The following is a 57,671-nucleotide window of genomic DNA, read 5'->3' as shown; positions in this document are numbered from 1 at the left end:
CGAACAGGCCAATGGTGCCCAGTGCCACGCCGCGGTGCATGGCGCTGTAGCCCATGTCCACCAGGAAGGGCCGCAGCAACGAGCTGCCCAGGTTGTCCGCCAGCTTGTAGGCGAAGACGAACGCCAGGATTTCTATCGCCCGGTGCCGGGTGAGGAAGCCCACGAAGGGATACCAGACCGCATCCTTGAGCGACCGGGGCGGGGGAAGGCGCTCCTCCGGCTCCGGGGCGAAGCGGGTGATGACAATCATCGGCAGGTAGAGCGCCGCCAGCCCGATGACCACCCACTTCCACGAAATCCTGCCCGCCAGCGTGATGGCCGCCGAGCCGGCGATGAACATGGCGGCCCGGTAGAGCGCCACCTTCGCTCCCACCGCGATGCCCTGCTCCTCCTTTCGCAGCACCTCCACCGAATAGGCATCGATGGCGATGTCCTGCGTAGCCGCGGAGAACGCCACCGCCATGGCCAGCGCGCCCACCACCCAGGCCGCCTCCGGGTGGTCGCTCACTCCGGCCAGCGCCAGGGTGGTGGCGAAGAGGGCGACCTGCGCCACCGCCATCCAGCCCCGCCGCCGTCCCCAGAAGGGCGGCACGTAGCGGTCCATCAGCGGGGACCAGAGGAACTTGAAGGACCAGGGCGCCTGCGCCAGCGTGACGAGGCCCACGATGCGGATGTCCACGCCGGCGGTGCGCAGCCAGTCGGGAATCGCAATCCACACCAGTCCCAGGGGCAGGCCCGAGGAGAACGAGAGCAGCGTCACCGCGGCCGTCCGCCAGGACGCCATGGCCAGCGCCAGGCTCTTCAGGGTACCCGGACGCTGGGTGCGCTCCTCGGTCTTCCGCCCATCACTCATGGCGCGGCACTATACCAGCCGCGTTTCAGTCACCAGGTTTCGCGTTCACCCTCGCCTGACAGGCTGCCAGCCCGTCGACATGTCCCGGCCGCCCGTCCGCTTCGAGACACCTGGAAGCGGGCGGCCGGGCGCGCTCGCTCCCGGCTACTCGTCCAGCGCGGAGAAGTCCGGGCACGACTTGCGGTCGCCCTCGGTCGGATTGAAGAAGTCCCAGCTCCGGGCAATGAAGGTGACGCGCCCCAGGGCATTCCAGCACTCGGTGTACTTCGCGCCGGTGATGTCCCCGTCCAGCACCTCCAGGACGCCCATCCCCCGGCCGTCCGGCGCCCAGCGGGTGGTCAGCTCCACGTCCTCCAGCCTGCCGCCGAGGACCAGGTCGATGTCCGGAATCAGGAACTTCATCTCCCCCAGCCCGCCCGCCGCCTCGCGGTAGGTGTAGCGGGTGGGCGCCGTCAGCCCGCCCCGAGGGGTGAACGCCAGCTCCACCCGCGTGGGCAGCGCCTTCGTCTGGTACTCGATGTCCAGCCGGTCCAGCAGGAACAGGCCACCCGTCGGGAAGCCCTCCTGCTCCGCGCGCTTCACGTCCAGGTACAGCGCTCCCACGCCCTTGCGGATGCCCGCGTCCGCCTCGAACGAGCCCACCAGGAAGGCCCACCAGTCCCCGTCGCCCTCGCCGGTGCGGCGGTACTCCAGCCGGTAGTCGAAGCGCAGCTCCTGGCGCTCCATCACGAAGCGCACGTCGAAGCCTGGATGCTCCTGGTCCTTGAACGGGCCCCACACCCGGCGGTCCGGCTCGCGCGACGTGGGCGGCGCGTTGCGGATGTGCTCCAGCAGCGACAGCAGTCCGTCCACGGCCGTGTTGAACTCGTGCCCCGACTCGTCCGTGTCCCCGGCGACCTGCGACAGCTCGCCCAGGTTCACCAGCAGCTTGTCCTTGCGCGTCGTCAGCCCACCACCCGAGCGCCCCTCGCTCGCGGCCGGAAGCTCCGCGGCCAGGTCCTCGCGGCGCGGCAGCGCGTTGAGGAACTCCAGGTCGTCGTTGGAGAAGTCGCCGCCGCACGCGGCCGCCGCCAGGCACAGACAGGCCAGAGCCAGGTATCGCATCGCGTGCTCCTTCATGGCTGGTAGGTGAGGAGCGCGCCCAGCTCCCAGTAGCCCAGCGAGCGCTGCTCATCGACGGTGTATTGGAGGTAGTGGGCCCGGGCGCGTCCGGTGACGTGCAGGCGGGGCAACGGCTTCCAGCGCACGCCGGCCACCAGGCCCGGGGAGAACATCGCGAACTTCTGGTCCGGGAACACCTCATCATCGAAGTCGCGCCGCATGACGAGGTACGCCATCCGCGCGCCCACGAAGGGGGCCACGCTGCCCCTGGGCCACTCGGAGGTGAGCGTCGTACCCAGGCTCGTCACCGAGTAGCGGTAGGCCGGCCCGGCCAGCGTGGGCAGCGCCAGCACCGCCTGCTTCCCGCCCGCCGCCACGTCCACGCCCCACACCCAGTCCCGGCGGAAGTAGTCGTGGAGCTGTGCCTCCAAGCCCAGCAGGCCCACGGAGAGGAACAGCGTGTCCCGCGTGGGCCCGTCGAAGAAGGACTGCACTCCACCGGAGAACCCCAGCGTCCACCACGCGCCGCCGTCCCGCGCCGCGCCCTTCACCGGGTCATCCGAGAAGGGCGCGTCTCGCAGCCGCGCCTCCTCCAGCACCACCTGCCGCCCGCGAGCCACCTGCACCTCGCCGATGCGCAGCCGGTCCGGCAGCCGGCGCTTCACCCGGTACGTGCCCGGCGCCAGCGCCACCCGGCGCTCCACGTCCTCCGTCTTGTCCAGCTCCGCCACCACCATGCCGCCCGGGTCCACGAAGTAGTACGTCCCCGGAGGTGCCGCGCCCGGCACCAGCAGGCCCTCGCCGCTGGCCCGCAGGTCCGTCAGCACCAGGTCCCCGTTGCCCGCCAGGTCGTAGCTGAAGGTGGGGTGCTGCGCGCCCGCGGTGCTGGCCGCCGTGTCCGCCACCGTGCGCGCGTACGCATGCGAGTACGCCTCGAACAGCGTCACCCGCCCGTCGCCGCTGCGGTCCGCGTCGCCCAAGAGGCCGCTCGCCAGGTGGTGCGAGAAGTAGCTGCCGCGCAGCGCGTCCGACTCCTGCGAGTCCTCGTCCGCCGCGCTGGAGGTGAGGATGACCAGGCCCCGCGCGTCGCGCGCCGCGCCGGATTCAATCTCGAACGCGGGCGCCTTCCGCGCGCCCTTCGTCCGCGTCAGCGCGCCGGAGCGGCACGAGTCCAGGATGGCGATGCGGATGTCCGCGGGCGCGCTCGCCAGCCGGCGCTTCAGGTCCTCGAAGGGCAGCCTCGAGTCGCCCAGCCGCAGCGAGCCGTCCTTCGCGTGGCCCGAGTAGTAGACCAGCAGCGCGGTGCGCTCGCCCCGGGCCTGGGCCGCGCGGGCGCGAGCCTCCAGGTCCGCCAGCGCCGCGAGGAAGTCCCTCGAGTCCTCGTCCAGCAGCAGCTTCGCGTCGCCGGGGGAAACGCCGCCCAGCCGCACCAGGAGCGAGTGCATCTTCCGCGCGTCGTCCCGCGCGAAGCGCAGGGGGCGCGTGTCGCTACCCCCCTCGTCGTTGCCGGCGACCAGCGCGAAGCGGCGCACCGCGTCCGCGTGCGCGGCCGTGGCCACCAGGGCGAGCGCCACGCTCAGGGCTCGGAAGGAGGCGAGGGGACTCATGGCTTCAGCAGCACCCAGTGCGTCTGTTCACCCGGCACGTCGAGCAGCGGCATGTGCTCCACGTCGCCGTCCGCCGCCTGGAAGGCCCGCCGTGCCGCGTCCATCACCGACTCCACGCTCAGGGGCTCGTCCGACAGCACCAGCACCACGCGCTCGGCGCCGGAGCCCGTCAGCTCCCAGCTCTGCGGCAGCCAGAGCATGTACGGGTCGGGCCGCACCGGCAGGCCCTGGCCTGACTCGGGGTGCAGCGGCGTCACCTCGCCAATGGCATCCACCGACACAGCCGCCACGTACCGGAGCTGCTCGACCCGGAATCCCAGCATCACCCGCTCGCCCCGCGCCAGCGCCTCGGGCGCGTCGATGCGGGCCTCGCGCTGCGGGTCCAGGCCACCGCCGATGCGCAGCTCCGCCACCGCGCCGCCCTTGAGGCGGTTGAGGCGGCCGTGCATCGAGGGGCTCAGCAGCGGCCGGGCCAGGAACACCACCAGCACCGAGGCGGCCATGGCCACCGTCGTCGCCACCCAGCGCCGCGGGGGCACGCGGAAGGACTCGCTCCGCCGCTGCCGCTGCACCGCGCGCTCCACGCCGGCCTCGAAGCGCTCGAAGGGCACCTCCGCCTCGAACAGGGCCTGGTCCTTCTCGATTCCGCGCAGGGTGGCGCCGCACGCCGCGCACGTGGCCGCATGGGCGCGGACACGGGCGGCCTCGGCGGCGGCCAGCTCCCCGGCGCTCAGGCGGCGCAATGTCCACTCCGACTCGTGCGCGCTCATCGGACCCTCAGCTCCTCTCCGCCCAGCTCGGCGAAGCGCTCCAGCCGCTTGCGGATGGTGGGCACCGAGCGTCCCAGCACCGCCGCCACCTCTTCCAGCGTCATCCCATCCACGTGGTAGTGGACCACCGCCGCCTGCGTCTCCAGGTCCACCTTCGACAGCAGCCGGCGCACCAGGTCCCGCGTCTCCATCTCGCCCTGGCCTCCGTGCCCTTCCGGCCGTGCCGCCGCGTCCCGCTCGAACCACTGCCGCCAGCCCGCCCTCTCCGACCGAAGCACGTTGAGGCAGTGGTTGGTGGCGATCTTCATCAACCATGTCAGCGGCGAGGACTCCGCGCGGAAGTCCTCGCCCTGGGTGAGGGCGCGGGCGAAGACGTCGTGCATCGCGTCCTCCGCCCGCGTCGCGTCCTTCAAGAGATAGCGGCAGCGCCCCAGCACGCTGCCGCCGTACTTCGCATACAGCTCGCGCAGCAACGCCCGCCGGTCCTGGTGGGCGCCACCTGGAATCACCCTGAGGACCGGCTGGCTCGTTCCCGTCACGCGGCGCAGACTACCGCGAGCGGCTCACAGCGTGGAGTAGACCGGCGTGCTGAAGTTGCCACACGCGCTCACCGCGCCGTACCCGAGGGCGGGGTTGAAGCTGACCGCGAAGTACGCGCTGAGGAAGTTGCCGTCCCAGCACTCGTTCACCGTGGCCTCTCCGAACAGGTCCCCGCCCGACAGCTTGATGTCAGCGCGGCCGGCGCCCGTGCCCTCCCAGCGGCTCTTGATGGCCAGGTTCTCCCTCGCGCCGCGCGCGGGGTCCAGGTCGATGTTCTTCTTGATGACGAAGTCCAGCTCACCGCCGGCGCCCGGGGCCTGCTTGTAGCGGTAGGTCGCGTCCAGGCGGCCTCCCAGCACTTCCGCATCGCGGATCTGGGTGAACTCCGCCTCCACCGAGGCCACCGCCGCCGCGCCCGTGCGCGAGTAGTGGATCTCCGCCGTGCCCATGTCGTTCTGGTTGGCGCCGGGCAGGGTGCGGCTCATCTCCCAGTCGATGAGGAACTCGCCGGAGCCGAAGCCCTTCATGCGCTCGCCGTCCTCGTCCACCGCCGCCGTGTGCGTACCGGACAGCACCGTCACGAAGGCCGAGTCCTCCGCCGTCTTCGCCTTGCCCTCCAGGTTCCAGGAGTAGCTGTTCTCGTCCGTGCGCGTGACGGTCAGCTTCCACGTGACGGCGCTGAGCGAGTCCGTGTGCGGCCCCCACACCGCCACGTCCCCCTCGATGGAGGAGGGCGGGTGCTTGACGATTTCCTCGATGAGGTTGAGCACCCAGAGCGTGCCGCCGTTGACCGTCACCGCGGCGCCCACGGTGAGCGCGTAGTACTCCGCCGTCTGCCCCTGGCCGTAGAACGCCGTCAGCCCCTGGCCGCCGCTCTTCGGCGTCTTCATCTCCACCATCTCCCGGGAGGGCAGACCCTCGCGGAACGACTCCTCATCGTTCTTCGCGTTGTCACAGCCAACGAACATCAGGGCGGCACACAGCAGGCTCTTGCGCAGCATGGTCCTTCTTCCTTTCCGGCGGCCCGGAGGGCCGTGCGGCAGCGTGTTCGCCCCAATGGACACAGCCCGGCCGGAAAACAGAAAAGGTGCCTGCCTGGAGGGGGAAATGTTCGGAAATTCAAGGGCTTGGAGGCTGCCCGTCCGCTCCCCAGGCATTTTCACCCGGCCTTCGGACGGCGGAAATCCGGCATCCCTACCTTTCGCGCATGGAAAAGCGACACCCCAATCATCCCGGGGAGATGGGCACGGATGCGGCGCTCGCCGAGCGCGACCGCGCTCAGGACGAAATCAACGCCCGCGCCCGGGCCATTGGCCTGCTGGCCGACGCGGGGGTGCCCTTCGTGGTGGGCGGTGCGTACGCGTACGCCACCTATACCGGCATCTACCGGGACACGAAGGACCTGGACCTCTTCCCCCGCAAGCGGGACGCGCTGCGAGCGCTCGAGGTGCTGGAGAAGGACGGCTGGAGGACCGAGCGCGCGGACGAGGTGTGGCTCTACAAGGCCTACAAGGGGGAGTACTTCGTCGACTTCATCTTCTCGTCCGGCAACGGCGTGGCGGTGGTGGACGACGAGTGGTTCCAGCACGCCCGCACGTCCACCATCTTCGGGCACGAGTGTCTCGTGGCGCCCGCCGAGGAGATGATCTGGTCCAAGGCGTTCGTCAACGAGCGCGAGCGGTATGACGGCTCGGACGTCAACCACCTGTTCCTGAAGGCGGGCCCCACCATGGACTGGGACCGGCTGATGCGCCGCTTCGACCGGTACTGGGAGGTGCTGCTCAGCCACGTGATGATGTTCCGCTTCGCCTACCCGTCCGAGCGGGACCTCGTCCCCGACTGGGTGATGGCGGAGCTGATGAGCCGCACGCTGCACTCCATCCGCGAGGGCTGCTGGGAGGACAAGCTGTGCCGCGGCAACCTCATCTCGCGGGTGAACTACCACGTGGACATCCACCACTGGGGCTTCGGCGACGGGCGGGCCTGGGACGAGAACGACAGAAAGCAGGGAGACGAGCGTGGCGCGCGATCCGAGCTCGAAAATTCGGCTGGCGGCAGTCGGTGACCTGCACTGCCGCGAGGACCACCACGGACGCTTCCGCCAGCTCGTCAAACAGGTGAACGCCACCGCGGACCTGCTCGTGCTGTGCGGTGACCTCACCGACCGCGGGATGCTCGACGAGGGCAAGGTGCTCGCGGAGGAGCTGTCCGCCCTGCGGGTGCCGTGCGCGGCGGTGCTGGGCAACCACGACTACGAGCACAACCAGGTCAGGGAGATCTGCGGCGAGCTGGCCAAGGTGGGCGTCCACATCCTCGACGGGGACCACTTCATCTTCGAGAAGGTGCTGGGCGTGGCGGGGGTGAAGGGCTTCGGCGGAGGCTTCGGCAACGCGACGCTCCAGGCGTTCGGCGAGGGACAGACGAAGTCCTTCGTGCAGGAGGCCGTCACCGAGTCGCTCAAGCTGGAGGCCGCGCTGAGCCACCTCGATACGGAGAAGAAGGTGGTCATCATGCACTACGCCCCGGTGCCGGAGACGCTGGACGGGGAGAACATCGAGATTCGCCCCTTCCTCGGGACGAGCCGGCTGTCGATGCCCATCGACCACTATGGCGCGGAGGCCGTGTTCCACGGGCACGCGCACCATGGCACTCGCAACGGGAAGACCAAGAGCGGCATCCCCGTCTACAACGTGGCCCTGCCGCTGCTGGCCCGGCACACCCCGGACCAGCGCTACGTCCTGCTGGAGGTGTGAGGGGGAATCGCGGGGGCGGATGCAATGGGGGGCCATGCCGGTGCGTACCGCCGGTGACAACCCCATTCCCGGCGTGTTCCCCCATGCTGCGCATCTCCGGCGTCACGAAGACCTACCCCAACGGGGTGAGGGCACTCCACTGCATCGACCTGACCATCGAGCGGGGCCTCTTCGGGCTGCTCGGGCCGAACGGAGCGGGCAAGTCCACGCTCATGCGCATCCTCGCCACGCTCCAGGAGCCTGACGCGGGGCAGCTCACCTTCGACGGCGCCGACGTGCTCGCGGACCCGCGCGCCCACCGCCAGCGCCTGGGGTACCTGCCACAGGATTTCGGCGTGTACCCCGGCGTCTCGGCGGTGGAGTTGCTGGACCACCTGGCCGTGCTCAAGGGCCTGACGAACCGGCGCCAGCGCGCGGAGCAGGTGGACGCGCTGCTGCACCAGACGAACCTCCACGCGCACCGCAAGAAGGCCGTGAGCGGCTTCTCGGGAGGAATGCGGCAGCGCTTCGGCATCGCCCAGGCCCTGCTGGGAGACCCACGGATGCTCATCGTCGACGAGCCCACGGCGGGGCTGGACCCGGAGGAGCGCAACCGGTTCCACAACCTCCTCGCGGAGGTGGGGGAGAACGTCGTCGTGCTGCTGTCGACGCACATCGTCGAGGACGTGCGCCACCTGTGCCCGAGGATGGCCATCCTGTCGGAGGGGCGGGTGCTGAGGGAGGGGGCCCCGGAGACGCTGGTCGCGGAGCTGGCCGGGCGAGTGTGGCGGAAGACGGTGGAGAAGCACGAGGTGGCCCGCCACCGCGAGTCCCTGGCCGTGCTCTCCACGCAGCTCTCCGGGAGGAGGACGGTGCTCCGCGTGCTGTCGGAGGGGCCGCCGGGGCCCGGGTTCGACGTCGTGGCGCCGGACCTTGAGGACGTCTACTTCGCAGCCCTCCTCCAGAGGTGACACCATGCTCGGCGAGTTCCTTCGCTTCGAGTGGCGCTACCAGACGCGCCAGGCTTCCTTCTACGTGGCCCTGGCCGTCTGCCTGCTGATGGGCTTCGTGTTCGTGAGCACCGGCTACGGCCCGGACAACATCCATGTCAACTCGCCGTACGTTGTCATGCAGTCGCTGGGGCTGCTGTCGCTGCTCGCCATCTTCATGCTCACCTCCTTCTGCGCCAACGCGGCGTTGCGGGACACCGAGCACCGGATGGAGGAGCTCGTCTTCGCGACGTCCATCCGCAAGCGGACGTACCTGTTCGGGAGGTTCGCGGGGGCGCTGCTCGCGGCGCTCACGGTGTTCTGCGCCGCGGCGGTGGGGTTGATGCTGGCGCCATTGGTGGTGGCGGTGGACCCGGAGCGGCTCGGGAGCGTGGACGTGCTCCGCTACCTCTGGGCGCTCGTGGCGCTGGTGCTTCCCAACCTGGTCTTCGCGGCGTCGTTGCTGTTCGCCATCTCGGTGCTGACGCGCAGCACGCTGGCCAGCTACGTGGGCGGTGTCTTCGTCTATGCGCTGTACTTCGTGGGCTCCCTGCTGGGGGACTCGCCGCTGATGGCGGGCGCCGCGGCACAGACACCCGAGACGATGATGCGCGCCGCGCTGCTGGACCCGTTCGGCCTGTCCGCGTTCTTCGAGCAGACGCGATACTGGACCGAGCAGGAGCGGAACACGCGCCTGCTCGCCCTGGAGGGCCACTTCCTCTGGAACCGCGTCCTGTGGCTGGGCGTCTCGGCCGGGGTGCTGGGGCTCGTCTACCGGCGCTTCTCCTTTCACGTGTCGCCCGGAACGAAGGCGGGCAGGGACGAGTCCGCGGAGCCGGCGCGCGTGGCGTCTTCGTATCGCCCCATGGCGGGACAGGACCACCCGGGTGCCGTGCCCTGGGCCGCGCTGGCGTCAGCGGTGCGGCTGGAGTCGCGCTACGTCTTGAGGAGCGGGGCCTTCCTGTCGTTGCTGGCGCTCTGGGTGTTCATGGTGGGCATGGACGTGGCCGCCGGCGCCACCCGCGTGGAGTACGGCACCCACCTCTGGCCCACGACGGGGCTGCTGCTCTCCGCCTTCCAGCAGTCGCTGTCCATCATCGGCACCATGACGCTCATCTACTTCGGTGCCGAGCTGGTCTGGCGCGAGCGGGCGGTCCGCATCGACTCGGTGCTCGACGCGACGCCGGCCTCCAGCGCCGTGTTCTACCTGTCCAAGCTGGTGGTGCTGTCCCTGGTGACGGTGTTGTTGTCAGCCGTGGCCATGGGCGTCGCGGTGCTGTACCAGCTCACGCGGGGCTACCACCACCTGGAGCCGGGGCTCTACCTGTCGCTCCTGTATTTCACCGGGCTGCCGCTGGTGCTGTTCGCCGTGGCCGTGCTGTTCGTCCAGACGCTGAGTCCGAACCGGTACGTCGGAATGCTCCTGAGCCTGCTCGTGGCCCTGGTCGTCCAGCAGGGCGCGCGGCTCGGGTTGGAGCACGGCCTGCTGCGGTATGCGGGTGGGCCCCCGGTGGTGCACTCGGACATGAATGGCTTCGGGGCCGCGCTCGGGTCCTTCTCCGCTTTCATGGCGTACTGGGGGGCGTTCGCCGCGTTCCTGGTGCTCGTCACCTGGGGACTGTGGCGGCGCGGCGTGAGCCCCTCGCCGAGGGCCCGGCTCGTGGCGTTGCCCCGGCAGTGGGGGAGGCGCGGGCAGGTGGGGGCGGCGGCCTGCCTGGGGGTGTTCTCGGTGACGGGTGGTTTCATCTTCCACGGCACGAACGTGCTGAACACCTACGAGACGCGCGAGCAGCTCGCGGACTGGAAGGCGGACTACGAGAAGACCTACAAGCGGTACGAGACGCTGGCGCAGCCGAGCGTCGTCGCGGTGAAGGCCGACGTCGCCCTCTTTCCCGAGGAGCGGCGCTACCAGGTGTCCGGCACCTACCGGATGGAGAACCGGACGGCGGAGCCCATTGAAACCGTCTGGGTCGCCGTGCGCCGTGACGTGACGCGGGTCGAGCTGAAGCTGCCGGGCGCGGCGCAGCGCTCGCACGATGCGCGCTTCGGGATGTACGAGTTCCGGTTGGAGCAGCCCCTGCCACCCGGAGCACGGGCCGAGCTGACCTTCGACCTCGCGGTGGCGCGGCGTGGCGTCGAGACGCAGGACATCGACTCCTCCATCGCAGGGAATGGCTCGTTCATCACCAACGTGGAGGTGTTCCCGAGCATCGGCTACCGGAAGACCTATGAGCTGCGCGACGCGCGTGAGCGGCGCAAGCGGGGCCTTCCCGAGGTGGAGGACGCGGAGCTGGCCTGGGAGGAGCCGGGCGTTTCCCCGGGGAACGGTCGCGCGCGGGAGTGGATCACCCTCGACACGACGCTCTCCACGTCGGACGACCAGCTCGCCGTGGCGCCGGGGGTCCTGCGGAGGGAGTGGCGGGAGGGCGGCCGGCGTTACTTCCGCTACGTCATGGACCGGCCGATGCTCAACTGGTTCGCCATCGTGTCGGCCCGGTATGCGGTGGAGAAGGTCCGGCACCAGGGCATCGACGTGGAGGTGTATTACCACCCCGGGCACGGGCAGAACGTTGGCCGGATGATGACCGCGGCGACGCGCTCGCTGGACGTCTTCGGCGAGGCGTTCGGTCCATACCCGCACGAGCAACTGCGCATCGTGGAGATTCCCTCCACCTGGGGCTTCGGCGCGCTGGCGCTGTCGAACACCATCTACTACCCGGAGCATCGCGGCTTCCTGGCGGACACGCGCAACCCGGAGGACGTGGACCTCGTCACCCGGCGTATCGCGCACGAGGTGGCGCACCAGTGGTGGGGCCACCAGGTGGACCCGGCGGACGGACCGGGTGCCACGACACTGAACGAGTCGCTGGCGAAGTACTCCGAGCAGCTCGTCCTGAAGTCCCTGCATGGGGAGGCGCACGTCCGGAAGGTGCTGTCCTACGACCTGGAGCGCTATCTGACGGGCAGGGCCTCGGAGTCCGAGGTGGAGCCGCCGCTCTCCGCGGCGAGGGACCAGTCGTACCTGTACTACGGGAAGGGCGCCTTGGTGATGAACGCCCTGCGAGACCTCCTGGGCGAGGCGGCGATGAGCCGGGCGCTGCGCCGGCTCGTGCGGGAGCGCGCATATCCCAGCGCGCCACCCACGACGCGCGACCTGCTGGCCGCGCTGCACGCCGAGGACTCCGAGGCGCACCGTGGGCTCATCGACCAGTGGCTGAAGGAGGTCGTGCTCTACGACTTGAAGGTGGAGTCGGCGTCGTATGAGCCGCTGCCCGATGGCCGCTACCGTGTGACGGCCCGGATTGCCGCCGCGAAGACGGCCCGGCGCGGTGGCGAGGACGTCGCGCTGGACCTCGACGAGGAGCTGGACGTCGCCGTGTTCACCGGGCGCACGGAGGGCGAACCCGCGCTGTACTCGGCGAAGCACCGCTTCACGGGCGCGCCGGCCGAGGTGTCCGTCATCGTGAACGCGCGGCCCGCCTACGTCGGCGTGGACCCGTACCTTCGCCGCATCGAGCTGGAGCGGACGGACAATCTCTGGAAGCTGGAGGCGAGGTGACAGGGGCTTGCTTCGGGGGCTGCCCTGGTGATTCATGATGCGCTGTGTCAGGGTCTGGCCACGAGGCCCCCTTGCCCCCACTTGAAGTGATGGATGTCCCGGCCTCCGTGCCGGAAAGCGCGGCGGTTCCTCTGGTGAGTTCCCCGGCCGACGCCGGCCCACCGCCGCGTGCGGGCGGCGGCCGGCTGGAGTTCGCCATCGGCGTCCTCAACGGCGTGGTGGGTGACTACCTCCACCGCCGGGACAACGGGCTGGCCACGCCCATGGAGCTCTTCCTCGACGGGCGCCCGCTCCGGCTCGACCGCGAGTCGCTCAAGCGGGCGTATCCCCACTCTCGGGGACGGCTGGCGCTCTGGGTCCACGGGCTGGCCGTCACCGAGGCCGTCTGGTCCTTCCCTGGCGAGCCGACGGTGACCTATGGCTCGCTGCTGGAGCGCGACCACGGCTTCACGCCGCTCTACCTCCGCTACAACACGGGGCTGCACATCTCCGGCAACGGTGAGTCCCTGGCGCGGCTGCTGGAGGAACTCGTCGCCGCGTTTCCGGTGCCCGTCGAGGAGCTCGTCCTGGTGGGCTACAGCATGGGCGGGCTCGTGGTGCGCAGCGCGTGCCATGTGGCCGCGGAGGCGGGCCACGCGTGGCTGTCCCGCGTACGCCGCGCCGTCTACATCGGCGTGCCGCACATGGGCAGCCCGCTGGAGCGGATGGGCCGTGCCGTCTCGAGGGTGCTGCGCGGCATTCCCAATGCGTACACGCAGCTCATCGCGGACGTGGCGGACCTGCGCAGCAGTGGCGTGAAGGACCTGGGCGTGCCCCTCCAGAGTCGCGGTCATCCCATCCCACTGCGCCCCGGCATCTCGCACCACCTGCTCGTGGGCACGCTGGCCGCCGAGGAGCGGCACCTGCTCTCCGTGCTGTTCGGGGACGGAGTGGTCCCCATGGCGAGCGCCGCGGGCAGGGCAGGGGGCGCGGGCCACGGCCTCCTCGTCCCGCCAGGGAATGTGCAGGTGGTCACCGGCACCCACCATGTCGCGCTGGCGCACGATGCCCAGGTCTACGCCCGGCTCCGGGCCTGGTTCGAGGAGGCGTCTCCATGAAGATGAAGCGCTGGCGCGGGCTGAAGGCCCTGGTGCAGGACGTGGTGGACCATGGCGCGACGGCCGTCGAGGGAGTCCACAGGCGCACCGCGGCGGTGCCCTTCCGGCTGCTGCGGAAGATACGGCCGCTGGACGCTCCCGTGCGCCGCATCCACGCGCTCCATGACCTGGCCCTGTCGAGCTCCTACGCGATGGTCCGGCTGGCGAACCGCGTGGTCGGCAAGACGGTGGACGTCGCGCTCGACGTGCTGGAGAAGCGGTCGGGCGACGCACGCATCCGCGACGTGCCACCTCCCGCCTCGTTACCGCCCTCCACGCACTGAGCGCCGCGCCGCCTCTCCCAGTCCAGCCCCACCTGAGGGCCTGGTGCTGGCGGGAGCCGGTCGCCGGTCCGGGCAAGGTGTCCCTGGCGCCGGCCCCTCGTCGAGTGTGCGGAAATGGCCTTCCGTCCCGGGCCCGGCGTAAATACCTCGTGCACGGAGCCCGTGGGTCGGAAGATGCCGGAGTCTCGGGACCCTACGGCCGAGGACACCTACTCCCTATGTTGCGTGTGAAGACGTACATCGCGCAGTCCGGCATCCATGGCATCGGCTTGTTCGCGGGTCAGCCCATTTCGAAGGGCACGGTGGTCTGGGGTTTCGACCCGCCAGTGGACCAGCGCTTCACCCCGGAAGAGGTGTCGCGGATGCCGGAGATGATGAAGACGTTCCTGTCCCGCTACGCCTACAGCGACCGGGGCACGCTGGTGCTGTGTGGGGACCACGCGCGCTTCATGAACCACTCGCCCAAGCCGAACTGTGGCAACGACCCGACGCGGCAGTACACGCTCGCGCTCCGGGACATCGCGGAGGGCGAGGAGCTCACCGACGACTACGTCACCATGGAAGACAGCTGGGAGCCGTTCGCGGGCATCATCGAGCCCGAGCGGATGTGAGCCCGGGCCCGCGGCGGGGAACACCCCCGTGGGCATCCGGAAGCTCAGGGCGTGGGCGCCGCGGTGGCCGGGCTTCCCGCGTCCGCCGCCGGAGCCGGCGGAAGCTCCAGCACGTCCTCGGGCTTCGTGGGCAGCTCCCCCCACGTGGCGGACACCTCCAGCACGTCCGGACTGGAGCCGCGCGCGTACACCGTGCCGGGTTTGTCCTTCACCTCGTCGCCCAGCCACAGCCGCGCCAGCTCCTTCCCGTCCGCGCCGTACAGCGCCGCGCCCCTCGACGCGTCGGAGAGGCCGTACTTCGTCCAGCTCTTCGGCGCCGCCGCGGCGAAGCCTGACGCCTTGAAGGCCTCCAGCGAGCCCAGCAGCGCCGCCACCTTGAAGTGCTGCGCCTTGCCTCGCTTCGGAGCCTCCACCTCCCACGTCACCGCGCCGCCGTCCGCTCCGGAGACACCCACCACGGTGATGGGCTCCGCGCCGCCGCCGGGGTGGAACACCATGCGCCGCACGTCCTCGCGGCGGAAGGCCAGCACCCGCTTGTCCTTCAGCTCCGGCACGCCCACGTCCAGCACGGCCAGCGCGTGCTCGGGCACCTCGCCCAGCAGCGCCTTCGCGCCCTGCTCGCGCAGCGCGTACGCCTTCGTGACACCGTCCTCCGTCACCTGGGACAGGCGCACGCGCACCGGCTCGCCCGTGGCCGGGATGAAGCGCGCGTCCACCACCGGCGCCTCCAGGCCCAGCTTCTTCCGCGACTCCGGCGAGTCCTCCGGGAAGGACATGGCCCGCTGCTCCTTCAGCGCCGACAGCAGGTCCGCCACCTTCACCGCGTCCGCGCGCTCCTTCACCGGCTTCTCCAGCCGCCAGCCGGTGCCGCCCGTGTCCCGCACCAGCAGGTACGCATTCGCCTTCGCCCGCACCTCGATGCTCGTCAGCGAGGGCTCCTCCAGCGGCCCGAGGAAGTCCTTGGAGCGCAGCGCGAAGGCGTCCTTGTCCAGAGACCAGCGCACCGAGCCCGGCGCGGCATACACCTTCGGGTCTCCCTCGCGGCGCACGTACACGGAGCCGTCGAAGGGGTTCTCGATGCCGCCGTACAGCGTCACCGTGCGCTGGCGCGCCGGGTCCTCCGCGCCGCCGCCATTCGCGTCCGGCACGTAGGCCTGGGCCACCACGGTGAAGGCCGGCGTCTTCAGGCCGTACTTCTCCAGGTCCGCGTCGGTGGGCGACTCCTCCACGGTGGCGGTGAACTTCGATGACGCCAGGGTGCTGGTGATGGACTCCACCGCGGACTGCTCCGCGCCGGTGGACACCGGGGCGGTGACCTTCCAGGTGCCGTCCTTCTCGCGCGTCAGCTCCGTGGTGCCGCCGTGGGCCTTCACCGTCAGCCGCGTGAAGACGGGGGCGGGTGGAGCCCCACCGTCCGTGCCCTGCTCGCCAGCCTCGTGCGCGGCGAACAGCTTCTCGGACACTTCCTTGCGCTCGGCCTCGCGCTCCTCGGGCTCCTTCACGCCGAACCACGCGTAGAGGCCCAGGCCCGCGGCGACGGCGGTGAGGGCGAGCAGCGTCACCAGGTTCTTCTGTGTCTGCTTCACTTGTTGCGCCTCGAGAGCCAGATGGCCAGCCCCATGCCCAGCAGGGACAGGGGCAGCAGGTCCGTGGAGACGAAGCGGATGCCGTCCATCGAGGCCTCGTCCAGCTCCAGCGTGGACACCTCGCGGTCCGGCGGGCGGATGGTGATTTTCCGCACCTGGTTGGACGCCCAGCCCAGCGAGTTCATCACCAGGTTCCGGTTGGGCTCGTGCCCCCAGTTCGGGTCCAGGAGGATTTCCGAGTCACCCACCACCACCAGCCGCGCCTGGTCGAAGCGCTTGTCCCGCGCGTCCGCCGTGTCGCGCGTGGCGGCCACCACCAGCGTGAGCTGGCCCGTCTTCTCGCCGTCCGAGGGCATGGCGTTCTCCTCGGGCTTCGTCTCCACCCAGCCGTACTGCGAGGTGAGCACCACCGGCTCCACCTTCACGCCCGGCGCCAGCCCGCCCCGCAGCGTGGTCAGGCTGCGCGGGGTGGGGAACTCGATGTTCAGCCCGCGCTGCCGCAGCGGCTTGCCAATCTCGTGCTCGCTGTAGAAGAGCGACAGGATGACGTAGGGGTTGCCGCTGTTGAACTGCGCGTCCGCCGCGATGCCGTCGTCCACCTGCACGCCGTACTCGGCCAGCAGCGCGTCCAGGCCGTCCTCCAGCCCCGCGTCCGCGAAGTAGAGCATCCGCCCACCCGCGGCCAGGTACTTCTGGAGCACCTCCACCTCCGGCTTCGTGAAGGGCGCGCGCGCTCCCGCGATGATGACCAGCGACGCGTCCTTCGGCACCTCCGTCTTCCCCACGAGGTTCAGCGTCTCCGGGCCGTAGCCCTCCTGCCGGAGCTGCTGCGTCAGCTCGGACAGGCTGGCCCCCGGGTCCGTGGGCGACGCCTGGGTCTTCTCCAGCGGCCACTCGCCATGGCCGGTGACGAAGTAGACCTTCTGCGTCCCCACCGCGCCGAGCTTGATGAGGGCGTTGGTCAGCTCCTGCTCGGACAGGGTGTTGAGCGTGGTGTGCGACTCGTTGGCGCCCTCGCCGCGCACCAGCACCACCGTCGTCTGGCCCTCCTTGAGCTGGTACTTCGCGGCCAGGTCCGGGCTGCGGCGCGGGTCCTTGAAGGAGTACTCGAACTTCTCCGGCGCCTCCGCGTGGTAGCGCTGGAACAGCTCCTCCAGGAGCCCGTAGTAGGGGTGCGTGGGCGGGATGAAGCCGATGGCGCGCACCTTGTCCGGCAGCATGGCCAGCGTGGACGTCGTCTGCGGCGCCAGCGTGTAGATCTTCTCCTTCGTCAGGTCCCAGCGCTTGTTCTTCTTGAAGGCGATGTAGTTCACCGCCACCAGGCCGCCCAGCACCACCAGCACGGTGAGCACCGTGGTGGCGAAGAAGAAGCTCGACTTGCGCGACGCGAACTGGCCGAACTGCTTGAAGTGGGTGGCGAAGTACGCGCCCAGCAGCAGCAGGCCGGCGCCCGCCTTCACGGCGCCGGCCATGAGGCTGCCCGAGGTGACGAACAGGGTGAAGGGGCTCGACAGCAGGAGCAGCAGCCCGAAGGCCCCCAGCACCTTACCGAGGTTGGTCGCTTTCATGGCGGTTCAGGCCCAGCGCTGCGCTTCCACCGTGCGGTGGGTGAGCAGCAGAGAGAAGACGATGACCGAGGCGAAGAACACCAACGACTGCACGTCCATCACGCCCTTGAGCATGTTCTGCAGCTGCGAGTCGAAGGACAGGTACGACAGCACCGAGCGCAGGGGCTCCTCCACCGACTGCGCCACGCCGGTCAGCAGCATCCACGGCAGCAGCACGGAGAAGGTGAGGAACGCCGCCAGCATCTGGCTCTCCGTCAGCGCGGAGATGAACAGGCCCACCGCCATGCAGGTGGCGCCCCACACCAGCAGCCCGCCGTAGCCCAGCAGCACCGTGGACCACTCCAGCGCGGTGCCGGACTCGGCGCGGCCGAACGCGGCCAGCAGCAGCGGGAAGACGATGGTGAGCCCCAGCGTGGCGGAGATGACGCCCAGGCCTCCCAGGTACTTGCCCAGCACGATTTCGATGGGCCGAACCGGCGCCGTCATCAGCAGTTCGAAGGTCTTGTTGCGCTTCTCCTCCGCGAACAGCCGCATGGAGAGGAAGGGCGCCACGAAGAGGGTGATGATGAGGATGGTGCCCCACAACTGCACCACCACCCCGTCCGTGAGGTTGCGGTACACGCCGAAGTCCGGCGGCATCTGCTCCCAGCCCATGAGGCGGGCCATGTCCTGCACCTGCTTGAACTTCTGCAGCAGGTCCACGAAGAAGAAGGACGACAGCGCCACCATCGCCGTGAAGACCGCGTAGGCCCACGGGGTGGTGAAGTAGATGGACAGCTCCTTGCGGGCAATCGCCAGGGCGGTGCGCATGGACGGTTCCTCGGGCCGCTCAGGCGGCGGTCAGCTTGATGAAGATCTCTTCCAGCGACACGGTCTCCGCCTGGCCGTGCAGGCTGGCCAGCTTGCGGATCTCGTCGTAGGCGACGATCTTCCCCTGGTTGATGATGAGCACCTTCTCGCACGTCATCGTCACCTCCGGGAGGATGTGCGTGGAGAGGATGACGGTGTGCTTGCCCGCCAGGCTCTTGATGAGGGCGCGGACCTCGGCGCGCTGCGTGGGGTCCAGTCCCTCCGTGGGCTCGTCGAGGATGAGCACCGGAGGCGAGCCGAGCAGCGCCTGGGCGATGCCGACGCGCTGCTTGTAGCCCTTGGAGAGGTTCTGGATGACGCGGTCCAACACGTGCGTCACGCCGGTGAGGCCGGCCACCCGCTCCACCTCGGCCTTGAGGCCGCGGCCCGGCAGCCCCTTCAGCGAGGCGACGAACTTGAGGTACCCCCGCACCGTCATCTCCGGGTAGAGCGGGGGTGTCTCCGGGAGGTAGCCGATGCGCCGCTTCACCTCCAGCGGCTGCTCGAAGACGTCGAAGCCCCCCACCCGGGCCGTGCCCGACGACGGCGGCAGGAACCCGGTGAGGATCTTCATGGTGGTGGACTTGCCCGCGCCGTTGGGCCCGAGGAAGCCGAGAATCTCACCCTCTTCGACACTGAAGGTGAGGTCCTCCACGGCCACCCGGTCCCGGTAGCGCTTGGTGAGGTGCTGCACCTCGATCATCGGCATGGGAAGGCTCCCGTGAAGAAGCGATCAACCAAGGGCCGCTGGCCGCTGAGCGTGATCGCCTGACGGCCTCGGAAAAGGCGAGCGAATATAGAAGCCGACTTCGGGCTGTCAAGGCGCCCCCCAGGTGGGCAAGCGGCTCTTTCCAGGTTGGCCGGAGTCCTGCATGAACGGCTCCCCGTGCGGCTTTTCGGACACGCCGAACAGGGGTAGTGGGGCGTTCATGCCAATCGTGGTCCAGAAGTACGGCGGCTCCTCGGTCGCCGACGTGGAGAAGATCCGCCGGGTGGCCGGGCGCGTGAAGGACAAGCGCGACGCGGGCTACCAGGTGGTGGTGGTGGTGAGCGCCATGGGCGACACCACGGACGAGCTGCTGTCGCTGGCCAAGAGCGTGTCGGCGGACCCGCCCCGGCGCGAGCTGGACATGCTGCTGACGTGTGGGGAGCGCATCTCCATGGCCCTGCTGTCCATGGCGCTCCAGGAGATGGGGGTGCCGGCCATCAGCTTCACCGGCAGTCAGAGCGGCATCATCACCAACGACGCCCACGCGCAGGCCCGCATCGTGGAGGTGCGGCCCTACCGCATCCACGACGAGCTGGCCCGGGGGAAGGTGGTCATCGTCGCGGGCTACCAGGGAGTCTCCTACAAGAAGGAGGTCACCACGCTGGGCCGCGGCGGCTCGGACACCACGGCGGTGGCGCTGGCGGCGGCGCTGGACGCGGAGGCCTGTGAAATCTACTCCGACGTGGACGGCGTCTTCAGCGCGGACCCGAGGGTGGTGCCGGACGCGCGCAAGCTGGAGTCGCTCAGCTACGACGAGATGCAGGAGCTGGCGAGCGCGGGCGCCAAGGTGCTCAACGCCCAGGCGGTGGAGTGGGCCAAGGCGCGGGGCATCGCCATCCTCGCCCGCACGGCGCACGGGCAGGGGAGCGGCACGGTGGTGCAGGAGCTGTCCGGCCCCGCGGACCACCGGGTGAAGGGCGTCACGGCCGAGCCGGAGATGGCGGTGCTGTCCGCCGGCGAGCAGGTGCGGTTGGCGGAGCTGCTGGAGTTCCTGGATGCGCGCGGGGTGCGAGGCCGGACGCTGGGCTTCGACGGGCCGGCGGGTGGCGCGAAGCACACCGCCATCGCCGTGCCGCTGGCGGACATCCACGGGCCGGAGGCGCTGCGCAGGGACCTGGCCACGCGCTTCGGCGACACGGTGACGTGGCGGGAGGACCTGGGCACCGTCACCTGCGTGGGCGTGGGGCTGAACGCGGACTGGGCGCCGCTGCGGCGCGCGCTGGCGGCGGCGGAGGAACTGGGGGCGCGGGTGCACGCCGTCCACACCTCGCCGCTGCAGCTCACGCTGCTGGTGGACAAGGCCCACCTCAAGCCGCTGACCGCGAGGGTGCACCGGGAGTTGCTCGGGGGGTAGGCGGCTTCCCACGCTGGAGACTCGCCGGGGTGGAGTGTTGAACCGCGCCCGCCCGGGTTGGCACGGCGCTTCCCTCACCGGGGTTCGTGCCTACCCTCCGCGCCTGAATACCGTGGCGTGGAGGGTGGGATGGCACGGGGAAGCCGGTGGGGGATGGTGGCGTGTGGGCTGGCCCTCCTGTTCGCATGGGGCGGCTGTGAGGAGTCGTCGCCCGAGCGCCCGGACATGGGGGACCGGCACGACACGCCGCCCCTGAACGACGGACATGACGGCGGGTTCCACCCCGGCATCGTGGACGGGGGAACGGATGGCGGAGAGGGTGGGCCGGGCACCGGCCCGGGGGAGCCGGACGCCGGGCCCGGGCAGCCGGCGCGGGACGCGGACGCGGTGCGCAGGGAGAACCAGCGCCCGGGGACGACGGCGTGGCGCATCAACCGGGACGTGGGCGACCGGGTCGCCAACAACCGTGAGGTGGAGGGCTACGCGCTCGAGGCCACGGTGAAGCAGGGCGGCACGCTGCGCCTGGCCGTGTCCGTCTCCGAGGCGAAGACCTTCCGCTGGTTCGTGTACCGGCTGGGGTACTACGGCGGCGCGGGAGGCCGCGAGGTGGCGCGCGGCGGCCCGGTGAAGGGCGTGAAGCAGGCGGCCTGCCCGGCGGATCCGGCCACCGGCGTGGTGGCCTGTGCCTGGGCGCCCGTCGTGGAGATTCCCGTCGAGGACGACTGGGTGCGCGGCGTGTACGTGGTGAAGCTGGTGCGCGAGGACCGCTACCAGCGCTACGTGCCCTTCTTCGTGCGCGACGCCAACCCGCGCGCGGAGGTGGCGGTGCTGATACCCACCGCGACGTGGGCCGCCTACAACACCTGGGGCGGCACCAGCCTCTACGACGACAAGGACGGGGTGATGAAGCCGCACGGCGTCGGCCGCGCCTTCCAGTCGTCGTACGACCGGCCGTACCACCGAGGGCAGGGCACCGGGCACCTGCTGGAGGATGACCTGAGCCTCGTGCAATGGGTGGAGGCGCAGGGCCTGGATGTGGGCTACTTCACCGACGAGGACTTCGACGCGAGCTACGACTTCGTGGCCGGGGCGAAGGCGCTCTTCGTCTCCGGGCACGACGAGTACTGGTCCACGCGCAACCGGGACCACGCGGACCGGGCGGTGGCGGAAGGGCGCTCGCTCCTCAACCTGGGCGCGAACAACGCCTACTGGCACGTGAGGATGGACCCGGCGGCGGACGGGCGGCCGCGCCGCATCGTCACCTGCTACAAGGGCCACGCGAATGATCCGCACAAGGACTCGCGGCGGACGGTGAAGTTCCGCGAGGGCCCGGTGGGCCGGCCGGAGAACGCGCTCTTCGGCGTTCAGTTCTCCAGCCGCTGGCATCAGTTCGGCTTCCCCATGGTCATCACCCACCCCGCTCACTGGGCGCTGGCGGGCACGGGGCTGAAGTCCGGTGACACGCTGTGGAGGGCCAACGGGTACGAGCTGGACCAGCTCGTCGACAACGGCCGCACGCCGCCGGGCGTGGACGTGCTGGCGGAGTCTCCGGGCCTGTCCCTGCAAGGGGCCTTCGGCTTCGGGCACATGGTGCTGCGCAAGCAGGGGAGCGCGTATGTCTTCTCCGCGGGCGGCGTCGACTTCGTGCGCACGCTGGCCTCCGAGGACATGGCGGACCCTCGCGCCGCGCGCATCGTGGCCAACATCCTCTACAAGGCGCTGGGCCGGCCGGTGCCGGAGGGGCTGGTGGAGTTCCAGCGCAAGGGCGTGGCGCACGCGCAGGGGCCGTTCTCTCCCGACGTCCGGACGGTGGCGGGGCGGCCCGGGCAGCGGCCTCGCGCGGGGGCCACGGTGGCGGCGGACGCGCTCGGCGCGCCGGTGGCGGTGGCGGTGCTGCCGGACGGCGGGTGGGCCGTGGCGGACGCGCAGGCCAACGCGGTGAAGAAGGTGTCGCCGGGCGGCGCCGTGCGGACGGTGCTAACGCGGCTCAATGGGCCCATGGGCATCGCCGCGGACGCCGCGGGCAACGTCTACGTGGCGGACACGGACGCGCACGTCATCCGCCGCATCTCCGGGGACGGGACGGCGGAGGTGTTCGCCGGCACGGCGCCGGGCATGCGGGACGGGCTGGCGAGGGACGCGGCCTTCAACCAGCCCGCGGGCCTGACGCTCACGCCGGACGGCACCGCGCTGCTGGTGGCGGACATGAACAACGGGGTGATTCGCCGCATCGACCTGGTGGCGCCGGGCAACCCGGTGACGACGCTTCAAGGGGACTGGATGTACCGGCCGTCCGCGGTGGCGGTGTCCGCGGACGGGGGCACCCTGTTCGTGGTGGAGACGGGCATGACGCGCGTGCTGCGCATCCGGGACGGCGTCACCTCCGTGGTGGCCGGCACCCACATTCCGGGCTTCCAGGACGGCAGGCCAGAAGCGGCGCTGTTCCTGCCGTACCTGGGCCTGGCGGTGCTGAAGGACGGCTCGCTGGCCGTGTCGGACCCGGGCAACTACCGCGTGCGGCGCATCCTCTTCGATGACAGCGGCCACCCGAAGTGGGTGACGACGATGGCCGGCAGTGGGCGCCACGGGCACCGGGATGGGCCGGGGGAGGACGCGGACCTCGTCCTCCCGGCCGGCCTGGCGGTGGGGCCGGATGGCCGCCTCTACGTGGCGGACTCCGGCAACGGGCTGGTGCGCGCCATCACTCCGTGCGGGCAGCGGTAGCGGACGGCGCGGGGCAGCCGGACTCCACCGCCACGTTGGTGGAGTCCCCCCGTGTCCGTGACGTCGTGGAGCAGGCGGCCGCGCCCGCCGGGGTGTAGGCTGGCGGGCCCTGGATGGGTGCCACGCGCCAGCCGGCCGATGGCGATAGCCGACGATGAAGATTCAAGCAAAGGTGCTGTTGTTCACCGCGGCCGCGGTGGGGCTCGTGCTGTTGATGGGATTGGTGCTCATCACCGGCGCCGTCATGGCCCGGCGGACGCGGGACCGCGCCATCGCCGCGGAGGAGCAGGAGCGCATCCTGAGCGACCTGCGCACCGACTCCGCGCTCTACATCCACGCGCTGCTCGATGCCGTCGAGACCCAGCGTGACGCGGTCCCGACTCGGGACGAGGCGCTGGCGCGGGCCGGGGCCCCCTTCCGGCGGCTGCACGAGCTGGCGGCGCGTGAGCAGGAGCGGGGAGGGGAGTCCTCGGTGCTCGAGGCGGGAACCCTGGAGCAACTGGAGACACGGTACCGCCGCTGGTTGGAGGACACGGCCGCTCTCGCGCGGGCCGTGGTTCCCAGCGAGGAGGCGCGGCTGCTCCGGGTCGCGCGACACACGTTCATCCAGGATGTCGAGCCGCTCATCGCGGCGGCCCTGCGAGGTGAGCAGGCCGAGAAGGAGGAGCTCCTGCGAAGCAGCACCCGGGGCTTCCGGGTGGCGCAGGTCATGGGCGTGGGCGTGCCCGTGGTGTCGGTGCTGCTGGTCGGCGGGCTGGCCCTGTCGATGCTCCTGCCCCTCCGGCGCTCGCTGAAGGACTTCCTGACGGGCGCGGAGCGCGTGGGGAAGGGGGACTTCGAGCACATTCTGCCGGAGGAGCGGAAGGACGAGACCGGCGCGATGGCGCGAGCCTTCAACCGCATGGCGCGAGAGCTGCGCGACACCGTGGCGGAGAAGCAGCGGCTGGCCCGCGCGGAGGCGGAGGCGTCCGAGCGCGAGACGCGCCGCTACAACGCGATGCTGGAGTCCACGGTGCGGGAGCGCACGGCGGAGCTGGAGCTGGCCAACACGCGGCTGTCGGAGAGCCTGCGTCAGCTCCAGGCCACGCAGGCGCAGTTCCTGTTCGCGGACCGGCTGGCCTCGGTGGGGCAGCTCGCGGCGGGCGTGGGGCATGAAATCAACAACCCGCTGGCCTTCATCATCAGCAACCTGGAGTTCGTGCGCGAGGAGCTGCTCCGGCAGGAGGGCGTGGAGTCCTCGCTGCGCTCGGAGATGGAGATGGCGCTGACGGAGGCGCGAGAGGGCGCCGAGCGGGTGCGCGTCATCGTCGGCGAGCTGGGCAACCTGGCGCGGCCGGACAGCATGGAGTCCGGGCCGGTGGACCTGGGCGCGGTGGCGCGCGGCGCGGAGAAGATGGCCATGCACCTCATCCGCCCGCGGGCCCGGCTCGTGATGGAGATGGACGAGGCGCCGCCCGTGTATGGCAACGGGGCGCGGCTGTGCCAGGTCCTGCTCAACCTGCTGCTCAACGCGGCGCATGCGATTGAGCCGGGGCAGGTGGAGCGCAACACCATCCGCGTGAGCGCGCGGGCGGAAGGTGTGGGGACGGTGCTGGTGGAGGTGAGTGATACCGGGTGCGGGATTCCGCCGGAGAACCTCGGCCGCATCTTCAACCCGTTCTTCACCACCCGGCCGGTGGGGAAGGGGACGGGGCTGGGGCTCGCGGTGTGCCAGGGCATCGTCGCGTCGCACGGAGGGGAGATATCCGTGGACAGCGTGTTGGGGCAGGGCTCCACGTTCCGCGTGCGCCTGCCGGTGTTCGCCGAGGGCGTGCAGGCGGCGCACTCCCGGGAGCACACCGAGGCGCCCGTGCCAATGGCCCCGGGAGAGCCGTCAGACGCGCCTCGGCGGGAGGCGTCGTAGGCGCGCCCGCGGGGCCTCGGCCGCCCGGCTCACGGAGCGCGGCTGTTCTCGCGGACCCACGCCAGGTACGGCGCGTGGCCGTCGGCGACGTCGACGCGGAGCACCTCGGGCACCTGGTAGGGGTGCAGCTCGACGACGCGGGCGCGCAGCGCCTCGAAGAGGACGTCCTTCGTCTTGAGGATGAGCAGCACCTCGGAGTCGTCGTGGACCTGCCCCTGCCACCGGTAGATGGAGCGCAGTCCGGGGACGATGTTGCCGCACGCGGCGAGCTGCTCCTCCACCAGCGTGCGCGCCAGCTCGGCGGCCTTGTCGGCGGAAGGGGCGGTGACGAGGACGAGGATGACGTCGGTCATGGCCGGAAGGCTCACCGTCCCGTGCCGCGCATCCCGCCCGGCGCGTGGTGCAGGGGCGAGTCCATCTCCTGCCGGGTGCGGCGCCGGTCCGGTGTGTCGCGGGGCAGCTCCACGAAGGTGCACATCTCGCACAGCCGGCTGTAGATGCGCTCACCCACGCGCTCGCGCAGCAACTCCGCCTCGCGGACCGCGTTGCGCGAGTCCTCCGTCGTCCGGTAGCCCGCCGGCGCCGCCGCCCGCATGGCCTTCTTCTCCGGCTCCAGGGAGTAGTTCGTCGCGAACAGCGTGGTGCGGCCCGCGTTGTAGCGGCGGGCAATCAGCTCATCGAGCGTCTCCATCTCGAACGGGCTGCCGCGTCCCTTGCCCAGCTCGTCGATGGCCAGCACCTCCACGTCCGACAGGGGGCCGATGATTTCCCCGCCGCTCTTGCCCTCCTGGAAGCCCCGCCGGATGGTGGCGTACAGCAGCGAAATCTCCACGTACCGGGCCCGCACGCCCACCTCCAGCACGAGGTGCGCCAGCGTGGCCGCCAGCAGGTGCGTCTTGCCCGTCCCCACCGGCCCGCTCAGCACGAAGCCCTTCGCCGGCCCGCCCTTCGCGTCCGTGCCGCCCTTCACGTACTGGTGGGCGAAGTGCATCGCCACGCCGCGGCCCCGGTCCTGCGCCTCGTTGAAGGCCCGGTAGTTGTCGAAGCCCGCGTGGGACACCACGCCGGGAAGCCCCACCTCGTTGAAGAGGGCCACCCGCCGCCGCCGCCGCGTGCACACGCACGGCTCCATGACCTCGTAGCGCCGGGGGCCCATCTTCTGGCTGAACACGCCCTCGCGCTCCACCAGCACATGGCCGCGCCCGCCGCACACGGAGCAGTTCTCCACGCAGACGCACACCCGCGCCTGGGCCTGGTCCCCGCGCCGCTCGAGCACGTAGGTCCGCCCGCCACACACCCCACACGCCTCGCCGTTCTTCGGAGCCATCTCGCGCATCGCCATACCAGAGCCTCCACGCGCTCGTCAGTCCACTGAACAGGCGAGCAGGCGAGCCGCCCTCTCAGACCTCCTTCACGCCCAGCCGACGCCGCACCGCCGCCAGCACCCGGAAGCGCCGCGAAACCCGCCGCGCGCGCGCCGACATCACCTGCTGCTCCGGCCCGGCCCCCCGCGCATCGCGCCACACCGAGCGCCGCTCCGGGAAGGGCAGGGCGCGCAAGAGCGCCAGCAGGGCCCGCGCCTCCTGTTCATCCAGCGCCGCCGGCTCCGAGGGCACCTGGGCCAGCACCGTGACGAAGAGCCGCTGGACTCGGGGCGCGAGCGCCGCGTCCCTCCCCGCCAGGTCCTCCAGCGCCGCGCACAGCCGCGCGTGCCGCGTCTCCTCCCAGGTGCGGGCCTTCTTCCGCTTCGGGTTCGGCTCGGGGGCGCCCGCGCCCGCCGCCAGCTCGCGGTACTTCTTGATTTCCGCCTCCACCTGCCGGCGGCACGCGCGCAGCGAGCGCAGCACCGGCTCCCCGGGCCGCGCGTCCCACAGCGCCTTCTCCGCCGAGCGGGAGATGCCCCGCGCCACCACCTCGAAGGGAACTCCCTCCCGGGCCCAGGTCGTCAAAAGCTCCGTGTCCAACGCGGACAGCATCAGCCCCGCGCCGCGCACCGCGAGGAAGTAGTCCTGCACCAGCTCCTCGAAGCTGGCGCTCTCCGGGAGGAGGCTCATGATCCGACACGCACTCCAGTGCAGGGCAGCCGGGCAGCCGACCGTCCGCTCCCACATACCCGCTGGGTCCGACAAGGCAACTCCGAAACCGCTTTTCTCACAGCACTTCTGGAAGATTTCCGGCGTGCTTTCCGCCCTCGGGGCAGGCGGCCAGTCAGGGTTGACCCGCTGCGCCGGATCCGCGCATAGTGGGCACCCCCGAATGGAAATTCCCGAAGATTCCCGGATACTTGCCGACCAGGCAACCGACCGGGGACGCCGGTCCCCCTCCCCTAGGAAGACCATGCGCCGTTCGCTTCTCGTCTGCCTCATGCTCCTGGCCACGGCCTCCGCCGCCCAGGAGAAGAAAGCCCCGCGCGATGCCGCCCTCGGTCGGAAGTCCGACACCGCGGTGGACAAGTCGCTGGCCGGTGACATCACCCGTGAAAAGAAGAAGGAGGAGGTCGCACCCGCCCTCCAGTACGACCAGTTCCGGCTGGGCGTGGAGCTGCAGGTGGCCTCCAAGCGGCGGGAGCAGATCCAGTCGCTGAAGAAGATCATCTCCCTGTCGCCCGACCCGAAGGAGGTCCCCAGCCTCCTGTTCCGCCTGGGCGAGTTCTACTGGGAGGAGTCGAAGTTCTACTTCTTCGAGGCCAACCGGAAGGACGACGAGCTCATCAAGGCGATGAACCGCAATGACGCCATGGGCCAGCAGCGCGCCAAGGCGGAGAAGGCGGAGCTCAGCGCGAAGCAGAAGGAGTACGGCAAGCTCGCGGTGGAGCAGTACACGAAGATCGTCCAGGAGCACCCGAAGTTCGAGCGCACCGACGAGGTGCTCTTCTTCCTCGGCCAGTACCTCATGGAGGAGGGCCAGGACCGCAAGGCGCTGGTCGCCTACAAGCGGCTGGTGGAGAAGTACCCCCAGTCCAAGTACATCCCCGACGCCTACCTGGCCTTCGGCGAGTACTACTTCAACAACTCCAAGGGCAAGCGCCCGGAGCTGGAGAAGGCGCTGGCCGCGTACAAGAAGGCCGCCGAGTTCCCCGAGAGTCAGGTGTACGCCTTCGCCCTCTACAAGCAGGGCTGGTGCCACTACAACATGGGGGACTACGAGGCCGCGAAGGACAAGTTCAAGACGGTGGTGCTCTACGGCGAGCTGGCCGGCGCCAACGCGGTGGAGAAGGACGGCGGCAAGAGCGGCAAGAGCTCGCTGGTGCGCGAGGCGCGCACCGACTACGTGCGCGCGTATGCCCACCAGGGTGACGTGGCGCAGGCCCGCGCGGACTTCGGCAAGGTGGCCACCAACCCCGACGACCGCTTCACGATGATGAAGCAGCTGGCCAACCTCTACTACGCGGACGGCAAGGACCGCGAGGCGGCCATTACGTACAACGCCCTCATCAAGGAGAAGCCGCTGTCGCCCGAGGCGCCCGGCTTCCAGGGGCGCATCGTCGACTGCATTCTCCGCATGGGCAACAAGGAGCGCACCGTGGCCCAGGTGCGCCGGCTCGTGAAGATCATGAAGGAGGTCGAGGGCTCCGGCGTCATCAAGGACGACAAGGACAAGAAGCTGCTGGCGGAGGCGAAGGAGCTGTCCGAGCGCACGCTGTCCAACCTCGCCGTCACCTGGCACAACGAGGGCAAGAAGACGCGCAACGAGGAGACCTTCAAGTACGCGGACGCCGTGTACAGCGACTACCTCACGCTCTTCCCGGAGAACCCCAAGGCGTATGACCTCCGCTTCTTCTGGGCGGAGCTGCTCAACGACAACCTGCAGAACTTCGAGAAGGCCGCCGCCAACTACACCCTGGTCGTCCTCCAGGACGCCAAGGTGCTGGAGGCCAAGGACGAGAAGGGCAAGCCGAAGCCGGGCAAGCCGGGCAAGTGGCTGCAGAACGCCGCCTACAACGCGGTGCTCGCCTATGACGAAGTGGTGAAGGCCGGCGAGGCCCGCGGTGAGGGCAAGAGCGAGGTGGGCTCGGACATCACCAAGAAGGCCGCGATTCCGGCGCTGAAGAAGTCGCTGCTGGACGCGTGCGAGCGCTACCTCAAGTACGTGCCCAAGGGTGACAAGCGGGTGGAGATCGCCTTCAAGGCGGCCAACATCTACTACCGCCACAACCACTTCGACGAGGCGGTGCTGCGCTTCAGCGAAATCGCGCTGGGCTACCCCGACTACAAGTTCGAGACGGGCGAGCGCGCGTCCGAGATCGCCGCCAACCTCATCCTCGACTCGTACAACCTGCTGCAGGACTACGCGAAGGTGAACGAGTGGGCGCGGCGCTTCTACGCCAACGACAAGCTGGCGGTGGGCAAGTTCCGCGACGACCTGGCCAAGCTCATCGAGCAGTCGTCCTTCAAGCTCGTCAGCCAGCTGGAGGAGAAGAAGGAGTTCCAGAAGGCCGCCGAGGCGTACCTCGCCTTCGTGAAGGACTTCCCGCAGACGGAGCTGGCGGACCTGGCGCTCTACAACGCGTCCGTCGACTACTACAAGGCGAAGCAGCTGGATAAGGCCATCGAGGTCCGCAAGAACCTGTTCGCGCAGTACCCGCGGTCCAAGTACGTGCCGGACTCCATCTACGCCAACGCCGAGGCGCTGGAGGCCATCGGCGACTTCGAGGACGCGGCCAGCACCTACGAGGCCTACGTGCGCGGCTACGAGCGCAGCGTGTCCGAGAAGGGCGCCGGCAAGGCGCGCGGCAAGAAGGGCGCGGACGAGAAGCCCGCGGTGCCGCAGAAGTGGGACGAGTCCAAGGCGCAGGTGGCGCTGTTCAACGCGGCCACCTACCGCGCGGGGCTGGGCCAGACGAAGGCGGCGCTGCGCAACCGCGAGCGCTACCTGGAGCTGTGGCCCCGGGCGAAGGACGCGGATGAGATCCGCATGTCCATCATCGACCTGACGGGCAAGAGCGGCGCCGCGATGCGCGCCATCAAGATGCTGGAGGAGTACGAGCGCGACAACATGCGCTCGGCCAGCAAGTTCCTCACGGCGGAAGGGCGCATCGTCGACCTGTACAAGAAGATGGGCAAGTCGCGCGACGTGTCGCGCATGTACAAGCGCATCTTCGAGCACTTCGACCAGCTCCCCCGCCGCGTGCAGACGACGCTGGAGAAGCCGGCGCTGGCCACCTCCGCGCAGGCGCAGTTCCTGGCGGTGGAGCTGGACTGGGCGGAGTACAAGCGCCTGAAGCTGTACTGGGGCGCGCCGCCGTCGCCGGACCGCTTCCGCGCCAGCATCCAGGACAAGAGCCGCGCGCTGCAGGTGGTGGAGAAGAAGTACGTGCAGACGGTGGCCCTGGGCGCGCCCGAGCCGGCCATCTGCGCGCTGCACCGCATCGGCCTGGCGTATGACCACTTCGCCGACCGCATCGTCAACGCGCCCATGCCGCGCGGCCTGGACGAGGAGTCGCAGCAGGCGCTGCGCGACGAGTTCGCCAACCAGGCCCAGCCGCTCAAGGACAAGGCGACCGAGGCGTTCACCGCCACGGTGGCCAAGAGCCGCGAGCTGGACGTGTACAACGACTGCGCCGCGGAGAGCCTGAAGCTGCTGCGCACCACGTACGCGCCGGACCGCTTCCCCGACATGCCCGAGGAGAAGGTGGCGCTGAAGGGCCGCGAGCAGATCATCGGCGGAGACGTGCTGGCCGCCATCCAGGACGTGCCCCCGCCGGCGCCCAAGGCCGTGGCCGAAGCCCAGCAGGCGAAGTCTGAGGCGTTGAAGGAGGACCTCGCGGACCTCACGCAGCAGCTCCGCTCGCAGACCGAGACCCAGGTGGATTCCAAGCCCGCCGCCTCCAAGGACGGCACCGCGCCCGCGACGAAGCAGGGCGGGGCTGACGAGGAGCCGGAGGACTTCCTCTAATGAACCGGACGACGACCCGTACCATGCGCCTGTTCCCCCTTCTGGCGGCTGTCTCCCTGGCCGCCGCCGGCTGCTCCGGCTCCAAGGCCACCGGCCCCACCGGCCCGAAGACGGGCACGACCCAGACGACCGGCAAGGAGCCGGCGCCGCCGCCCATCTCCAACACGGCCAAGGCCCGCTTCGAGGACGCCCTGAAGGCGTTCGACACGCAGAAGAAGGCCAAGGCCTTCGACTACCCGTCGCTCGAGCGCAAGTTCAAGCTGGCGCTGGAGTCGGACGCCAACCTGGCCGAGGCCGACTACAACCTCGGTGTCATCGCCGAGCGCCAGGGCAAGCTCGACGAGGCCCGCGCGCACTACAAGACGGCGCTGTCCAAGAAGCCCTCGCTGCGCCAGGCGTCGGAGAACCTGGCCGTCATGGAGCAGAACGCGGGCAACGTGGCCGGCGCGGTGGCCCTGTACCAGGACGTGCTGCAGCGCTACCCGGATGACGCCCAGTCCCGCGCGCGCCTGGCGGAGATCTACCGGCAGACCGGAGACCACGACAAGGCGATGGAGTTCGCCCGGGGCGCGCTGATGCGGGATCCGAACTCCACCACCGCGCTGAAGGTGATGATCCGCACCTACCTGGACCGCAAGCAGCTCGCCATGGCGAAGCTGGTGGCGCTGCGCGGCGTGAAGCTGGACGGGGCGGACCCGGAGCTGCACCACGCCGTGGGCCTCATCCTCATGAAGGAAGGGGACAAGGACGAGGCGCGGCTGTCCTTCAAGAAGGCGCTGGAGGTGCGTGACGACTACGTGCCCTCGCACGTGGAGCTGGCGCAGCTGGCGCTGGAGTCCGAGGACTTCCCCGAGGCCGAGGAGCACCTGCGCCGCATCCTCCAGGCGGACGGGAAGAACGCCGCCGCCCACCTCAACCTGGGCATCGCGTACAAGGGCCAGGGCCAGTTCGACAAGGCCATGCAGGAGTACGACGAGGCGGAGAAGCTCAACCCCGAGCTGGCCGCCGTGAATCTCAACCGCGCCGTCATCCTCCACAAGGTGAAGGACGCGCCCGAGCGCGCCGTGGAGCTGTACAAGAAGTACATCGCCCAGGCCGGCGGGGACGTGGCCCTGTCCGCCGAGTCTCCCGTCTTCAACCTGCTGCGCGAGGCCGAGGCCATCGTCAACGCCAAGCGCGAGGCGAAGGCCGCCGAGGAGCAGGCGAAGCAGATGGAGGAGCTGCAGAAGAAGCAGCAGTCGCAGATGCAGGCCGCGGAGAAGCAGCAGCCCTCGGCTCCGCAGCCCGCGGGCGCCGTGGCTCCGGCTTCCGCGTCCGGCGCGGCCCCGCAGGCCACTCCGGCGGCGGGCTCGGCGACTCCGGCTCCCGCCCCGGCGGCTCCGGCGGGTGGCGCTCCTGAAAAGAAGAATGCAGCTCCGGCGGATCCTACGGAACCGGAAGACGACCTGCTGTGAAACGTGCGACGTCCCCGGGTGCCTTCGCTGTAGCGGGGCCTCGGGGGATGATGCGAACCTGGAGCATCCCCTTTAATGGGGGATGCGGTGTGGCACGGGCCCGGCGGGGCCCTCGCGGGAGGCAGTGATGCGGAAGGCTCTGATGCTGTGTGCGGTGCTCGCGGTGGCCCCGGCCTTCGCCCAGGACGACGGCGACAAGCCCTCGTCGGGTGGGGGAGGGGAGGGCAATGTGCGCTACTCCAAGACCACCAACATCGACTTCGAGGATGACACCATCGAGGGTGACCTCACGAAGCCGGACGGCGAGTACATCGAAGCCCGCGACAAGGTGAAGCACTCGAACCTCATCCGCATCCGCGAGGACTTCGAGGACAAGGTGATGCAGTCCGTGGGGGAGCTGTAGCCGGCGCCTGTCGCAAAGGCGGGAACCCGCCGGCGCGAGCGTTGTCTGTAGCCACCACCCACCCTACGTAGGAGCCCTCATGGCCGTTCCTCTGACACTCAAGGTCTTCAAGGGCGACTCGCTGGTCGCCTCCAAGGACTACGAGCGCGACATCATCAAGATTGGCCGTCTGTCTTCCGCGCACCTGTGCCTGGAAGACGAGAAGGTCAGCCGAATCCACTCCGTCATCGAGGTGGCCAGCGATGGCTCCATGTCCATCATCGACATGGGCAGCGTCGAGGGCACGTACGTCAACGGCAAGCGGGTCAACAAGGGCCAGCTGAGCTTTGGCGACGAGATCCGCGTGGGTGGCACCACCATCCGCCTGGAGAACCCGGCCGCGGTGGCCGCCGCCAACCTGGCCGTCGCCGCGGCGAGCACCGACGAGACGACGGAGAAGAACCCCGTCCTGGCCACCCCGGCGCCCGCCGCGGGGCTGGCGCAGGCCGCGGGGGCCGTGGCGCCCCAGGCCGCCGTCTCGGGCGCGCTGGACGCGTCGTTCGCCGCCACGCAGCAGAACGTGGTGGTGCCCGCCGCGGAGCCGGCCCCGGCCGCCGAGGCCCCGGCCGCGCCGGTGGAGGCCGCTCCGCGCGTGCGCACCGTGCGCAGGACGAAGTCCAACGGCCCGCTGGGCGTGGGGCTGCGCTTCGCATGGGGAGACCAGCGCGTGGGCGAGTTCTTCCTGCCTCCGGGCGAGAAGCGCGCGTTCACCGTGGGCAGCGCCGCGGGCGTGGACTTCATCATGGGCGACTCCAAGCTGGGCGCCCCGAAGTTCGAGGTGCTGCGCTCGGACGGCCAGTCCTTCTCCGTGCGCTTCACGGGCAAGATGAAGGGCGAGCTCACCCGGAAGGGCGAGACGAAGGACCTCAAGGAGGTCATCGAGTCCGGCAAGGCCTCCCACGAGGGCGACGCGTACACGCTGACGCTGGACGCGGACGACTTCTTCTGGGTGGACCTGGGCGGCGTCACCCTGGAGGTGGCCTTCCAGTCCGTGCCCAAGCGCGTGGTGGTGCCGCTGGGCGAGTCGCTGGACTACACGGCGCTCAACATCTTCCTGGTGATGTTCTTCGTGGCCACCGCGTTCGTCATCACCGCGCTCAACCGCACCGGCGAGGGTGACGAGTACGCGGATGAGCTGTCCGCCGACAGCGCCCGCATCGCCAAGCTCATCATCAAGCCGCCCGAGGTGCAGAAGAACAAGTTCCTCGAGCGCCTCAACCAGCAGAAGGAAAAGAAGCAGAGCGGCGAGATGGCGGCGAAGAGCCGCGGCGACGAAGGGCAGATGGGCAAGAAGGACGCGCCCAAGACGAACAACCGCACCGCGCCCAAGGGCGACCCGAACAAGAAGGACGAGGCCCGCGCGCTGACGGCCAAGATTTTCGGCGGCGGCAAGGGCGGCATCTCCACCGTGTTCGGCAAGAGCGGCCTGGGCGGCGACCTGAAGAGCGCCATGGGCAACATGTTCGGCGCCAAGGCGGGTGACTCCGGCGGCTTCGGCGGCCTGGGCCTGCGCGGCTCCGGCGGCGGTGGCGGCGGCACGGGTGACACCATCGGCATCGGCGGCATCGGCACCAAGGGCCGCGGTGGCGGCACCGGCACCTACGGCAGCGGCGTGGGCGTGCTCGGCGGCAAGCAGAGCGTCGACGTCGGCATCACCTCGTCCGATCCGGAGGTCATGGGCTCGCTGGACAAGGAGCTCATCCGCAAGGTCATCCAGATGAACCGCGGGCAGATTCGCTACTGCTACGAGAGCCTGCTCAACCGCTACCCGAAGCTGGGCGGCAAGGTGGCGGTGAAATTCGTCATCACCGCCACGGGCTCGGTGGCGTCGTCCTCGGTGGCCCAGTCCACCGCGGGCAACGCGGAGCTGGAGACGTGCGTGGCGGGCCGCGTGCGTACCTGGAAGTTCCCCGAGCCCAAGGGTGGTGGCGTGGTCGTCGTCACCTACCCGTTCATCTTCAAGCAGGCCGGCGAGTAGCGCCGGGCTGTCTGATTGTTCAGCGGGCGGCCCCGCGAATGGGGCTGCCCGCGCCGTTTCCACCGGCTCCCGTCCCCCACGTGGGCCGCGCCAACCTCAGGACCGCATGAAAGCCCTCGCCCCCTTCGCCCTGTGCGCCGCGTTCGTCCTCCCCCTGGCCGCGAGCGCCCAGCAGCCCACCCCCGCCAACGGGGACCGCCCCGCCGTCACCTTCGACGAAATCGAGCGTGGCGTGTACTTCGCGGTGCTGGGTGGCCCGCTGTTCCTCACCAACCCGCCGGCCCCCGAGGGCACGCCGCGGCCCTTCTCCTCGGGGCCCATGGCTCAGGTCGAGGTGGGTGTCGACCTGGGGGAGAGCCTCTCGCTGGGCGTGTTCATCATGGGCTCCAGCATCCGGACGAGCGCCGAGTACGTGGGCAACTCGGGCGGCGCGGTGTCCGGCGACTTCTCGTCGATGGCCACCGGCGCGGTGCTGCGCGCGCGCCTGCTGGGCCTGGCGGACAGCCAGGAAGTGAAGCGCACGTGGTTCTACCTCCGCGGTGGCGCGGGTTATGCGATGTTCTCGCCGAAGCGTCTCCTCCCCGAGTCCGACATTCTTGTGTTTGCCGGGCCCGGAGTGGAGTACTACACAAGGCTGCGCCACTTTTCCGTGGGGCTCGAGGTGACGGGGAACTACCTCGTTTCCGGGGGCACCTTCGGGTTCGCCGTGGCGCCGAACATTCGCTACGCGTTCTAGCGGGAGAAAGACGTGCCTCAGGAGAATGGAAGCGGTGGGCCGCGCCCCGGTGGGCGTGGCCGTGACGGGGGTGCGCCGGGTCAGGGCCCTCGTCGTGAAGGTCCGGGAGGCGGTGGTTTCGGGGGTGGAGGCTTTGGCGGCCGGGGTGGCCCTGGTGGCCCGGGTGGAAGAGATGGCGGCCGTGGCCGCGGCGAGGGCCGTGGCCGGAGAGACCGTGACGAGGGGCCCGTCGGCCCCGGCCAGCGTGTCATCGCCGAGTTGAGCACGCTGGAGAAGGCCCTCTCCAAGACGGACTTCACGGCGGAGAAGGGGCCCCTGCAGGCCATCGTCCGCTCGCTGCGGCCCATGCGCCTCAAGTCCCTGGAGGACCTGGACCTCAACACGCGTGGCCGCCTCATCACCACGCTGCTGCGCGTACAGCGGCAGCCCAAGCCGCCCGCGCCGGAAGCTCCGGCCGCTCCGGCGGAGGCTGCTGCTCCGGCGGAGGCTCCCACGGAGGCCGCGGCCGAGGCCGCCGCTCCCGCCGAGGGTGCGGCTCCGGCGGAGGCTCCCGCCGAGGGTGCCGCTCCCGCGGAAGGCGCGGCTCCCGCGGCTCCGGCCGTGGACCCGGCGAAGGAGAAGTTCGACGCCTGGACGGACGTGATGTTCCTGGTGGGCCAGGCCTGGCGCGCGGCGGGAGACAGCGAGCGCGCCGAGGCGGCCTTCACCGCCAGCGGCCGCCAGCCGGGCGCGGAGCCCGAGGAGGCCGCGGCGCCTCCGGCCGAGGCGCGCCGTGAGCGCGGCGAGCGTCCCGAGCGGGGCGAGCGCCGTGAACGGGGAGAGCGTCGCGAGCGCGGCGAGCGTCCCGAGCGGGGGGAGCGCCGTGAGCGCGGCGAGCGTCCCGAGCGCGGTCCCCGTCCCGAGCGAGGCGAGCGCGGCCCCCGTCCCGAGCGGGGCGAGCGCCCGCTGCCCGAGCTGACCGGCACCTGGGAGGAGCAGGCGAAGCAGCTCGAGGGCATGGGCCGCACGCGTGACGCGGGCCGGCTGCACGAGCGCAACAACAGCTTCGCGGAGGCCGCGCGCCTGTTCGAGGCGGGCGGGGACCACAAGAGCGCCCTGCGCAACGCCCTGGCCGCTGGCGACAACGACGCGGCGCGCCGGCTGGTGGGCACGCTGCCCCCGGACCAGCTCGCTCCCACGCTGGAGAAGGCCGGCGCCTACGAGCTCCTCATGGAGCACTACGTGGGCAAGGGCGACTTCGAGAACGTGGCCCGGCTGTACGAGCGCGCGCGCCAGTTCGACCAGGCGGCGCTCGCCTACGAGCGGGCCGGCAAGCTCACCCTGGCACGCAAGTCGTACGAGCGCTCCCGGGACATGGCCAGCGCCAACCGCATCCGCGGGCTGGAGGTGAAGAGCCTGGTGGAGCGCGGTGACAGGCTCGGTGCCGCCACCCTGCTGGTGGCGGTGGGCCAGCGCCGCGAGGCGGTGGAGGTGCTCAGCCCCCTGCCGCCGCCCAAGGCCTTCCACTTCATGCAGCGGCTGAAGCTGGATGACGAGGCGAAGGAGCTGGCCCAGCGCGAGCTGGCCCGCGCCGAGGCGGAGCAGAAGCCGGCGGGCCGTGCCCGGTGGCTGGAGCTGCTCGGCGACATCGCCGCGGCCGCCGAGGCCTGGGAGGGCGCCGGCCGCAAGGACAAGGCGCTCCCGCTGCACGAGAAGCTCGGCAACACGGCGCGCGCCGCCCAGCTCGCGGAGGAGCTGCAGCAGCGTGAGAAGGCCATCGCCCTCTACACCCAGCTCGGCGACAACGCCGGCCTGGAGCGGGCGAAGGCCCTGCCCGAGGCTCCCGCCGTGGCCCCGGCCCCCGCCGAAGCGGAGGGGGGCGAGGGCGGTGAGGGAAGCGAAGGTGGCGAGGCGCCGCCGGCAGCTCCCTCGGCCGAGTAGCAAGAAAGCCAATAAATCCCGCCGCTTGGCGGGTTTTGCATGATTGCTCGGGGGCGCTTGCGACCGGTAGAGTTCCGGCCGCTGGCGCCCCCGCTGCATTCCATTCCCATTCCGAGGCCCGCCAACTCCATGCAACAGCCCACGCCCCCGCGTCCCACGCTGCGCGTGTCCGATGACCGGACCTTCGTCGAAGCCGAAGCCGCCCTCGAGAAGGCCGGCCGAGTAGAGGAGCTGATCCGCCTCTACGAGGGGCGCTCTCGTGACGTCCCCGCCGACGAGGCCGTGCGCGTGTTGTGCCGCGCGGCGGAGCTGGCCCACGAGCGCCAGCGCAACGCGCCTCGCGCCGAGGAGCTGCTCAAGCGTGCGCTGCTGATTGGCAAGGACCCGCTGCCGGCGCTGCGCGGCCTCAAGCGGCTGCACGAGTCGCGGCAGGACGCGGCCTCGCTGGCGGACGTGCTGGAGCGGCTGGGCGCCGCCACACAGGGCGAGGAGGGCGCGGGCCACTACCTCAAGGCGGCGGACCTCTACGAGCAGAAGCTCTTCCGCCGCGACAGGGCGGTGCTGTGCCTGCAGCGCGCGGCGCGGGCGAAGCCGGACCGGGCCCTCTTCCGGCGCGTGCGGCAGCTCCTGCTGTCCGAGCAGCTCTTCCAGCCGGCCTTCGAGGCGCTGGAGCGCGAGCGCGAGGCGCTGGGCGACGCGGGCATGGCCGAGGAGTACGCGGCCCTCTCCGAGCGGCTGGTGGACGACCCCACCGAGCACGCGCTCGCGAACAAGGTGCTGGAGGTGGCGCGCGCGCTGGAGCCGCAGAATGCGCGCGTGGAGAAGGCGACGCGGGCGCTGCAGCGCTTCGAGCAGACGTGGCGCGACCGCGTGCGGATGCTGCGCAGCATGTCGCTGGAGGAGCGCGACCGGAAGAGCGCGGCGCGGCTGTCGCTGCTCGTGGCGAAGCTGTTCGCCTGGTACGACCCGGGCGCGGCCGGCAAGGTGAAGGAGGCGCTGGACCGCTGCTTCCTGCTGTGGCCGGGCATGCCGGAGGGCCTCGCGCTCATCGAGAAGATGGCCGAGCGCGCCGGCGGCGACTTCGCCCCGGCGATTGCGCAGATTGAGGCGATGGCGGGCGAGGTGAAGGACCGCGCCGCGCAGGTGGACCTGTGGCTGCGCGTGGGCACGCTGCGGCTGGGCAGGCTCAACGACGGTGACGGCGCGCTGGCCGCCTTCGAGAAGGCGGTGGCGGCGGACGCGTCCCGCGCGGACGCGGCGAGCCTCACCGCGGAGCTGCTGCTGGAGAGGGGCCGCGCCGCGGACGCGGTGGCGGTGCTGGAGCGCTACCTGGGCACGCTGAAGGACAAGGCGGCGCAGGCGGCCATGCGGCTGCGTCTGGCGGAGCTGTGCCTGACGCAGCTCAAGGACTCGGAGGCGGCGCGCGCGCACCTGGAGGCGGCGCTGAAGCTGGACTCCACCCAGGCGCTCGCGGCCTTCCAGCTCGCGCGGCTGCTGGCGGAGGACGACGAGCTCGAGGCGGTGGTGCCGCTCCTGGACCTGGCGCTGCTGGCCCCGCGCCCGCGCGCGGAGCGGGTGGCCTTCTGCGAGGCGCTCGCGCTGATGTTCGAGGAGAAGGACGACGCGCGCGGTGCCTTCGAGGTGCTGGCGCGGGCGCTGGAGCTGGACCCGGGCCGGCCGCTGCTGCTCGGCACCGTGGTGGAGCACGCGGAGAAGGCCCAGGCACAGCCCGCCCTGGCCCTGGCGCTGCAGCGCGCGGCGCAGGCGGCCCCGGTGGCGGAGGTGGCGGCGACGCTGTGGCGGCAGCTCGCGCAGCTCCTCCAGGGCCCCCTGGCGGACCCCGTGCGCGCCGAGGCGGCGTGGCGCGAGGTGCTGGCGCGCGTGCCGGGAGACGCGGCGGCGACGGAGGCGGTGAAGTCGCTGCAGGTGGCCGCGGCGCTCGCGGATGACCCGAGGGCCAGGGTCGAGGCGGAGCTGGCCCGGCGCGAGGCGGCCGGCGCCTCGCCCGAGGAGCTGGAGTCGCTGATGCGCCAGTGGGTGCTGCTCGCGCCGGAGGACCCGGTGGCGGTGCAGCGGCTGCAGGCGCTGTGCGTGGCGCTGTCGAAGTTCGACGAGGCTGCGGCGCTGGCCGGCCGGCTGGCGGGGCTCGCGGAGACGCAGCTCGAGCGCAACGAGTGGACGGCGCGGCAGGCCAAGCTGTACGCGGAGCGCCTGGGCCGGCAGCAGGACGCGGCGGACCTGTTCCTGAGCCTGCTGTCGGAGGGTGTCTCCACCGGCGTGGTGGTGGGTGGCCTGGAGCGGCTGGCGTCGGCGGGCGTGCGCACGGTGGAGATTGCCGAGGCGCTGGCGGCCCACTATGGACGGACGGGCGACCATCAGCGGCAGGTGGCGGCGCTCCAGCAGCAGCTCGAGGCCACGACGGACGCGGCCGCGCGCAAGCGCCTCTTCGCGCTGCTGGCCAGCATCCACGAGAAGCAGCTCGCCGACAGCCGCGCCGCCTTCGACGTGCGGATGCGCGCGCTGCGCGAGGACCCGAAGGACGAGAGCGGCCGCGCGGAGGCCCTGCGCCTTGCGAGGGATTTGTCCGCCCACGCCGAGCTGGGCCGCGTGCTGCGCACGCTCGCCTCCGAGCTGGAGGACCCGGCACTGGCGGTGTCGCTGCTCACCGAGGCCGCGGGGCTGGCGGAGGAGGGCGGACTGGCGGCGGAGGCCATTGCCTCGCTGGAGGCGGCGGTGGGCCGCGCGCCGGAGTCGAACGCGGTGCTCCAGCGGCTGGTGAAGCTGTACGGGCGCGCGGGCCGCGCGGCGGATGCGGAGGGCCTCCTGCGCAAGCGCATCCAGGGCTCGCGCGGGCCGGAGCGGCTGGAGCTGCTGCTGCAGCTGGTGGACCTCAACACGGAGCTGGGACGCCCGGCGCAGGCCGCCGAGGCGCTGCAGTCCGCGCTGTCTCACGGCGCCGAGGAGGGCCGGCACCTGCCGCGCCTGGCGGAGCTGTACGAGAAGGCCGGCCGCACGCGCGAGCTGGGCGACACGCTGGCGCGGATGATTGAGCTGGCGGAGTCGGCCGGCGAGGCGGACAAGGTGGCGCGCCTGAAGCTGCGCCGCGCGCAGCTGTTGCAGGGCTCGCAGGACGGCAGCGTGGAGGCGGTGCGCAGCTACGCGGACATCCTCACCCAGCGCCCCACGGACCCGGACGCGCTGGCCGCGCTGGAGGCCATGCTCGCCTCCGGCCCGGCGCGCGAGGCGGCGGCGCGCGTGCTGGTGCCCGCCCTCGAGCGCACCAAGGACCACCGCAAGCTGGTGGCGACGCTGGACGTGCTGGCGGAGGTGGCGAAGGACGACGCGGCGCGGGTGCAGGCGCTGCGGCACGCGGCGCAGGTGCACCTGGCGCACCTTCGGCAGCCGGAGCTGGCCTTCGCGGCCCTGGCGCGCGCCCTGCGGCTGGCGCCCGGTGACGCGGGCCTGCGCTCCACGGCGCGGCAGGCGGCCGAGGACGCGGACGCGCTGGACAGCTACGCGGAAATCCTCGCCGAGCTGGCGGAGGAGGGCGACGTGGGCCCGGCGCGGCTGGCGCTGCTGCGCGAGCTGGCCGAGGTGCAGGAGAAGAAGCTGGACGACAAGGCCGGCGCGGTGAAGGCCCTGCGCTCGCTGCTGGCCCTGGAGCCGGGCAACCTGGACAGCCTGCGCGCCCTGCAGCGCCTGCACCGCGCGGGCGAGGAGTGGGCCGCGCTGGCCGAGGTGCTGGAGAAGCTGGCCGCCGCGACGCCGGAGCCGGCCGAGCAGCTCGTCTTCCTGCGCGAGGCCGCGCTGCTTCACGAGACGCGGCTCACCGACCGTGAGAGCGCCGCCGCCGCGTGGCGCGCCATCGCCGAGCGCGACCCGGCCAACCGGGAGGCCGCCGCCGCGCTGGACCGCCTCTACACGGAGCTGGAGCGGAACGACGACCTGGCCTGGGCGCTGGAGCTGCGCCGCAAGCAGGAGGGACAGAGCCCGCAGGGGCGCGAGGTGTCCTTCCGCCTGGCGGAGCTGAAGCGCACGGAGCTGGACGACCCGAACGCCGCGCTGGGCCTCTACAAGCGCATCCTGGCCGAGGACCCCGGCCACCCGGGTGCCCGCGCCGCGCTGGAGGAGTGGGTGAAGGCGGCCGTGCCCGCGAGCGGCGCCGCGCTGGAGGTGCTGGACCCGGTGCTGGCCCAGGTGGGAGATCACGCCCGCCGCGTGGCCCTGCGCGAGGCGCGCATGGAGTCCGCGCTCACCGTGGAGAAGATCCTCCTCGCGGGTGAGGTGCGCCGCATCTACGAGCGCGACATGAACCAGGCCTCGCTGGCCTTCATGTCGGCGGTGAAGTCCTTCGCCCAGGGGCTGGACCGGGAAGGCGTGCGGCCGGACCTGGAGCGCCTGGCGCGCGAGACGGGCTCACACGAGGTGCTGGCCGAAATCTACGAGACGGCGGCGCTGGAGCTGACGTCCGGGGACCCGGCGGCGCTGGAGCTGCTGCGGCGGTCCGCGGAGCTGCGCGAGTCGCTGGACCAGCCGGAGGAGGCCGCGAGGCTGTGGAAGAACCTGCTGGCGGACGCGCCGCAGGACCGGCAGGCGCTGGAGGCCCTCTCGCGCCTGTACGAGAAGGGGCAGAACGCCAAGAGCCTGTCCGAGGTGTACACGCGGCAGGCGCAGCTCTCCACGGACCCGGCCGAGCGCGTGGGCCTGTTGCTCAAGGCGGGCGAGGCGTATGCCAACGCGGGCGAGGACTCGAAGGCCATCGAGACCTACCGCTCCGCGCTGGCGCTGCGGAAGGTGCCCGAGGGGCTGCTCGCCCTGGAGAAGCTGTACGCGAAGTCTCGGCGCTTCGTGGAGCAGGCGGACGTGCTGGACCAGCTCGCGGACGGCGCGGCGGACGACAACGCGCGCCGGGGCTGGCTGCTCAAGCGCGCGCAGCTGCTCGAGAAGGAAGTGGGCCCCGCCGAGTCGCTGCCGGTGTACCGCCGGCTGCTGGAGCTGGCGCCCGGGGACGGCCAGGTGGTGGCCGGCCTGGAGCGGCTGATGGCGCACGACGGCCCGCGCGTGGAGGCGGCGCGCCTCCTGGAGCCCGTCTACCGCGGCCTCAACGACACGCGGAAGCTGGTGGAGGTGGCGGAGGTGCTGCTGCCCGGCGTGGCGCCGGAGCGGCGGCTGGAGCACCTCCAGGAAATCGCCATGCTGCGCGAGGCGCTGGGCCAGACGTCGCTCGCCTTCGTCGCGCGCCTGCGCGCCTTCAACGAGTTCCCGCAGGAGGCCGCCGTCCGGGACGAGCTGGAGCGGCTCGCGGCGGACTCCGGCTCCTTCGAGGAGGTGGCCGGTGCCTACGAGGACCAGCTCGAGCGCGACCCGCAGGAGCCGCTGGCCGGTGATTTGTGGCGTCGCCTGGCGGCCATCTACGACAACCGCCTCAAGCGCTACGACCTGGCGGTCCGCGCGCTGGAGGAGGTGAGCCGGCGCGACCCGAAGAACAAGACGGTGCTGGAGTCCATCGCCCGCGTCCACCGCCGCACCGGCGCGCACCGCGAGCTGGCGCTGGTCATGCGCCGGCAGGTGGCGGCGGAGGAGAATGCGTCCTCGCAGGTGAACCTGCTCTTCGAGCTGGCCCACCTCGCCGAGGAGACGCTGGCGGACAAGGCCCTGGCGGCGCAGGCGTACCGGGAAATCCTCACCCTGCGGCCGGAGAACGGCAACGCGCTGAAGCTGCTGGGCCGCGTGCTGGCGGAGACGGAGCGCTGGCCGGAGCTGGCGCAGCACATCGAACGCGAAATCCAGCTCGCGGACGCGCGCGGCGCGCTGGAGGAGGCGTCCGACCTGCGGGTGCGCCTGGGCCGGCTGAAGGTGACCCGCCTGGAGGACCCGCGCGGCGCGCTGGAGCTGTACCAGGCGGTGCTGGCGCACAGGGCCGGGCACGCGGGCGCGGTGGGCGCGCTGGAGGAGATGGCGCGCTCGGACAGCCCGCTGCGCGGCGCCGCGGCCAGCGCCCTGGAGCCCATCTTCGCCTCGGTGGGCAACCACCTGAAGCAGGTGGAGATGCTGGAGTCGCGCGCCTCGGCGGAGACGGTGCCACAGGAGCGCGCCGCGCTGCTGCGCCGCATCGCCGAAATCTACTCCGGCTCGCTGGAGAACCCGGAGATGGGCTTCGTGTCCGCCACCCGCGCGCTGCGCGAGCTGCCGGACGACCTGCGCTCGCTGGAGATGTGCGTGGCGCTGGTGGACAAGGCGGAGGCGCCCGAGGAGCTGTCCGCGGTGCTGGCCGAGGTGGCGCCGAAGGCGGGGGATGCGTCCCGCGCAGAGCTGTACCGCGCGCTGGCCCGCATCCAGACGGACCTGGGCGAGCCGGCAGAGGCGCTGGCGTCCTGGAAGCGCGTGCTGGAGCTGCGCCCCACGGACACCGAGGCCCTGGACGGCACGGTGCGGCTGGTGGCCTCGCAGGGCAAGCCCACGGAGCTGCTGGAGGTGCTGCGCCGGCAGCTCGCCGTGGCGGAGGAACCGGCGCGCCGCGCGGCGGTGCTCTTCCAGATGGGCACGCTGCAGGAGGAGCAGCTCAAGGACTCGCTGAGCGCGCTGGCCACCTTCCGCCGCCTGCTGGAGCTGAAGCCGGACGACGTGGCGGCGCTGGAGCGCATGGAGGCGCTCTGCCAGAAGCAGGAGCGCTGGCCCGAGCTGGCGGACGTGCTGGCGAAGCGCATCGCCCTCCTTCCGCCCGAGGAGGGCGTGGAGCTGAAGTTCCGCCTGGCCACCGTGCGCGAGTCCCGGCTGCTGGACCGGACGGGCGCGCTCGCGCTGTACGGCGAGGTGCTGGCGGTGCAGCCCAACCACGCGGGCGCGGTGGGCCGCCTGGAGGCGCTCGTCACCCGCGAGCCGCAGAACCTGCTGGCGGTGGAGACGCTGCTGCGCGCCCTGCGTGCCGCCGGTGACGTGCCGCGCCTGGCGCAGGTCATCGAGACGCGTGTGGGCGTGTCCACCGACGCCTTCGAGCGCAAGGCGCTGCTGGGCGAGCTGGCCACGCTGCGCGAGGCGCAGGGCGAGGCGGAGCTCGCCTTCCTGGCCCTCTTCCGCGCCTTCAAGGAGGACCCCAACGACGGCGAGGTGCGCCGCCGGCTGGAGAACGCCACGGACGCGGCCGACAGCTACGACGAGCTGGTGGCGGCGTACGAGGAGGCGCTGCCGCGCGTGGCCGAGGCCGCGGACGCCGCGCAGGTGTGCCTCAAGCTGGGGCAGCTGCTGGAGACGAAGCTGCGCGACTCCGACCGCGCCGTCTCCTACTACGAGCGCGCGCGCACGCTGCACCCCGCGGTGCAGGACAAGGCGCTGGTGGCGCTGGACCGGCTGTACATGCACCTGGAGGCGTGGCCGGAGCTGGCCGGCATCCTGGAGGCGCTCGTCACGGGGGCCACCGAGCCCGCGGACAAGGTGGGCTACCTCTTCCGCCTGGGGCAGCTCTACCAGGAGCGGCTGGACAGCCCGGACCGGGCGGCCGGGGCGTACGAGGCCATCCTCAAGCTGGAGCCGGCGCACCTCGCGTCCGCGCGGCTGCTGGAGGGCATCTACGAGAGCGCCAACGCGTCCGAGAAGCTCTACGCCATCCTGAAGCTCCAGGCCGACAAGGTCTCCGGCGCCGAGCGCGACCGCGTGCTGGCGAAGATGGCGCAGGTGTCCTCCGAGGGGCTTGCGGACCTGGACCGCTCCATCGAGCTGTACCGCGAGCTGCTGGCGAAGAACTCTCGCAACGAGCAGGCCTTCTCCGCGCTGGAGTCGCTGTACGAGCGCGCCGACCGCCCGAAGGACCTGCGCGAGCTGCTGGAGGGCCGGCTGGCGGCGACGCTGGACCCGCGCGAGGTGGTGCGCCTCAACGAGCGGCTGGGGCGCGTGGTGTACCGCCTGCTGAAGCAGCCGGACGACGCGGTGCCGTACTTCAAGGCCGCGCTGGACCGCGACCCGCGCCACCGGGGCGTGCTGGACAGCCTGCGCGACCTGTATGACGAGACGGGCCAGCGCGAGGAGCTGGTGGGCGTGCTGCGCCGGCTCATCCCGCTGCAGGAGAGCAGTGAGGGCGTGAAGGCGCTGCGCCTGCGGCTGGCCGAGGTGCTGGCCGGCATGGGCCGCCGCGAGGAGGCGCTGGACGCCGCCCGCCGCGCGCTGGAGGTGGAGCCGCACCAGGTGCCGGACCTGGAGCGTGTGTACGCGCTCTTCGAGTCGCTGCGCGCCTGGAACGACGCGGTGCGCGCCCTGGAGCTGAAGGTGCAGGTGCACCTGGCGGCCGAGGAGCGCGAGCAGGCGGTGGCCACGCACTTCGCGGTGGCGGACCTGTGGGTGGGGCAGGGCGGCAAGCCCGAGCTGGCCGCCGGCGCGCTGGAGAAGGTGCTGGAGCTGGACCCGGCCAACCGCACCGCCTACGAGCGCGCGTGCGCGCTGTACAAGACGCACAACGACTGGCGCGCGTACGCCACGGTGATGGACCGCTACATGCCCCACCTCGTGACGAACGAGGAGAAGCTGGCCGCGCTGCGCGAGCTGGCCCGGGTGCAGGAGGAGCGGCTGGGGCAGAAGGACGTGGCCTTCCTCGCGCTGTGCCGCGCGCTGCAGCTCGACGCGTCGGACGACACGCTGCGCGAGGAGGTGGAGCGGCTGGCGGACGAGACGGGCAGCCACGAGGAGCTGGCCGCCGTCTACGAGGAGGTGGCGGACGAGCTGCCTCGCGGCACGCTCGCCGAGCGCCTCTACGCCACGCTCGCGCGCGTGCACGACACGCGGCTGGATGACCCGCAGGCCGCGGAAGGGGCGTTCCGGAAGATTCTCGAGTTCGACCCGACCAACGCCACCGCGCTGGACGGGCTGGCCGCCGTGTTCCAGCGGCGCGGGCGCGACAAGGAGTACGTCGTCGCCCTCGAGCAGAAGCTGGAGGCCGCCGGCTCCATTGAGCAGCGCAAGGGCATCCTCCGCGAGATTGCCCGCGTCTGGGACGAGAAGCTGGAGGACCCGTCGGAGGCCGCCAGCGCGCTGCTGCGCGCGCTGGAGCTGGAGCCGGACGCGGAGACGCTGGGCGTGCTCACCGCGCTGTACCGGCGGCAGCGCTCCTGGCCGGACGTGGCGTCCACGCTGCTGCGCGCGCGTGATCTGGCGGACACCGTCGAGGAGCGCGCCCGCATCCAGGTGGAGGTGGCCGGCGTCTACGAGCGCGACATCGGCGACGACGAGGCCGCGGTGGCCGCCTACCGGCAGGCGCTGGAGTTGGACCCCGTCAACCGCACGGCGCTGGAGGCCCTGGAGCGGCTGCACACGCGGCTGGACCAGCCGGCGGACCTGCTCGCCATCTACGAGCGGATGCTGGAGCTGAGCGAGGACTGGCGCGAGAAGGTCCGCGTCCTCTTCCGCAGCGCCACCATCTGGGAGGACAAGTACCAGAACCCGGCCAACGCGGACGTGTGCGTGGAGGGCGTGCTCTCCATCGACCCGCAGAACGTCCAGGCCATCAAGGCGCTCATCCGCCTGCGCCGGATGCAGGGCCGCTGGGAGGACCTCATCTCCGCCTACGAGCGGCAGCTCTCGCTGGCCGTGAGCCCGCAGGAGCAGGCCGAGCTGTACGTGGACATCGGCAACGTCCAGTACCAGCAGCTCAAGGCGCTGGACAAGGCGGTGAACAGCTACCACGCGGCGCTCGCGGCGGACCCCGCGTGCCGGCCGGCGCTGCACGCGCTGGGCAACCTGTACGAGCGCAGCGGCAACTGGCCCTTCGCGCTGGAGATGCTGGCGAAGGAGGCGGAGCTCGCCGGCCAGACGCCGGACGCGGTGGAGCTGTACTACCGGCTGGGGAAGATCAACGAGGACATGCTGATGGACTCCGGCAGCGCCCGGAGCGCCTACCAGCAGGCCCTCGCCATCGACGCGGGCCACCTGCCCAGCATCCGCGCCCTCAAGGGCATCCAGGAGCAGGAGAAGGACTGGAGCGGCTACGAGCAGACGCTCCTCCAGGAGGCGGAGCAGACGGAGGACCCGGTCGCCAAGGGCCGCGCGCTGCTGGACGTGGCGCGCTACCACGCGGAGACGCGCGAGGACCGGGAGACGGCCACCGGCTACTGGGAGCAGGCCCTCAAGCACATCCCGGACAGCCTGGAGGCCGCGCGCCCCCTGGCGGACGTCTACATCGCACGCGAGGACTGGGCGTCCGGTGAGCGGATGCTGGACATCGTCACGCGGAAGATGGCGGAGAAGGCCATGGCGGAGAAGGACTCCGTCAGCGCCGCGGACCTCTGCCGCCAGCTCTACCGCCTGGGCTACGTGGCGGAGAAGCTGGGCAAGCGCGACAAGGCCCTGAGCTGCTACGAGAAGGCCTACGAGCTGGACGCCACCTACCTGCCCGCGCTGGAGGGCTACGGCAACCTCCTGGTGCAGACGCGCCGCTACGAGGGCGCGCTCAAGGTCTTCCAGACCATCCTCATCCACCACCGCGAGGAGCTGACGGACCTGGAGGTGGTGGAGGTCTACTGGCAGATTGGCGACATCCACGCCGCGCTCGGCCAGGCGGACCGCGCGCAGAACCACTTCGAGAAGGCGCTGGCCATCGACCCCGGCCACGAGCCCACGCTGCGCGCGCTGGTGGCGCTGATGGACAAGGCGGCCCAGTACGAGAAGTCCGCCGAGCTGCGCCAGCAGCTCGTGGGCGTGCTGGAGGGCGAGGCGAAGGCGAAGGTGGCCCTGGACCTGGGCCGCATCGCCCGCGACCACCTGCACGACCCGTACATGGCCATCGACGCCTTCACCACGGCGCTCAAGGCGCAGCCGGACGCGCCCGAGGTGATGGACCAGCTCTACGTGCTGCTGCGCGAGACGCGGCAGGGCCAGAAGGCCGCGGACGTGCTGGCGCGGATGCTGGCGCTGCCCGCGCTGGCCATGGAGCCGCACAAGGCCAAGCGCGTGTGGTTCGCCCTGGGCGAGCTGCGCCGCGATGACCTGAAGGACGTGGAGGGCGCCACCCAGGCCTTCAACGCGGCCCTGGACCTGGACCCCCGCTTCGTGGAGGCCTTCAGCGCGCTGGAGGCGATGCTCGGCGCGGCGCGCCAGTGGAAGTCGCTGGAGGAGAACTACACGAAGATGCTGGGCCGGCTGCCCAAGACGCCGGAGACGCACGTGGCGCGCATGGCGCTGTGGCGCGCGCTCGGCGACCTGTACCTCCAGGTGCTCAAGCACCCGGAGGGCGCGGTGGCCGCCTACGGCGTGGCCGCCAAGGGCCTGCCGGACGACGCGGCGGTGCAGGAGACCTTCGCGGAAGTCGCCGGGCAGATGCCGGGCAAGGAGGAGGAGGCCATCGCCGCGCTCCGCCGCGCGCTGCCCAACACGACGGACCCGCGCAAGGTGTGCGGGCAGCTCGTGCGCCTGGCCGCGCTGCGCAAGGACTACGACGGCGCATGGCTGGCGGCGCAGGCGTCGTCCGGCCTGCTGGGCGAGGCGGGTGAGGACGAGCAGGAAATCCTCACCAAGCTGGGGCCCTACGCGAAGAAGAAGGACGTCGCGCAGCGGCCGCTGAACGACCAGCTCTGGCACAACCACCTCTTCCACCCGAAGGCGCGCGGCCCGCTGGCCGAGCTGATGGGGCTGCTCTTCGAGAAGGTGGGCCACCTGTACGCGGTGCCCTTCCCGCAGTACCAGCTGGTGCCGAAGAAGCACCGCATCGACGTGGCCAGCGCGCAGGAGTACCACGTGCACCACTACCGGTACGTGGCGCGCCTGCTGGGCATGGAGGCGGTGGAGCTGTACTCGCCCTTCCTCGTGGCCACGCGCGAGCGCATGGCGAAGCGCTCCAACGAGCCGGCCCCCGAGCCGCTCATCAACGTGGAGCTCTTGCAGACGCACCCGGCCTGCGTGCGCGTGGGCGGCAAGTACTTCGCGGAGCAGGGCCAGAAGGAGGTGTACTACCTCCTGGGCCGCACCCTGGCGCTGGCGCGTCCGGAGCTGGCCTTCAGCCAGCGCGTGGCCGTGGAGCGCCTGGAGGCCATCCTCCAGGCGGCCCTGAGCCTCGTGGTGGGCAACGTGCGCATCGCGGAGGCGCAGCACCTGGTGGAGCCGGAGCGGAGGCTCTTGGAGAAGAGCCTCAGCGAGCCGGACCGCGCGGCGCTGGCCAAGGCCGCCCGGGCCTGGCTGCCCGGCGCCACGCCCCAGGCCGTGCGCCAGTACCTGGAGGGCGCGGAGCTGACCGCCGCCCGCGCCGGCCTCTTCGCCGCGGGCGAGATGGAGCCGGTGCGCCGCCTCGTCCAGGGCGAGACGGGCTCCGCCTTCCGCGTCCCCGTGCGCAACAAGCTCCGGGAACTGTTGGTGTTCGCCACCTCCGAGGACCTGCACGCGCTGCGTGTCGCCGTGGGCACCCACGTGGAGGTGCAGGTGCGCAAGTAGCGACAGAACCCTGGCGAGGGTTCACGCGTTGATGAGGAGCCGGGCGGGCGTGGTGCCCATTCTTGACCCCTCCGGGGGTCACTTCTACGATTCGGGCGGGATTTCTCCCGTCATTTCCGAGGCTTACGGAAAAGATGCGTTTCGTCTGCGACAGCTGCCGCGCGCAGTACATGATCAGCGACGACAAGGTTGGCCCCAAGGGGGTCAAGGTTCGTTGCAAGAAGTGCGGCCACACCATCACCGTGCGCCCCGCTGGCGCGCCGGCCGCGAAGGACTCGGCGCCGGAGGCCGCGACTTCGTCACCTTCCACCACGAATGGCGCGGGCAAGGAGGCGGAGTCGTCCGCCGCGTCCCTGCCCACGTCGCTCGGCACGCCCCCCGAGGGCGGCCTCTTCACGGACGTGGAAGAGGACGAGATTGGCGCGGTCTTCGACCAGGTCCTCAGCTCCGGGACGAACAAGATTCCGGCGGGCGAGGCGGCCGAGGCCGCGGCGCGTGAGGCCAGCGCGGAGAACGTGCGCAAGCTGGCCGAGGCCGAAGCCGAGCCCGCGAAGGAGGAGGCGAAGTCCAACGCCGCCGCGCACGAGTGGTACGTGGCCATCGACGAGAAGCAGGTCGGCCCGTTCACCGTGGAGAAGGTAAAGGACCTCTGGGACCGTGGCGAGGTGGGCCCGGACAGCCTCTGCTGGCGCTCGGGCTTCAGCGACTGGATTCCGCTGTCTGAGGCCACGGAGATGGCCTCGGTGCTGGCGCCGCGGCCGTCCAAGCCCGTCATCGTCGCGCCCGAGCCGGTGTCCGGCACGACGCCCACGGTGTCCGCCGGGCCGGTGCAGTCCGCCTTCAGCGCGGGCAAGGCGTCTCGCGGTGACAGCGCGCCGGCCTCCGAGGAGCCGGTGGTGGGCTGGAAGCCGTCCGCCGCCAGCGTGCTGGCCTCGCTGGTGAAGGAGGAGAACGACGCGTTCGCCAAGCCGCCGCCGACGCCCGCGCCCGCGCTGGGCAAGGAGCCCGTCTCCCAGTCGCGCCTGCTGGACGTGCCCATGCCTCCGCCGGAGCCGGTGTCCTCGCCGTCCCTGCGTGGCGCGGACGCGATGATGGGCGCGCCCATGGCGCCCGTGGCGCAGGTTCCCTATGGGACGCAGCCGGGCATGCCGTACCCGGCGCAGCCCGTGCAGCAGGCGCCGTACGTGCAACCCCCGCAGTACGCGCAGCCCATGGCGGCGCCGTACCCGCAGCAGCCGGCCTATCCGCCCGCGTACCCGCCTCCTGGAGGCGCGCAGGGTGGGGGCAAGAGCAAGACGGGCATGATGGTTGGCGCCGCCGCCGCGTTCCTCTTCGTCGCGGGTGGAGCGGTGGTGTTCTTCGTGAGCAACAACAACCGCGCCGACACGCCCACGCAGCCTCCGGTGGCGGTGGCGCAGCCTGCGAACACGGGCATGCCGCCCATGCCTCCGCCTCCTGCCGCCGTGGCGCAGAACACGCAGACGGCCCCGGCCAACCCGGCGGCGGCTCCCGCGGCTCCCGCGGCGGCGCCTGGTACGACTCCGGCGCCTGCGGCTCCGGGCACGGCGGTGGCCGCGGCTCCGGCGAACCCGGCGGCTGCTCCGGCTGCCGCTGGGGCCGCGCCCGCGGCGGCTCCGGCGGCCGCGACGCCCCCGGCCGCGGTGGCGGCTGCTCCGGCGGCGCCCGCGACGGCTCCGGCGGCGGAGACGGCGAAGCCCGCGGAGCCTCAGGCGGTGGCGAAGGTGGACCGTTCGGGAACGACGCGGCGTCCCACGTCTTCGTCGGGAACCGTGCGTCGCGAGGAGCCCGAGGTGCGGTCGCAGCCGGCGCGCGCGGAGCGCCCGTCCTCGAGCGAGGGGGACAGCGACGACTTCGACGAGTTGTTCGGCACGAAGAAGTCGAAGCCGGAGCCGAAGCAGCCGGAGGCGCGGCCCACCACGTACGTGCCGCCCGAGCCCGGCGGCGCCATGCCCGAGCGCCTGCAGCAGTCGGACATCATGGCGGTGGTGCTGGCCAACAAGCCCGCCATCGTCAAGTGCGTGAACGAGCAGAAGAAGAAGGACCCGGCGCTCAGCGGAAAGCTGGTGATGCGGTGGACCATCCAGACGAGTGGGAAGACCACTGCCATCTCGTGCCGCACGGATGAGTTCCGCTCCACCTACATGGCGAGCTGCATCACCGGGCTCATCAAGAGCTGGTCCTTCCCCCGCCACAAGAAGCAGGGCGAGCCCATCGACTTCCCGTTCACCTTCTGAGCAGCTGTGAGCGGTGGGCGGGTGTGGCAGGCGTGACGCATGAGTCATGCCTGCCCGCCTCCGCTCGAAGTGTCTGCTTTCGTGAGCGCTGAATTTCCTCTGACGCGGGACGTCTACAGCGGCGTCAACACTCGTTGACACTTCAGGACAAGCGGGACTAAAGCCGTGCCCGCTTCCAAGGACGTTGGGGTCTGGTGTCAGTGGCCGGAGACCCCGAGAGACGTTCCCACTCAGGAGGAAATCTCAAAATGCAGCTTCGCAAGATGATGCTGATGCTCACGGCGCTGGGCGCGATGAGCGGTTTCATGGCTGGTTGCGGTGATGATGGCAACGGTGGTCCCGCCAGCTGCACCAGCAACGACGAGTGCGATACGGAGACCGAGATCTGTCACCCCACCGCCAACGTGTGCGTGCAGACGTGTGACGCCGCTGCGGACTGCCCCGACACGGCGAAGGTCTGCGCCACCCTGGGTGGCACGGGCCCGGACGCCGCCACCAAGATCTGCCAGTGCTCCACGAACGAGCTCTGCAACGGCGACTCCGAGACCGCCGACCTGGTCTGCTCCGATCTGGACAACGTCTGCGTGACGAAGTGCACCGCCGATGCTGACTGCGGCGAGGGGCGCGCGTGCGACGAGGCGAGCGGCCAGTGTGAGGAGGAGGACACCACGGGCGACACCTGCACCGGTGAGGGCCTGTCCACGTGCAGCTATGGGCAGATCTGCACGAGCGGTGCTTGCGCGGCGCCCCCTGCGCCGACGTGCCAGAACTACACCCAGTTCCCCAACAAGTCTGACCTGGGCACGACGGGCCCCATCATCTACAAGACCGAGTTCGTGTCCGCCACGACCGACACCAACTTCTGTGGCACGTCCGCGCCCAAGCGCCTGCGCATCCGGGTCTCTGCGTACTCCAACACGCCGTTCCCGCAGACCTCTGCAGAGCTCAGCTCGTTCTTCTATGTCAGGACGAATGGCACCAGTCAGAATGCGAGCATCAGCAGCTCGTCGGGCAACTATAACGTGACGGGCACCAACCGTGACCAGGCGGAGATCATCGTCAACCTCTGTGTTGACGCCTCCAGCACCACCAACTCGGCCGGCTTCTTTTTCCGGAACGGCAACTTCGTCTGCCATCAGTCCAACTACCAGTAAGCGCCCGAGCAGTTGAGGACCCGAGCCCCGCCCTGCTTGCATGGGCGGGGCTCATCTGTTGTGGACGTACAGTGTGTGTGCCCACCCTCGGCGCGCAGTAGGAGTTCGCAGGGGTGATTGGGGCGTACGATGAATTTCGCCAACGCACGGACGTCTTGAGAGATGCGCGCGGGCATCCCGGCGTCTTGAGTAAGGAGAGTCCATGCTGTCTACCAAGCTGATTCGAACGCTGACCCTCGGCCTCGCTCTTGCTGCTCCAGCGGCGATGGCGAGCGACACCGCTGAGAAGCTGAACTGCCCCGCCGGTACGATCCAGACTGGCACCAAGGCTGAGGGGCTCGTGTGCGTCAAGTCGAAGAGCCAGGGGGAGGGCCAGGTCGCCCATGGCACGTACGTCGAGTACCACCCCAATGGGAAGAAGGCGACCCAGGGGCAGTTCGAGAACGGCTTCAAGGTCGGTGTCTGGACGTTCTACGACGAGGCAGGAAACAAGCGGAGCACGGCGGAGTTCAGCCGCGGTGACTGGCATGGCCAGCGGGTGATGTACTTCCCGAATGGCAAGCCTCGTCTCGTTGAGGAGTACCAGAAGGGCAGCAAGCACGGCCTGGTGAAGGAGTTCTCCGAGGACGGCAAGGTCGTCAGCCAGGTGCGGTACGAGAACAACCGCCCCGTGGCGAACCAGTAATCGCCCGTCAGGCAGCTTGATGGGACAGAAGGCCCTCTCCCTTACGTGGGGTGAGGGCCTTCGTACGTTCCGGGGACTTTTCCAAGCACCTCGGCTCGGCTAGGAAGTCCGTTGTGAAGGCACCTTCGCTCACTCCCGTTCTGCCCGACATCCCCATTCGCAAGGTGGAGGAGATGGGCCTGCGCGAGTTGGAGCGCATCCGGCTCATCCTCCGCGGCGGCTCGGTGATCGACTGGCGGCGGATGCACTTCCAGGCGCGGGACGAGGTGGACAACTTCCTGCGCCTCTATGGCCTCGACGTCTCCCGGCCCTATGACGAGGCGTGGGCCCGCGGGGTGCTGACGGAAGCTGTGGAGTACCTGCGCAAGACGTTCAACTACCGCGTCGCGGACACGGTGGCGCAGCCGGACGAGGTCCACGACCTGTTCCTCTTCGCCTCCGGTGCGAAGGGTGCTCCTCGCCACCGCCGCATCGCCTGCGTGGTGCTGAAGGTGATGCACGTCATCCAGCACATCGAGGGGAGGGACCTCCTCTTCCGCTTGGCGGTGTCGGAGGCGGAACTGGCGGAGTTGGTGACAGAGAAGGTGCTCAACGTCGCGCAGGAGATGCAGGCCAAGGGACTGCCCGTGGTGGAGTTCGCGCACTCCATCAAGACGCGGGACTCGCTCATCACCAAGCTGCTGGCCAAGAAGGAGACGGTAGCGGCGCAGGTGTACGACCGGACGCGCTTCCGCGTGGTGACGCGGAAGCGCGAGGACCTGCTGCCGGTGCTGTACTACCTCACGCAGCGGCTCTTTCCCTTCCACCTCGTGGTACCGGGCCAGACGGAGAACACCCTCATCCCCTTCAAGTCGGTGCTCGCGGAGAACCCCCACTTCGAGGCACATACCTCCCAGCTCCATCTGGACCGTGACTACGAGGACCGGGAGGACCGCGGCGGCAACGTCTTCTCCGGCAACACCTACCGGGCGCTCAACTTCGTGGTGGACATCCCAGTGCGCATGGACGCGTACCTGCCGCCTCCGGAACAGGACACGCGCCAGCGCAAGGGCCGCATCGTCATCTCCCTGGTGGAGTTCCAGATGGTCGACGAGGAGACCGCCCGCCTCAACGAACTGGGGGAGAACGCTCACGAGGCCTACAAGCGCCGCCAGAAGCAGCGCGTGCTCAAGCGGTTGAGTCAGGGCCTCGTGGTGCCCAAGCGTCAGCTCTGAACTGCTCTCTGTACCGATGAGTTCGTGTAGCTGGCAGAGATGCCCGACCTGAATCAGTCGGGCGCCTCTGTCGCTCAGTCGCAGCTACTGGTTGTACCTGCGGACGTAGATATTGGATGTCGAACCGTCTGTCTCGTGCCACGCCACGATGGGCAGGCTGCTTCGGTCGAGAACAAGTGAAGGCACAAAACCAGGAGTGCTGGCACCAGCGGCAGCACTCAATGGCGCGCCAACACGTTCCCACAAAGCTCCTGATTGACGAGACACATAGATTGACCGCTCGGGAGAAACAAAACCACTCCATGCGATGACAGCGCGACCATCATCGCCCACGGCAAGCGAAGGTCGCGAGTTGGCGGTCGAGAAGTTGCTCACCAAAACGGGCGTCTGCCATGAAGAACTGAGCCACTGAGCAAGGAAGACTTGGCCGTCTGATCCTCTATTTGTGCTCTCCTCCCACGCAACGAGAGGCTCTCCGGCCTCGTTGACGGCAATCGAGGCCCACTCGGCAGTGGTGGTTGTTGAACTTGATGCGATTTCGATTCCCAGGGACTGGGTATGATTCTTCAGTACGCCGATAACGCGCTTTTGTGCACTTTCGGAGAACGCATCGTAGGCTGCAAAGACCGAGGTTCCCTGGCTTGCCAGTGAGCCAATCCCAGGCATGGCGTGCGTTGCCGGGCGGTTGACCGCAAGTGAATCCCACGAGGTCGCGTTTGAGGCCAAGCTGAATCCCCTGACTTGCAGGACGCCGCCTTGATTGTACGTTGTGTACAGATAGAGGGTGCCTTGCTGAGTAACGGCAAGGGCGGGATTGGAAATGTAGTGGCCGCTTGCCCCCGAGATGGGAAGGGTGGGAAGGGATGTCCATGTGCCGTTGGTCCACGTTCGGGCATAGGCACTTTGGCCTGAATCTCCAGTACCGAGAAGTTCGTTCCAGGCAACAACGATGTTGCCGGATGGGGTGATGATAAGGGCTGGGTTGTCGGCGTCTGTTCCGGCGGAAGGTAGCGCGCTCAGCGAAGAGCCAAGCGTCACCCAGGTTTCGCCATTCCATTGGGCTACATGGACGTTCTTGGCCGTACCATCGAACTCGGACCAGGCAATGACAGGCTTCCCGGTCGAATCGAGTTTCATCACAACATTTTCCGCCGGCGTTGCTCCAGGATGTGCACTGATGGCCCCACCCAGGGACAACCAATCGGGAACCGTGAAGGTCCAGGGTTCACTGAGAACCAGGGGATTACCCGCAAGGTCCGTGACGGGCTGTCCGCTGGTGCCCAAGTGCACCGTCATGGTGCCCGGCGCAGGAAGGAGAGTTGCCGGAGTGAGCGTCAACCGCCGTCCATCCTCCGAGAGGGCAATGGCCTTTTCTACGTTCACACCGCCACTGGCCGTGAGCGCCACAGTAGCGGCCGTCACCGTCGCAGTCTTGAGCGGTTCGCTGAACGTCACCTCGATGATGGCTCGTGCGCTCACATTCACCTCGCGCTGAGCGGGAGTTCGGGTTTCAGTCCTGGGGGCCGTGCGGTCGACAACCACCGTGCGCTCAAACGACGGAAACAGTTGAGTGCCGCGAATCGCGTATGCGGTGATGTGATGCTCGCCTTCCTCGACCTGGTTCGTGTCCCACGTATAGGTGAACCGGGGCGCGGTCAGCCGGGCCAAGAGTTCCGAACCGTTTCTCAGTTCCACCGCATCGGCGGTGCCGCCCTCCACCGCGGCTTCGAGCGCCACGGTACCGTTGACGTAGCTTCTCGCCCCTGAGGGAGATACCCAGCGCACCAGGAGGTCACCCGCCCTGACGATATTGAGCGTGATGGAGACGTCCCGGCTCAGATTCCCGGAGGTAGCTCGCAAGACGAGCGTCGCGCTTCCTGGTTCGGCGCTGGTCGAGACGGAAACTCGGAGCGTCGCTGTCGTGGCGCCAGAGGAAATGGTCACTGGCTGAGCGACAACGCCAGCCGGTGAAGCCAGGAGACTGATGCTCACGCTCTCCACGAATCCACCCGTTCGCGCGATAGTCAGCTGGAGCTCCTTTGCTTCGCCTTGAAACACCGAGTCCTGGAGTGGCGAGGCAGTGAACGTGAAACTGGGCGTCTGGACTGGGCCCGCATCAGGAGGAGACCCCGCATCGGGTGGAGCCTGTGAGCCAGCATCGGCACCGGGGTCAGGAGGCTCAACCACTTCAGGAACATTGATACAGGCCGAAGCCAAGTACAGCAGGGACACTGCGATGATGAGGTGGAATCTGGACATACTGGCATGCGTCGCAAGAACCGTTCCGCGCCTCAAGCGACAAGATGTCGGGGCCTCCTCGGCCCCGTGGCCCTCGCGACCTGCCGGCCCTCTCTCATGCCCCGTGCCTCCAGGCCAGCCCCAGCCCCATCCAGCGCCTTGGACGGGCATCCAGCTCCCGAGACGGGTGCCCCCAAGGGGAACCCCCGCCCCCCGGAAACACGAACGCCCGCGGCCCCGGCTGTGACTCCGGGACAACGGGCGTGGAAGCTGCGGCGCGCGTGTGTTGACGAGCACCCTGGATGAGGGCTCGAGGCCCGAGTTCGAGCCGGCGGCGTGATGGGTTCGCGCCGCTCGCCC

36 protein-coding genes (1 of these 36 running past the window's edge) are annotated in these 57,671 nt (G+C 70.4%); 22 read left to right on the top strand and 14 right to left on the bottom strand.

What is annotated here, in order from left to right:
- The 6 genes from K8638_RS39725 to K8638_RS39700 form a co-directional block, all read right to left on the bottom strand.
- Window positions 1-853: the 5' portion of an MFS transporter gene (locus K8638_RS39725; RefSeq protein ID WP_223759963.1), read on the bottom strand. It extends 782 nt beyond the left edge of the window; only the first 853 of its 1,635 coding nucleotides appear in the window; the start codon lies at window positions 851-853; its stop codon lies off the left edge, out of view.
- A gap of 144 nt (window positions 854-997) precedes the next feature.
- Window positions 998-1,957 (bottom strand): hypothetical protein, encoded by a 960-nt coding sequence (locus K8638_RS39720; protein WP_223759962.1) that lies wholly within the window; start codon window positions 1,955-1,957, stop codon window positions 998-1,000.
- A gap of 11 nt (window positions 1,958-1,968) precedes the next feature.
- Window positions 1,969-3,561: a caspase family protein gene (locus K8638_RS39715; RefSeq protein ID WP_223759961.1), complete on the bottom strand. Its 1,593-nt coding sequence runs from the start codon at window positions 3,559-3,561 to the stop codon at window positions 1,969-1,971.
- Window positions 3,558-4,331, bottom strand: coding sequence for a zf-HC2 domain-containing protein (locus tag K8638_RS39710; protein WP_223759960.1), 774 nt, complete (start codon window positions 4,329-4,331; stop codon window positions 3,558-3,560). The genes K8638_RS39715 and K8638_RS39710 overlap by 4 nt, the downstream gene beginning before the upstream one ends.
- A complete protein-coding gene (locus K8638_RS39705; RefSeq protein ID WP_223759959.1) occupies window positions 4,328-4,870 on the bottom strand; it encodes a sigma-70 family RNA polymerase sigma factor in 543 nt (180 codons plus the stop codon). Before K8638_RS39705 ends, K8638_RS39710 begins: the two co-directional genes overlap by 4 nt.
- A gap of 24 nt (window positions 4,871-4,894) precedes the next feature.
- Window positions 4,895-5,872, bottom strand: coding sequence for a hypothetical protein (locus tag K8638_RS39700; protein WP_223759958.1), 978 nt, complete (start codon window positions 5,870-5,872; stop codon window positions 4,895-4,897).
- A gap of 206 nt (window positions 5,873-6,078) precedes the next feature.
- Here K8638_RS39700 and K8638_RS39695 point away from each other — a divergent pair, with 206 nt between their 5' ends.
- The 7 genes from K8638_RS39695 to K8638_RS39665 all read left to right on the top strand — a co-directional run bounded on the left by K8638_RS39695 (window position 6,079) and on the right by K8638_RS39665 (window position 14,182).
- Window positions 6,079-6,936, top strand: coding sequence for a nucleotidyltransferase (locus tag K8638_RS39695; RefSeq protein WP_370644231.1), 858 nt, complete (start codon window positions 6,079-6,081; stop codon window positions 6,934-6,936).
- The gene (locus K8638_RS39690) at window positions 6,920-7,624 is read left to right on the top strand and encodes a metallophosphoesterase (protein WP_223759991.1); all 705 of its coding nucleotides are present in this window, start codon (window positions 6,920-6,922) and stop codon (window positions 7,622-7,624) included. Before K8638_RS39695 ends, K8638_RS39690 begins: the two co-directional genes overlap by 17 nt.
- Before the next feature lie 83 nt (window positions 7,625-7,707).
- Window positions 7,708-8,574 carry an ABC transporter ATP-binding protein gene (locus K8638_RS39685; protein ID WP_223759957.1) on the top strand — a complete coding sequence of 289 codons (867 nt, stop codon included), beginning with the start codon at window positions 7,708-7,710 and terminating at the stop codon, window positions 8,572-8,574.
- Between the two features lie 4 nt (window positions 8,575-8,578).
- The gene (locus tag K8638_RS39680) at window positions 8,579-12,151 is read left to right on the top strand and encodes a M1 family aminopeptidase (RefSeq protein WP_223759956.1); all 3,573 of its coding nucleotides are present in this window, start codon (window positions 8,579-8,581) and stop codon (window positions 12,149-12,151) included.
- A 134-nt stretch (window positions 12,152-12,285) separates the two neighbouring features.
- Window positions 12,286-13,248: a GPI inositol-deacylase gene (locus K8638_RS39675; RefSeq protein ID WP_223759955.1), complete on the top strand. Its 963-nt coding sequence runs from the start codon at window positions 12,286-12,288 to the stop codon at window positions 13,246-13,248.
- Window positions 13,245-13,571: a hypothetical protein gene (locus K8638_RS39670; RefSeq protein WP_223759954.1), complete on the top strand. Its 327-nt coding sequence runs from the start codon at window positions 13,245-13,247 to the stop codon at window positions 13,569-13,571. Before K8638_RS39675 ends, K8638_RS39670 begins: the two co-directional genes overlap by 4 nt.
- Window positions 13,572-13,789: 218 nt before the next feature.
- Window positions 13,790-14,182 (top strand): SET domain-containing protein, encoded by a 393-nt coding sequence (locus K8638_RS39665; RefSeq protein ID WP_223759953.1) that lies wholly within the window; start codon window positions 13,790-13,792, stop codon window positions 14,180-14,182.
- Window positions 14,183-14,226: 44 nt separating this feature from the next.
- Here the strand turns inward: K8638_RS39665 and K8638_RS39660 are convergent, their stop codons facing one another.
- The 4 genes from K8638_RS39660 to K8638_RS39645 are packed head-to-tail and all read right to left on the bottom strand — an operon-like array spanning window position 14,227 to window position 18,888.
- A complete protein-coding gene (locus K8638_RS39660; RefSeq protein WP_223759952.1) occupies window positions 14,227-15,768 on the bottom strand; it encodes a DUF4340 domain-containing protein in 1,542 nt (513 codons plus the stop codon).
- The gene (locus K8638_RS39655) at window positions 15,765-17,336 is read right to left on the bottom strand and encodes a GldG family protein (RefSeq protein WP_223759951.1); all 1,572 of its coding nucleotides are present in this window, start codon (window positions 17,334-17,336) and stop codon (window positions 15,765-15,767) included. The genes K8638_RS39660 and K8638_RS39655 overlap by 4 nt, the downstream gene beginning before the upstream one ends.
- A gap of 6 nt (window positions 17,337-17,342) precedes the next feature.
- On the bottom strand, window positions 17,343-18,146 hold the full coding sequence (locus tag K8638_RS39650; RefSeq protein ID WP_223759950.1) for an ABC transporter permease: 804 nt from the start codon (window positions 18,144-18,146) through the stop codon (window positions 17,343-17,345).
- Window positions 18,147-18,165: 19 nt separating this feature from the next.
- Window positions 18,166-18,888, bottom strand: coding sequence for an ABC transporter ATP-binding protein (locus tag K8638_RS39645; RefSeq protein WP_223759990.1), 723 nt, complete (start codon window positions 18,886-18,888; stop codon window positions 18,166-18,168).
- 226 nt (window positions 18,889-19,114) lie between these two features.
- Between K8638_RS39645 and K8638_RS39640 the strand changes: the two genes are divergently transcribed.
- The 3 genes from K8638_RS39640 to K8638_RS39630 all read left to right on the top strand — a co-directional run bounded on the left by K8638_RS39640 (window position 19,115) and on the right by K8638_RS39630 (window position 24,935).
- On the top strand, window positions 19,115-20,308 hold the full coding sequence (locus K8638_RS39640; RefSeq protein ID WP_223759949.1) for an aspartate kinase: 1,194 nt from the start codon (window positions 19,115-19,117) through the stop codon (window positions 20,306-20,308).
- Window positions 20,309-20,437: 129 nt separating this feature from the next.
- The gene (locus K8638_RS44735; RefSeq protein WP_255663121.1) at window positions 20,438-23,032 is read left to right on the top strand and encodes a N,N-dimethylformamidase beta subunit family domain-containing protein; all 2,595 of its coding nucleotides are present in this window, start codon (window positions 20,438-20,440) and stop codon (window positions 23,030-23,032) included.
- Between the two features lie 154 nt (window positions 23,033-23,186).
- Window positions 23,187-24,935 carry an ATP-binding protein gene (locus tag K8638_RS39630; RefSeq protein WP_223759948.1) on the top strand — a complete coding sequence of 583 codons (1,749 nt, stop codon included), beginning with the start codon at window positions 23,187-23,189 and terminating at the stop codon, window positions 24,933-24,935.
- A 29-nt stretch (window positions 24,936-24,964) separates the two neighbouring features.
- Here the strand turns inward: K8638_RS39630 and cutA are convergent, their stop codons facing one another.
- The 3 genes from cutA to K8638_RS39615 are packed head-to-tail and all read right to left on the bottom strand — an operon-like array spanning window position 24,965 to window position 26,989.
- Complete coding sequence (cutA, locus tag K8638_RS39625) at window positions 24,965-25,288, bottom strand: divalent-cation tolerance protein CutA (RefSeq protein WP_223759947.1); 324 nt, start codon at window positions 25,286-25,288, stop codon at window positions 24,965-24,967.
- A gap of 11 nt (window positions 25,289-25,299) precedes the next feature.
- Window positions 25,300-26,277, bottom strand: a complete 978-nt coding sequence (locus K8638_RS39620; protein ID WP_223759946.1) for an ATP-binding protein — start codon at window positions 26,275-26,277, stop codon at window positions 25,300-25,302.
- A 58-nt stretch (window positions 26,278-26,335) separates the two neighbouring features.
- A complete protein-coding gene (locus tag K8638_RS39615) occupies window positions 26,336-26,989 on the bottom strand; it encodes a hypothetical protein (RefSeq protein ID WP_223759945.1) in 654 nt (217 codons plus the stop codon).
- Between the two features lie 283 nt (window positions 26,990-27,272).
- Here K8638_RS39615 and K8638_RS39610 point away from each other — a divergent pair, with 283 nt between their 5' ends.
- From K8638_RS39610 to K8638_RS39560, 12 genes are all read left to right on the top strand, one after another.
- Entirely contained in the window at window positions 27,273-30,830 is a 3,558-nt protein-coding gene (locus K8638_RS39610; protein ID WP_223759944.1) for a tetratricopeptide repeat protein, read from the top strand.
- The gene (gene gltE, locus K8638_RS39605; protein ID WP_223759943.1) at window positions 30,830-32,284 is read left to right on the top strand and encodes an adventurous gliding motility TPR repeat lipoprotein GltE; all 1,455 of its coding nucleotides are present in this window, start codon (window positions 30,830-30,832) and stop codon (window positions 32,282-32,284) included. Before K8638_RS39610 ends, gltE begins: the two co-directional genes overlap by 1 nt.
- Before the next feature lie 127 nt (window positions 32,285-32,411).
- Complete coding sequence (cglF, locus tag K8638_RS39600; RefSeq protein ID WP_223759942.1) at window positions 32,412-32,687, top strand: adventurous gliding motility protein CglF; 276 nt, start codon at window positions 32,412-32,414, stop codon at window positions 32,685-32,687.
- Between the two features lie 79 nt (window positions 32,688-32,766).
- Window positions 32,767-34,704: an adventurous gliding motility protein GltG gene (gltG, locus tag K8638_RS39595; protein WP_223759941.1), complete on the top strand. Its 1,938-nt coding sequence runs from the start codon at window positions 32,767-32,769 to the stop codon at window positions 34,702-34,704.
- Window positions 34,705-34,810: 106 nt separating this feature from the next.
- Window positions 34,811-35,440, top strand: coding sequence for an adventurous gliding motility protein CglE (gene cglE / locus K8638_RS39590; protein WP_223759940.1), 630 nt, complete (start codon window positions 34,811-34,813; stop codon window positions 35,438-35,440).
- Between the two features lie 34 nt (window positions 35,441-35,474).
- Window positions 35,475-35,702 (top strand): hypothetical protein, encoded by a 228-nt coding sequence (locus K8638_RS44420; RefSeq protein ID WP_225937975.1) that lies wholly within the window; start codon window positions 35,475-35,477, stop codon window positions 35,700-35,702.
- Window positions 35,699-37,360: a DEAD/DEAH box helicase gene (locus K8638_RS39585; RefSeq protein WP_225937974.1), complete on the top strand. Its 1,662-nt coding sequence runs from the start codon at window positions 35,699-35,701 to the stop codon at window positions 37,358-37,360. Before K8638_RS44420 ends, K8638_RS39585 begins: the two co-directional genes overlap by 4 nt.
- Before the next feature lie 129 nt (window positions 37,361-37,489).
- The gene (locus K8638_RS39580) at window positions 37,490-49,765 is read left to right on the top strand and encodes a tetratricopeptide repeat protein (RefSeq protein WP_223759938.1); all 12,276 of its coding nucleotides are present in this window, start codon (window positions 37,490-37,492) and stop codon (window positions 49,763-49,765) included.
- A 134-nt stretch (window positions 49,766-49,899) separates the two neighbouring features.
- Entirely contained in the window at window positions 49,900-52,020 is a 2,121-nt protein-coding gene (gene gltJ, locus K8638_RS39575) for an adventurous gliding motility protein GltJ (protein ID WP_223759937.1), read from the top strand.
- 248 nt (window positions 52,021-52,268) lie between these two features.
- The gene (locus K8638_RS39570; RefSeq protein WP_223759936.1) at window positions 52,269-53,174 is read left to right on the top strand and encodes a hypothetical protein; all 906 of its coding nucleotides are present in this window, start codon (window positions 52,269-52,271) and stop codon (window positions 53,172-53,174) included.
- Between the two features lie 202 nt (window positions 53,175-53,376).
- Complete coding sequence (locus tag K8638_RS39565; RefSeq protein WP_223759935.1) at window positions 53,377-53,859, top strand: toxin-antitoxin system YwqK family antitoxin; 483 nt, start codon at window positions 53,377-53,379, stop codon at window positions 53,857-53,859.
- A 113-nt stretch (window positions 53,860-53,972) separates the two neighbouring features.
- A complete protein-coding gene (locus K8638_RS39560; protein ID WP_223759934.1) occupies window positions 53,973-55,073 on the top strand; it encodes a TIGR04552 family protein in 1,101 nt (366 codons plus the stop codon).
- An 84-nt stretch (window positions 55,074-55,157) separates the two neighbouring features.
- Here the strand turns inward: K8638_RS39560 and K8638_RS39555 are convergent, their stop codons facing one another.
- Entirely contained in the window at window positions 55,158-57,065 is a 1,908-nt protein-coding gene (locus tag K8638_RS39555) for an Ig-like domain-containing protein (RefSeq protein ID WP_223759933.1), read from the bottom strand.
- Window positions 57,066-57,671: the final 606 nt, after the last annotated feature.

Origin of the sequence: Myxococcus sp. RHSTA-1-4, from assembly GCF_020037125.1 — a bacterium.
Classification (GTDB): domain Bacteria; phylum Myxococcota; class Myxococcia; order Myxococcales; family Myxococcaceae; genus Myxococcus.
This window is presented reverse-complemented; position numbering and strand designations above follow the sequence as displayed.

Bases quoted from the DNA above. Each gene is read 5' to 3' on its own strand.
- K8638_RS44735 (WP_255663121.1), top strand. From the start codon at position 20,438: ATGGCACGGGGAAGCCGGTGGGGGATGGTGGCGTGTGGGCTGGCCCTC.
- cglE (WP_223759940.1), top strand. From the start codon at position 34,811: ATGAAAGCCCTCGCCCCCTTCGCCCTGTGCGCCGCGTTCGTCCTCCCC.
- gltJ (WP_223759937.1), top strand. From the start codon at position 49,900: ATGCGTTTCGTCTGCGACAGCTGCCGCGCGCAGTACATGATCAGCGAC.
- K8638_RS39695 (WP_370644231.1), top strand. From the start codon at position 6,079: ATGGAAAAGCGACACCCCAATCATCCCGGGGAGATGGGCACGGATGCG.
- K8638_RS39685 (WP_223759957.1), top strand. From the start codon at position 7,708: ATGCTGCGCATCTCCGGCGTCACGAAGACCTACCCCAACGGGGTGAGG.
- K8638_RS39640 (WP_223759949.1), top strand. From the start codon at position 19,115: ATGCCAATCGTGGTCCAGAAGTACGGCGGCTCCTCGGTCGCCGACGTG.
- K8638_RS39700 (WP_223759958.1), bottom strand. From the start codon at position 5,872: ATGCTGCGCAAGAGCCTGCTGTGTGCCGCCCTGATGTTCGTTGGCTGT.
- K8638_RS39645 (WP_223759990.1), bottom strand. From the start codon at position 18,888: ATGATCGAGGTGCAGCACCTCACCAAGCGCTACCGGGACCGGGTGGCC.
- K8638_RS39570 (WP_223759936.1), top strand. From the start codon at position 52,269: ATGCAGCTTCGCAAGATGATGCTGATGCTCACGGCGCTGGGCGCGATG.
- K8638_RS39715 (WP_223759961.1), bottom strand. From the start codon at position 3,561: ATGAGTCCCCTCGCCTCCTTCCGAGCCCTGAGCGTGGCGCTCGCCCTG.
- K8638_RS39670 (WP_223759954.1), top strand. From the start codon at position 13,245: ATGAAGATGAAGCGCTGGCGCGGGCTGAAGGCCCTGGTGCAGGACGTG.
- K8638_RS39580 (WP_223759938.1), top strand. From the start codon at position 37,490: ATGCAACAGCCCACGCCCCCGCGTCCCACGCTGCGCGTGTCCGATGAC.
- gltE (WP_223759943.1), top strand. From the start codon at position 30,830: ATGAACCGGACGACGACCCGTACCATGCGCCTGTTCCCCCTTCTGGCG.
- gltG (WP_223759941.1), top strand. From the start codon at position 32,767: ATGGCCGTTCCTCTGACACTCAAGGTCTTCAAGGGCGACTCGCTGGTC.
- K8638_RS39565 (WP_223759935.1), top strand. From the start codon at position 53,377: ATGCTGTCTACCAAGCTGATTCGAACGCTGACCCTCGGCCTCGCTCTT.
- K8638_RS39610 (WP_223759944.1), top strand. From the start codon at position 27,273: ATGCGCCGTTCGCTTCTCGTCTGCCTCATGCTCCTGGCCACGGCCTCC.
- cutA (WP_223759947.1), bottom strand. From the start codon at position 25,288: ATGACCGACGTCATCCTCGTCCTCGTCACCGCCCCTTCCGCCGACAAG.
- K8638_RS39680 (WP_223759956.1), top strand. From the start codon at position 8,579: ATGCTCGGCGAGTTCCTTCGCTTCGAGTGGCGCTACCAGACGCGCCAG.
- K8638_RS39665 (WP_223759953.1), top strand. From the start codon at position 13,790: ATGTTGCGTGTGAAGACGTACATCGCGCAGTCCGGCATCCATGGCATC.
- K8638_RS39720 (WP_223759962.1), bottom strand. From the start codon at position 1,957: ATGCGATACCTGGCTCTGGCCTGTCTGTGCCTGGCGGCGGCCGCGTGC.
- K8638_RS39615 (WP_223759945.1), bottom strand. From the start codon at position 26,989: ATGAGCCTCCTCCCGGAGAGCGCCAGCTTCGAGGAGCTGGTGCAGGAC.
- K8638_RS39650 (WP_223759950.1), bottom strand. From the start codon at position 18,146: ATGCGCACCGCCCTGGCGATTGCCCGCAAGGAGCTGTCCATCTACTTC.
- K8638_RS39630 (WP_223759948.1), top strand. From the start codon at position 23,187: ATGAAGATTCAAGCAAAGGTGCTGTTGTTCACCGCGGCCGCGGTGGGG.
- K8638_RS39655 (WP_223759951.1), bottom strand. From the start codon at position 17,336: ATGAAAGCGACCAACCTCGGTAAGGTGCTGGGGGCCTTCGGGCTGCTG.
- K8638_RS39620 (WP_223759946.1), bottom strand. From the start codon at position 26,277: ATGGCGATGCGCGAGATGGCTCCGAAGAACGGCGAGGCGTGTGGGGTG.
- cglF (WP_223759942.1), top strand. From the start codon at position 32,412: ATGCGGAAGGCTCTGATGCTGTGTGCGGTGCTCGCGGTGGCCCCGGCC.
- K8638_RS39710 (WP_223759960.1), bottom strand. From the start codon at position 4,331: ATGAGCGCGCACGAGTCGGAGTGGACATTGCGCCGCCTGAGCGCCGGG.